Raw genomic sequence first — 57,671 nt, forward strand, 5'->3', positions numbered from 1 at the left:
TCTTGGCGAAAAGTTCCTTGGTCTAATGGCAGCTTGCACGAAGATGCGGAAGTTTGGCGACGCTATATGGCAACAGCTCGACTTTCGCCGCCTTCTCAAGCTCCGATACTAACTCTACACTACGAGCAATTGGTATTAAATCCTGAAATGAGCCTGCGTTCTGTTTGTGATTTTTTAGGTTTGCCCTTCGAGCGAGTAATGTTGTCGTATCATCTACTTCTATCCCAAACTATCAATACAGTACGAGAACCCTGGAAAAATCAAGCAACTCAGTCAATCAGTCAAAAATCTCTAGATCTTTGGAAAAAAGAGCTATCGCCGTCTATGGTAGCCGAAATTGAAGCGGTTGTTTGGTCAGAAATGAAACTTTTCGGATATCAAACACAAACCCCGCTACTACAAATTCTAATCAAGTCCATACCAAACCAGACAAAACGTAACTTCAGGCAGATTAAAAATCGCTTGTTTCAAAGCATTCAAACTCGCTTAAAAACGATCGCAACAGATTAAACGGATGAAGATTGGCTATTTGCAGATTGGCTCTTCTGAGCACGGGGTTTGCCGCTACGGCAAGTTACTGGCACGAGAAGCTCAAAAGCGAAAAAATTTAAATGTTACTGAAGTCAACATTACCTTAAAAAGAGACTGGAAACACAATCGTGCCATCCTTACTGATGCTGCCAAGCAACTTTCAGCAGCAGATGTCGTTCATTTTCAATATAGTCTTGGTAACAATAAAAATCTTTGGGGTCAAAGTTGGTTAAAGTTATATTCTCTTTGGGTGTTTGTCAGCCTTTGTTCTAGTCCCTTAGTCGTGACACTCCACGATATTTATCCTCTCCCTTCTTTTAGTACAGAAGCATTTAACTTTATCAATCGTTGGTTTCAACCTACTGTTTCAACTACAACCCAAAAAAACACCGTTGCATCTTCTGTCGCTTCAACTCCCAAAAAAATAAAATTAAGCAATCCTATCTCCAAGTTATTTGCCACGTTACGACGCATTTCCGGAGCAAATTTAGAGGCTTTTACTCTCCGTTGGCTATTGAATCGAGTAGAATTCGTTTTTGTCTGCTCGGAAGTAGAAGCACAACGACTAAAAGTAATTGTTAATAATAATAAGACTCGAATCGTGCCTATTTATGTTGAAGAGAGGTCTATAACTATAGATCGACAAAAAGCACGCGAACTTCTGAAACTAGACAAAAATCAAAAAATCATAACATTGCTAGGATTTATTCATCCTCGTAAAGGGCATCAGTTGATAGTCGAAGCAATGTCAAAATTACCTGCTGATGTCATAGCAATTTTTGCTGGAAGCACCAGTCCCGATCCTTATGCGCAAGCATATCTAGAACAGCTTTTTACGTTAGCAAAAGCTAGCGGAGTCCAGTGTCGTTTGCGAGTAACAGGCTATTTATCTGAGGAAGAATTAGAGTTATATTTATTAGCTACTGACCTTGCCGTTTGTCCTTTTAAAAATCTTTCTGCCTCAGCCTCGCTGTCAACCTGGATTTCTGTGGCTCGTCCTATTCTAGCGTTTGATTTACCTCAAATAGCAGAATATAATAAGCTTGAACCAGGCGCAATTAAGACTTTTAGTCCTTACACTTCAGATGCTTTGGTCGATGCGATCGCAAACTTTCTAAATGCAAATCATGAAGAAATCGATCCGGCTGTAGATCGTCTTCGGACAAAGCTTTCCGTCGCAACGATTTTCGATCGACTTCTAACATACTACGGTAGTATGACAAACAAATACGAATCGCTCGGATCGAGTCCAAATTTGTAGAAAAAACGAGCAAAAAACTTAGCTTTGCTCGCGAATGTAAAACATAATTGGAAGAATTCTCATGAAAATTTTAATTCCCGATCTTTGCGTTCCTAATACATATATTCACGACTTAGCTTTTGCCCTAGAAGAATTGGGACATGAAGTTCTTTGGAATAGCGACAATCTTTTTTTTAGTCAATGGGTGCCCGATGTTATTGTCAGTCAATGGGCAGAAGGTTATTTTCGCACTTCTTCCTTTCTCAAGGAAATTACAAATTTACAGCCTCATCATCTAGAATTTCTAGAGAATAAGTTAAAGCAGATAAAAAAGAAAACGTTAATCCTTGCCTTCGTTCATAATGTTAAACCTAGACCTACTGGAATTCGTCAATTCGACAAGAACCTAGAGAAACTGTTCCAAATTAACTATGACAGCGCTCATGCTTTCGTACACCTTGGCAAGCAGAGCATATCCGAATTAAGCACCTACTATCCTGAGTATATATACAAAAATAAGCCTTTACTGACGATTTCTCATGGCTTGCACGAGCAGCTCAAGCTTAACTATCTTCCGCTCGATCGACCAATTGACAAAGCCGATAGTTTTCGCATTTTTGTGCCAGGAGCGATAAGATTTTGGTCGGAATTAACTTTTTTAATTCGGGCCTTTATTAAAGCTAAAATTCCCAAAAAACAGTCGATTATTGCGGGTAACGGGTATGTTCTTGAAAGAAGTCCCCTAAAGCCTTTGCGACGTACATTGATTAAAAGTATCCCCGGAGTCTTTTTATATGGTCGTCGTCTTGATGACAAAACACTCTGTCGCGAAACCATCGCTGCCGACTTGGTAATAGCGCCTCGACTTCAAGCAACGAATTCGGGAATTCCTTATCTGGCGGCAACATTTGGTAAGCGTTGTCTTGGTCCTAATGTTGGCAATATTCCAGAAGCATTAAAGGAGCTGAATGGGATTCTTTTTGAACCAGGAGATATATCTTCACTGGCAAGAGCAATGGAAAAAGCCTATCACGAACGCGATTACTTCTCACTACCAGAGCCACCTTGTCCATCATGGAGAGAAATTGCTCAACAGATAGAGAGTTTTATTTTCACGCTAAAAAATCGAAATTTAGTGTCAAATAAGAGTTTTAATTAAGCAGCGCTATTAACTGTTCCTAAAAGATTGATTTTCGCTTTCTGCAATGCAGTTGGTACAATTTATATTGACATTCGGTATTTCGCTGGCATCGCCTTCCTAGAAGTGAATCCGGTAGAATAGCCAGTCGATTTGACAGGTTGTCCCAAAAGTATAAAATGTCATATCGAGCGTCGCGATCGCGAAGCGAAACATCTTATAGCATTCGCAATTGGCAATTATCAGTTCGCAATTGGGAATAGAGATGGATTCTAGCTAGAAATTCAATGTTTTTAGATTTTAATGGCGAATGGCGAATTATCAATTGCGAATTATCAATTAGTCAGCAGCTCTGGGTGTAAGGCTTTTTCCTCGAGCATCTGTAGCGTTCTTTTTTAGAGATGGTCTTATAAAGTTATGGATTAGCCGATTCCCTGTAGCGATCGCGTCGAAAAAGAAGAGTCAGAATGGATATTAAGGATTGCCGATGAGTCCGAACAGCTTGGCAAATCCACCGAGAATAGCGACGATCAAACCAATTAATACTCCTCGACTCAGGAATTCTTGATTTTCCATTCGTTTGTCGAGTCCATCGATCTTGGTTTTCACCGTTGCCATATCGATGCTTAATTTATCTACCTTTTCATCAACCTTGTCTATCTTTTGCTCGAGCTTATCTAGCTTTTGCTCGAACTTTTCATCGGTTTTATCTATTTTTTGCTCAAGCTTATCTAGTTTTTGCTCAAATCTGTCTAAGTATTCTTTTAAGTCTTGTTCGATGGTTAGGCTCATGAGTGTTACACTTCAATTAGGTCAAGAATTTTTCCTGTCCCCTAGTTACCCCTGGGGGGTTGTTTTTATTATCTCGTATTCGGCGAATGCCCTAGTGCAACCAAGCCAAAATTGGAATTAAGCGTGAAACAAATAGCAGCAGCATTAGGTCGTTCAGTTGAACGAATTAGGTAGGTTTTTTAGGATTGCGATCGATCGCGCTAGCGGATTTGTTGTACCCTCCTAGATTCCATTACGTCGATATAGAAAGGTTCGGAACAAAGTGTGTTATCAGCCAATAATCTGTTAATTTTTAATAAAAGTTATTCAATCTTGACAGACATAATGTTATGCAAATATACTCTCTGCTAGGAACAAGAATTAAAATTAACGAGACTGATGGTAGCTGTAGCAAAGTGTGATGTTTAAAAAATTGGCTCAGGTCAATCAAAAGCTTAGCCCTGAGTTACGCAAGGTGATTGGAAATATAGGATGGCTATCGGTAGAAAAAATCTTCACGATTGTAATGTCTTTATTTGTGGGGATTTATACGATCCGATATCTTGGAACGGAAAGCTTCGGCAAACTCAGTTACGGTGTTAGCTTTGTGAGTTTATTTGAGGCAATTGCTAAGTTAGGGTTGGATGGAATCGTAATCCGCAATTTAGTCCAAAAAGAAGAGTCAATCCAAGAAATATTAGGTACGGCTTTTGTACTGAAGCTTATTGGTAGTTTAGTGACGATTGTCTTGGTTGGCTGTGCTGCCTTCACTTTCAACCATGATTCTCAACTTCGCTGGATAATTCTCATTATTGCTGTTGGATTATTATTTAGCTCTTTTGATGCGATTGATTATTGGTTTCAGTCAAAAGTCAAGTCAGGTGCGATCGCAATAACGAGAAGCTTTCAACTAATTTTAAGTTCATTAGCTCGGATATTATTTATCGTACTTGGACTTCCTTTGATAGCATTTGTTTGGTTAATTTTGGCAGATGTTATCTTAAAGGCAATTGGTATGATTTGGATTTATACAAAGAGCGATCGATCAATTTTACGCTGGAAATTCAATGGGTCAAAAGCCATAGAAATGCTTAAAGATTCATGGCCGCTCATCTTTTCTGGTCTAACGATTGCTCTTTATATGAAAATCGATCAAGTAATGCTAGGTAATATGACAAGCAATGAAGAGGTAGGGAATTATGCAGCAGCAGTGAGATTATCAGAAGTTTGGTATTTTATTCCAATGGTAATTTGCTCTTCTGTATTTCCAGCAATTCTTCGTGCAAAAATCAGAAGTAAGCACGAATATTATTCTAAATTACAACAACTATACGATTTAATGGCATGGATTTCATTATTAGTGGCAATACCGATGACATTTGGCTCAGAAATTTTGATGACTGCCTTGTTAGGCGAGCCTTACAAAAGAGCAGGAGAGATTTTAGCCTTGCACATCTGGGCAGGACTATTTGTATTTTTAGGTGTCGCTGTTAGCCAATGGTGGATGGCAGAAAACTTGACGAAGTTTAGCGCTATATCAACATCATTGGGAGCTGGAACTAATATCGTATTAAATTTTTTATTAATCCCATCTTATGGTGGTGTGGGAGCAGCAATAGCAACTATCATATCTTATGCCATTGCTTCTCATGTCTTATGTCTTATTTGTCCTTTTACCTTTAAAACTGGCTGGATGCTAACTAAGGCTTTATTTGTGCCGCTACGAATCTCTAAAAATTTAACCTACCTCAGTCAGTTAAAAAAATATATAGTTTAAAAAAATGTCATTATGTTGAAAAGTAAAATTAAACAAAAAATTTGGATTCTATTAAGATGGGTGTTCGCAAGAAAAAAATTCTATCGTTTAAATAAAATTCTATATCAACTAAGCTTAAATGGTTTAGGTATTTTAAATTATGAAAACAAGCGAGTTAGTGGAGAGTATAATTTCCTAGCAACAGTTGTAAAAAATCTTGACAAGAATGCAGTTGTCCTAGATATAGGAGCCAATATAGGAGAGTATTCAAATTTAATCAAAAAAATGAGACCAGATACACAACTTTTCGCTTTTGAACCTCATCCTAAGACTTTTAAAATTCTAGAAAAGCATGCAAAATTACATAATTATTGTGCTTTCAATTTAGCCTGCGGCAAAGAAAAGGCAAAATTAAAATTATATGATTACGAGGAATTAAATGGATCGCAACATGCTTCTCTTTTTAGTGAAGTTATAGAAGAAATTCATGGCAGCAAATTTATTGAATATGAAATAGAAGTTATAAATTTGGATAGCTTTATCAAAGAGCAAAATATTAAAAAAATTAATTTTATTAAAATTGATGTTGAAGGTAATGAGTATAGCGTTCTAGAAGGACTTTATGAGGCAATAAAAAATAATCTTGTTGAAATAATTCAATTTGAGTTTAATGAAATGAATGTTGTTAGTAGAAGTTTTTTTAAAGATTTTTATGGAATATTATCCGAATATACATTGTTTAGAATGCTTCCTGACGGAATTGTTCCATTAGAAAAGTATAATCCACTCTTTTGTGAAATTTATGCTTTTCAAAATATAGTAGCAATACATAAAAAATTAAATTGCGTATCTAAAAAGATGGATATCGTAGTTTAATTACTTTTGCTCAAAATTTAGCAATGAGAACACCTGTCGCCTTCCTGATATTTAATAGACCAGATACGACTAAGAGAGTATTTGAAGCTATTCGTCAGGCAAAACCATCAAAGCTTTTAGTTGTCGCAGATGGTCCTCGTAAAAATCGACCTGATGATAAGAAAAAATGTGCTGATGCTAGAGCTGTTATCGAGCGCGTTGACTGGGATTGCCAAGTTCTGACTAATTATTCTGACACTAATTTAGGATGCAAGCAAAGAGTATCGAGTGGATTGGATTGGGTATTTAGTCAAGTTGAAGAAGCAATTATCATCGAAGATGATTGCATTCCTCATCTTAGCTTTTTTCGGTTTTGTGAAGAGTTACTCGAATATTATCGAGACGAAGAAAAAGTTTGGCATATTGCTGGAACTAATCTAACACCAATTAGCGATTTGAAATCAAGTTTTTTATTCTCTCGATTAGTCCCAATTTGGGGATGGGCAACCTGGAAAAGGGCATGGCAACATTATGATATTGAAATGAAGTTATGGTCAAAATATAAGCATAGTGAAGATCTTAAATATTTTGGTAGCCAACAGCAAAATGTTTATCAAGTTTTTGAAAATAATTATCATAGTCTTATAGATACTTGGGATGGTCAATGGGCTTTTAGTTGTGTAGCCCATCAAAGTCTTTCTATTATTCCCAAAACCAATCTAGTAACGAATATTGGTTTTAGATCGGATGCTACTCACACAAAAGGCAAGAGTAAGTTTGCTTCTATTCCAGTTCGAGGTCTAGACTTTCCCCTAGTAAAACCTTTGAATATGATTCCCAATCAAGAATTTGATGAAAAATTCTTAAGCTTTCTGAATGGCTCTGAATTTAGTTTGGTTAGTAAAATTAAACAACTTATTCGGAAAACCGTATTATGAACCAAAAACTCGACTACAGTCGCTACTATCTAAAATGGCATTCTGATACACCCCAGCATACTCAAAGTATGAAGTCCTTTTATCAAAGCATGTTTTCTAGATTTCTACCTGCTGATAGAAATCTTTCTATATTAGACATTGGCTGCGGCATGGGGTTTGCCTTACTAGCATTACAAGACATGGGATATTTAGATGTAAAAGGAATTGAAATTGATGACGCACAAGTTAAATCTTGTCTTGAGAAAGGAATAAAAGTTATTAAAGTCGCTAATTCTATTGAATATCTAGCTAAAAAAAACAATAGTTATGAATTGATTTTATGCTTGGATGTGATCGAGCATATTCCCCACGAAAAACAATTAGAATTTGTTAAAGCTATTCAAACTTCTTTGAAACCGGGAGGTAAACTAATTTGTACTGTTCCTAATGCCAATTCGGGATTAGCAAGCCGATGGCGTTACAATGACTGGACTCATCATATTAGCTTTACAGAACATAGTTTAGACTTTTTGCTATTTAATGCTGGTTTTGAGAAAATTGAAATTTATGAGACTGAATTTTTTAAAAATCCTGGCATTAAAGGTTTGATAAAAGTTAAACCCTTTCTTCATTGGTTACTATTTCTTTTAGTTCGTAGTCTCCGAAGATTGGAAATGATAGCCGAATTAGGCTGGGAACAAGGGAAAAACATTCCTCTGTCGCTTAACCTTTTAGCAACAGCAGAAAAACAAAAAACTTTATGAAAACAGTAGTTTATTCGTTCGATGTTTTTGATACAGTCCTAGTTCGTATCTGGGCTAAACCTACCGACCTGTTTTGGGAATTGGGTAACCAACTCCAGCAAAAAAAACTAATTACCATTTCAGTAGAAGCTTGGATGAACTTGAGAGTGGAAGCTGAAAGACAAGCCAGGAAAAAATCGGTGACAGAAGAAGTAACTATTGAAGAAATATATAAACCCCTCGCCGAATACCTAGATTGGTCATCAGATACTGTTGCCAGAGTTATCCAACAAGAAATAGATTTAGAACTTTTAAGTTTACGTCCTGTTCCAGAAATAAAAAAAAGAATTCAAGAACTTCATCAATGCCGGGAAAAAATAATTTATATTTCAGATATGTATCTCCCTAAAGAGGCAATCGAACTTTTTCTACAAAAAAATCAGCTTTGGGAAGATGGCGACCGATTGTATTTATCCTCAGAAATGAGATTGACTAAAGCCTCGCGGAAACTGTTTGAGCGATGTTTGGATCAAGAATATCTTAAACCATATCAGTTGACTCACATAGGAGACAATTTATATTCCGATGTTAAAGTTCCTAAAAAGCTTGGTATTCAAACTAAACATTTCACTCAAACTCACCTAAACCGTTATGAAAAGCTAGTATCCGAAGCAATAGATGTGCCTCTAAAATTCCGTTCGCTATTAGCTGGAACGAGTAGGTTAACCCGCCTGCAATGTCAGGAAAATAGCTTACACAAAAAAGTTATTTGGGATACAGCAGCAAGTGCGATCGCACCAATCTTGTTTGGTTTCGTTTATTGGTGTTTAGAACAGGCGCAGCATCTAGGGATAAAAAGACTCTATTTCGTTGCTAGAGATGGTCAAGTTTTACTAAAAATAGCTAAGATTATTTGTCATAATTGGAATTATGAGATTGATTGTCGATATTTGTACGGTTCTCGGCAAGCATGGCACTTTCCAGCTATTCAAGAAATTACAGAAAAAGAACTAGACTGGATATTCGATCCAACGTTATTTTTATCAGTAAAGTCAGTCTGTGAAAGGGTTAATCTTAACCCAGAAGAGATAAAAGATTGTCTTGTTAAAAATGGCTTTTTAGAAGAGGTTTGGAATATAAACTTAAACAAGCGCCAAAGAGAAGCTTTAAAAAGCTTATTTCAAAAGGTTGAAATATGCGATCGCATTGTAACCCGGGCAAAAGAGTATAGATTGAATGTGATTGGTTATTTTTGTGAAGAAGGATTAGGCGATAGAGTACCTTTTGGGATAGTTGATATCGGTTGGAATGGAAGGCTTCAGCGATCGCTTAGTAACCTACTTGCAACTGTGGATATGTACCCGGAAAATGGTGTGTGCGGATTTTATTTTGGCTTATCCCAGCGTTTAAAAGCTTATCCTATCGATCGATTATTAGCCTATTTTTCCGATCCAGACCGACCTTTAGAAAGAGATTATCTATGCTCTCACAGAGGTTTAATTGAAGTATTAGTATCTGCCGATCATGGCAGCACAGTAAAATTTGAGAAAAGTAGTGATAGTTACAGGCCAATTTTAAGGTCGAAACAAAATGAATTAGCAATTAAATGGGGAATAGAAACATACCAAAGAGTTTTAGAAGAGTGGGTTGACAATTTTACTCTTAAAGTAGACAAATCTTTATGCAAAGCTAATTATTTTCTAAGAATATCAGAATTGCTCATGACTGCTTTTTTCGAGCATCCAACTCCTGAAGAAGCACAAACATTTGGTAGTTTTTTATTGTCCGAAGATCAAGCCGAAACTATTTATTATAGAATTGCTCCTTGTTATCATATCCATGAAGCTATTAAATTATTGATTTTAAGAAAAAACAAAAGTAATTTTGCCTGGCTGCCAGCATCAGCACTTCTCAGTGGTTCTATAGCAAGTTTTTTTTTAAAACTATACTTAATTCAATCGAAATTTAAAAGATATATAAAAGCTATAAAATTTCAATCAAAATAATCTATTGTTATATGAAACTATTAAATATTGGTTGTGGTACTGTATTTCATTCAGCTTGGGTGAATGTTGATATAGTCTCTTCTTCACCAGATGTTAAAGTTTGCGATATCCGAAAAAAATTGCCTTATCCTGATGCTGAATTTGATGCTTGTTATAGTTCTCATGTAATCGAACACCTCAAACAAGAAGAAGCAAATCAATTGCTAGCCGAGTCTTGGCGTATCCTTAAACCAAAAGGTGTTATTAGAGTTGTCGCTCCCAATCTTGAAGCGATAGTTAGAGAATATTTGAAAGCTTTAGAAAAGGTTGAAGCTGGTGTTAAGGAAGCTGAATTAGATTATGATTGGATGATGCTAGAGCTTTACGATCAGGTAGTTCGTAGCTTTCGAGGAGGACAAATGGCTTGTTTTTTGGACAATCCTAATATTCTCAACAAAGATTTCGTGTTCTCTCGTATCGGTTACGAAGTAGAAAATCATGCAGCAAGGAAATTAGCAAAAAAATCTTTATGGGAGAAACTGAAAGCTGAAAATTTATTTTGGCTAATCCAAAAAGTGCGAAACAATATTGCTAAATATTTAGTCACTATAGTAGCAGGTAGTGAAGCCAAACAGGCACTAGAAGAAGGGTTATTTCGTAATTCGGGTGAAATTCACCGTTGGATGTACGATCGCTTTTCATTACGAAGATTGCTTGAACGAACAGGGTTTGTAGATATTCGGGTTTGTCGTGCTGATGAGAGCAGAATTTTAGATTTTAATAGCTATAACTTGGATATAGTAGATGGCAAGGTTCGCAAACCAGATTCCTTGTTTATGGAAGCGATTAAGCCATGAAAATTTTACTTCTAAGTACCTATGACTGGCAAGGAGGGGCAGCCAAAGCAGCTTACAGACTTCATCAAGCACTGCGAAGAACTGGTATCGATTCTCAAATGCTAGTACAAAGTAAATTGAGTGACGAAGAGACTGTTATTACTTCGGCAACTAAATTCCAAAAAGGACTGGCTAAATTAAAACCTTCTTTGGATATTCTGCCTCTAGGATTATATTCTGGGCGCGATCGCGTTACTTATTCCCTCCAATGGTTTCCAGATACTGTTGCTTCTCAAGTAGCTCAAATTAACCCTGATATTATTAACTTACATTGGATTAACGCGGGCTATCTACGGCTTGAAACTCTAGCAAAATTCAAAAAACCGATTGTTTGGACGCTCCATGATATGTGGCCTTTCACTGGAGGATGTCACTATAGTAGTGATTGCGATCGCTACACTAAATCCTGTGGTGCTTGTCCCCAATTACGTAGCACTAGGGAATGGGATATATCCCGTTGGGTTTGGCAGCGCAAAGCAAAAGCTTGGAACAATTGTAATCTTACTATTGTCACGCCTAGTAACTGGTTAGCTAAATGCGCTCAAGAGAGTTCTCTGTTTCAAAACTTTCGGATAGAAGTGATTCCTAACGGTTTAGACATCCAAAGATATAAGCCAATTGATAAACAGTTAGCTAAAAATCTGCTGGGATTGCCTATAGATAAACAAATCATACTGTTTGGCGCGGTTAATGCAACGAGCGATCGCCGGAAAGGTTTTCATCTACTATTGCCAGCTTTGCAAACGCTCGATCGATCTCAATGGCAAGAGAAAATAGAGCTAGTTAGTTTTGGCGCTTCCCAACCCGTGGAACCTCCAAATTTTGGTTTTAAGGCTAACTACTTAGGAAAGTTAAGCGATGAAATTTCTCTATCCTTGGTCTATGCGGCAGCAGATGTTTTTGTTGCTCCTTCACTTCAAGACAATTTACCCAATACGATTATGGAAGCTTTAGCCTGCGGCACTCCTTGCGTTGCTTTTGAGATTGGTGGAATGTCCGATATGATAGAACACAAGCAAAATGGATACCTAGCTCGACCTTATGAAGTAGGTGATTTAGCCAAGGGGATTACTTGGGTGTTAGAAGATAGGGAAGGGTGGAGAAAATTGTGCGATCGCGCTCGCGAGAAAGTTGAACAAGAATTCAGTCAAGAATTACAGACAAAGCGCTATTTATCATTATTCAGTCGGCTTTGTAGCCCAAAAAACTCACAAATTCAACTTTAATCATGTTTCAAGCAGAAACTCCATTTGTCTTATTCGAGTGTTTGTATTTAATTGTTGTTTTGTGTTATGTATTTACTCAATCAAAACTTGTATGCTGGTTAGCCTATGGTTTGGCTGGATTGAAATACTCTCTTTCATCTCTTGAAACTATTGATATTATAAACTATGAAAGGATTTACGAGTCAGTGCAACAATTGGGATTTGAGCCTTTCATGGGTTTAGAGGGAGGATACGCAAGCTTATTATATTTTGCCAAAATAGCTAATCTATCACTAACTTTAATTCACGGGATTACTGTCGTAGTTTTTTTAGTTGCAGTTACTTTTTTATTTCAAGTTTTTCTTCCGAAAAATAAAGCCATAGTCATCAGCTTGTTTTTTGGTTTTGTCCCAGTTGGTGGAGAGCTTAATTTGTATTTGTTAAGGCAGCTGCTGTCAACTGCTATTATTTTTTTTGGCATGGGTTTCTTATTTAAAAACAAGCCATTTAGAGCATTAGTAATCTATCTTTGTGGTTTCTTATTTCATTCAAGTACAGCTATTTACTTTCCACTATTTATTAGCGTTTTTTTTAGAAATAAAATAATTAAAGCCTTGATTGTCATAGGTAGTTACCTTTTAGTTTTTGTGCTGGCCTCTAATTTTGAATTAGGATATGAGCTAATTTCAGGACTTACCGGACAAGAGTCTTTATATTATACAAAGTATCAAGCATACACTTCATTTTCCGGTAAAGCAGGATGGAGAGATGAAGGAAGCATGGGATTGCTTACTATAGGAATGATTTTATACTTCATTGCTATAAATGCCTGGAATCGGCTCTATTTTTTTAGAAGTCAAATCTGGTTTTTTTATTTATTTAGTTTTACTATGGTAATTTTTCAATTTGCCTTGGAAGCCTTTAGACTTTTCTGGATTTCTTCTAGATTAAATTTCATCTCAGATTCATTACTTTTAATATCTAATATTTTGATTAGTTTAGAACTCATACCCAAAAAATATCATCAGTTAACGATTGTTTTTTCAATCGTAGCAATTTTTTGGGTTTCGGTCTACGCTATCGTCATAGGATACGATCGATATGGGCTTTATAGATTTTCACTTTGAGAAAATTTTTCCATCGATGCCAAGAAGCATGTCGATCTAGTTTTAGATTATCATATGAATATGAAAAGCACAGACTTAAATCTTACTCTACCCTTAAAAGAAGGTGGACTACAAACTCAAAATAAATTTAAATTTTCGACGGAAACCAAGCCATTAATTTCTATTATAACTATAGTATTTAATAGAAAAGATTTATTGGAAATAACAGTTCAATCAGTTATCGGTCAGTCTTATGAAAATATCGAGTATATTATTGTAGATGGTAGCTCAACTGATGGAACTGTTGAAGTTATTAGACAATACGAAGACAAAATAGATTATTGGGTTAGCGAACCAGATGAAGGAATTGCAGATGCTATGAACAAAGGGATAAACCTGTCTTCAGGCATTCTGATCGCTCATCTTCATGCAGGAGATAGATTTGCTTCTCAGGACATAGTGTCACAAATTGTTGAATCATATAAAAATGAAAAATGGAGATGGTGTTTTGGTAATCAAGCATTAGTAAACTCCACAGGTGATATTGTTAGTTTTTACCATCCACCCAAGTATAGTAAAAGAATCTTGCATTTAGCTAATATTATTCCTCATGCAACAGTTTTTGCTGAAAGGAGTTTATTTCAAGAAGTAGGTGGTTTTGACAAAAGTTTCAAATGTGCAATGGATTATCATCTTTGGCTTAGGTTGGCACAAATATCTGAGCCAAAACAATTTGATTTAACTATTGCATTATTTTTACTTGGTGGTTTTTCTGCCAATATTAAATTGGCATTGCAGGAGGAATTTAGAGCAAGAGTTGAAGTCTTAAAACAATCTTCTGTTGAAAAATTAATTTCTTTTTGTGTAATTTGTATTAGAATTTTAAAAAGATGGCTTAATATTACAACCTTTGTAAAATTTAATGGTTCAAATTCAAAAATGACAAACTTTTAATTATGAAAATAGCTTATGTTTTGCCCAGATTAAAATATAGCGGCATGACCAGGATTGCTTTTTTATTAGCTACTAATCTTGCTAAAACTTGTGACATTAAGGTATTTTACTTTGGCGAAACTTCTCCCTCTGAAAAAATCTTAAATTTTAAGGTTCCCGTTCAAAAAATTAAATTCACTGAGTTTTGTCATGAGTTAAATGACTATAATATTATTCACTCTCATGGTTTAAAACCAGACCTATATATTTATTTAAATAAAAATAAAATAAATGCTACTGCAATTACGACAATACATGGTTATCATATAGAAGAATTAAGCTACGATCGAGGCCTTATATTTGCTTTGATTTTTGGAAATATATGGAATTTTGCCTGCCGCAACTTGGATTTAGCAGTTTGTATATCTCAAACAATGGAAGAGCATTATCAAAAGCTAGGATTTAATAATACAAAAACTATCTATAATGGAATTCAAGTACCAATTGTTAATAGCGCGTTCAACAAAAATAATATTTCTAATCACTCAAATAGAGATTACATTAAAATCTCGACAGTATCGATTCTCAATAAAAGAAAAGGAATTGAACAGATAATTAAATTATTAAAAATAAATAAAAATTGTTATCTAATAGCTATAGGTGGTAATGAAAAAGATATAAATCGCTTACGAAACCTAGCAAGCGAATTAGGAGTAACCAATAGATGCAATTTTGTAGGCTATAAAGAGAATCCCTGGGAAACTGCTATTCATAGTGATGTGTTTATTTTTCCATCTCGTTCGGAAGGATGTCCTTTAGCATTAACCGAAGCTGCTGCTTTGGAAATTCCGATCCTATGTTCTGATATTCCTACATTTCGTGAAATGTTTGAAGAAGATGAAGTAACCTTTTTTAAGCTTGACGATATCGATGATTTAAATCAAAAAATAATAAAATTAAATGAGATAAAAACTAAAGTAATAAAAGCAAAGTTAAAAGTAAAAGAAAAGTTTGATGTTGAGCAAATGTGCCGCAATTACTTTCAGCTTTATCTCGAATTAACTAAGTCTAAATTACAAAAAAATATGTCGGTATGATAGTTGGAAGTTGTAACTTGTGTGGGTTTCCAGTTATTAAGATAAATAAAGATAACTTTGGTACTCGTTGTATTAATTGTAAATCTACCAAGATCCATAGAGCAGTTGGATTTGTTATCAAATCATTAGATTTATCCGAGCGCATTTTTGTTTACGAACTATCTTCTAGAGGTGCTTTGTATAAATACCTCAAAAGCCAATTTAAAAACTTTTACTACTCTGAATATTTTGACGATGTTCCACCAGGATTAATTAAAAATTCTATAGTATGTCAAGATGTTCAACATCTTCTTCTCAATGATGAATCTTTCGATTTGGTAACTTCTACTGAGGTTTTTGAACATGTACCGAACGATAAAAAAGGCTTTTGCGAAGTCTGCCGGATTTTAAAAACAAACGGATATTTCATTTTCACCGTACCTTTATCAGATAATTTAACAACTGTTGAACGATGTTATCAAAAACCCGATGGTACGATTGAGCATATACTTGACCCGGAGTATCACGGAGACAGAATTCGCGGACGCGGACAAGTTCTGGCTTTTAGAAATTATGGTTCTGATATTGTGGAGAGACTAAAGGATTGCGGTTTCTCTGCTGAGATTCGTAATATTAACTGCGATCGCAATTCAATCAATAATCAAAAGGTAATCGTAGCAAAGAAAATATCTATTTAAGTGATTTCTATATCAAAAGTATGAGACTTAGCGCATCACTTGTTCTTTATAAGAATGAACCAAAGATGGTTCTTAAGGCGGTTGAATCTTTATTTAATACACCATTAGAAATAAATCTTATAGTGATTGACAATTCTCCTTCAGCAGAATTATCAGAGATATTTAGTAATTTAAGCAACTTTAAAATTGATTATTTTTATCAAGATGGAAGAAATCTTGGATTTGGTAAAGGTCATAATTTGGCATTGTCAAAAATTCAAAATTCTGATTATCATTTAATTTTAAATCCTGATGTTTATTTCGAGTCGCATACTATTATCGAACTAATTGACTATTTAGATAAAAATCCAGATATCGGTCTCATACAACCTAAGATTTACTATCCTAATGGCGAGTTACAATATCTTTGTAAGCGCTATCCTAGTTTTTTTCTCTTATTTGCTAGAAGATTTGTCCCACAATATTTAAAAGGGCTATTTAAAGATTACCTGAATTGGTATGAGATGCGAGATACTGGTTACAATCGGATAATAGACGTTCCTTATTTATCGGGATGTTTCATGCTATTTCGTAAAAAATATTTAGATGAAATTGGCTATTTTGATGAAAATATTTTTATGTATCTTGAAGATGCCGATCTAACTCTTAGAATGTCACAGAAATATAGAACAGTTTTTTATCCAGATGTTTGGATTTACCATCACTGGGCTAAAGGTTCGTATAAGTCTCTTAGATTGATGCTAATCTCTATTAGATCGGCATTCTATTTTTTTGGCAAGCATGGATGGCGATTTTTCTAACAATATTTTCACTGGAGACTAATAATGAATAGAACAGAACTTGCCGATTATATTACTAAAAGACTCGATCTACTCTTCTCTGAGAAAACAGAAGAATTCTGTCAGTCCGGTCGGATTAATAGTTTTATAGTTGATGATGTTCTACCTGAGTCATTAGCATTGCAAATTTACAATGCTTTCCCAAAAAAAGAAGAAATGATTCGCAAACGAAGCCTGCGAGAAAATAAGTATGTTGCTGCTCAGATGAATTTATACAATCCTATTTTAGAGGAAGCTATCTACGCGTTCCAGGATCTTAGAGTTGTGTCCAGATTATCAGAAATTACAGGGATAAAAGAGCTAATAGCTGATAAATATCTTTATGCTGGCGGCATAAGCCTGATGGACAAGGACTGTTTCCTGAATCCCCATATTGATAACTCTCATGACAAAGATCGGAGTAATTATCGAGTACTAAACTTACTCTACTACGTGACACCAAATTGGAAACTAGAGTATGGTGGAAACTTGGAACTCTGGGATAATGGTTTAAAAGGTAAACCCAGAACTATCTGGAGTAAGTTCAACAGATTAGTGGTAATGATTACTACTAGATCTTCTTTTCATTCAGTAAGTCCAATCAGACATGAAGGACAAAGATGTTGCTTGTCTAACTATTATTTCTCCCCGACTTCCATAGATGGAGAAGAGTATTTTCATATTACCGCTTTTAGGGGAAGACCAGAACAAAAGCTGAGAGATATTTTGTTAAGAGGTGATATTGCTTTAAGAAGTGCCATTCGCAAACTCTTTCCAAAAGGAATTCTTCCGTTGTTTCATGTTTATAAAAAGTAATTCTTGCCGATCTAATAAAAACTGTTTTAGTGACGGATGAAATAAGCGATAGGCTATGTATTTTTTAAAACTCATTATTGAAGAAAAGATTTAATCTATAAAGAAACCCCCTTACAGCAGGAAACAAGATACTGCTTTAGCCTTATTTTATAAGCTTCGAGATCGCTGTCGCGATCGCACTCAAACATTGCCACCCCAATCTCGCTTATTTGCTCCAACAACTGTGTTTGCTGATGTTCGGATAAAGCGATCTCAGGCGCAATTTCTTGAGCCAGTTCTTCTATTTTAGGAATAAAGCGATCGCTCTGAACTCCAAGACAATATAGCTCCGGCGCGATTGTTTCCCGATAGTAAGTCAAAACCTCATTGAGCAGAAACTGCCTCGCATTCTTAATCATCTTGCATTCAGAGTCGTTCCTAGCTACTCTATTAGCGTTCCCAAAATCTCGTAAAAATTTAAAGCTCAAAGGCGAGCGGCAGTACTGAATCAATTCAGAGTTATTTCATTCTGATTGCACTTAACCAAGAAATGAATTTCTTGGCTCAAAATTTAAGTCCGTCTTATAGGACTTAAGGAATTAGACAGAGAATTTATTCTCTGGCTTTCGAGAATGAAATAGCTCTGTGAATCAATCCAGTCCACAATTCTAGCAATAATTCCCTAACTTCAGCTAAGGGCTTGCATCGGGTCGAAATCTCGATCTTCCCTCTTTCTCCATTAATACATTTAGAAGCCCTGCCTTGCAGGAAAATCCCTTCTTCCTCGCAACTGCTGCGGACGAGTAACCTTCATTAATTCTCAATTGTGGGGACTTTAGAGGAAATATTAATTTTTGTAAGAAAATGAATAATTGTCATTGGTTTGTGCAGAGTCACCAATAGAGGTTTCCAATGCTTAGCGTGGCTAGCAATAAATGGCTAAATCTCTATCGACGTTTTGTACTTCCAGTACAACTTGGCATTGATATTTAATTATTTGCTCAAAACAATCAACTGCCGTTGTTGGAGCGATCGCACTGCATCTAAATCGAGTTTGACAGCGTTTAAAATCTCTAAAATCTCGCCAACCGTGCGCTTTCGAGATGAATTCGCATCGCAAGCTTCTAAAAAGGTAAATTCTGCTTCCGACAAGCGGACGGGTTGATAGTCGCAGTCGAGCAAATTTTGACTGGGATAGCCCATCAGACAAGGATGGCGTTCGGGAATGGCTGCTAATAGGGTTTCGTCAACCGACCAATCTGCTTTTAATAAGGGCGGTTTGCCCAAGAAAAATTCATAGTGGGTAATTTCGGGATCTAGCAGTTCGATCAGTCGATAGCGATCGCGATCGCTCATTTGCTTTGCTCTTTCCATCAACTCTGGCGATTTTCCGAGCAATCTTTCCAATTGCCAATATCGGGGATTGGAGAAGCCAATAAATTCTAACCCAGAAGCCTCAATTAACTCAAACAACGTCTCGATGTTGTAATCGACTTCTTGGGGATGGACGTACATATCTGCAAACGATTCGTCCCGATGATTTTCCATCGACCAACGTTCTTTTTCTCTCTTGACAATTCGGTTATTTTCTGGTAAAGAGGCAAAAATTTGACGACCGACAAACACGCCATCGCGGTAATCCCCTCGTCGGTCTCCTTGCAAAAGTGCGATCGCTTTTTGCATGAGTTGGATTTCCCAGCGTCCTAACTCAGCATAAACGAATACGTGCAACAATCCGCCAGGAGCCAATTTTTCTGCCAAAGCACGAATTCCCTTGACGGGATCGGGCAAATGATGCAACACGCCAACGCAGTTAATCAGATCGAATTCGCCGGGTAATTGAGTTGCCTCTTCGACTTTGAGGAGATGAAATTCAACCGACCGAGCGCGGTTTGCTAGCACTCCCGAACGGCGACAGCGTTCTTTTGCCACTTCCAGCGCTTTTTCGCTCAAATCGATCGCGACGATTTCCGCTTCTGGATTGAGATGGATTAGATAATCGGTTCCCGAACCCGTCCCGCATCCGGCATCGAGAATGCGAATATCTTGCCGCAAGGGTTTTTGACCCGTACAGAAATTATAAGCGGCTATCCAATTCCAGCGCCAATTGTATCCCGGTGGTGGTTCGTCGGAAAGGGGATCTGGCGGAAACGGATAGGTATTGTAGAGTTTGGCAACGGCAGCGTTGATAGCTTGGGAATCGAACATGCTAAGAAAAATGACTGCAAAATAGAGTTTATCCGATGTTGACCCAAATAGTTCAAAATTCGGCGTTGCCTAAATGCGGGAAGTTTTATATCTGGATTCAACACTTCTGAATTAAGCAGTGATGGTTCCGTAGTCATAAAGGCTATGGTAGTTGGGGTGAGATTTAATTAAAGTTGGCTCTCAGCCCAAGTGTAGAATAAATCGTTCGAGAAGATGAGAATTGAGGGGACGTCGTTTATAACTCGCCATCGAAAATACAAAATCCGTCTCACAATCATGTTGTTGAAAAGCATTCAATTTAGCTAGATTGAGAGCCGTCAAAGAACTATTAAAATAAAATGAAAATCAAGTTTAGTTAGATCGCGAGCTTGACAATCAGCTAAACCAGTAAACTGTTTACCATCACGGAACAAAAATTCAATTTGAAAACGAGCCTTATAGTAGAGATAGATCGAGTAAGCATCTAGTTCGAGGTCAGTGGAGAACAAAACCGCATAAGTACTCGCATGAGAACCAGAATTTTTAAGTAGGTAAACATTTCTAACTCCATCAACCCATTTGATTTTACTGTAAAAGCCATCGGTGACTACATAGCGCCGTGAAGTGGGAAGATAAGGGCGAGTTGCTTCAAGTTGTCTGAGATAGTCATTGATTCTCGTCATTTCCAATTGTTCGGTTTTCTTGGAAGACGAAGTTGTTTTGACGAATTGATTGGCAGGTGTTGGCTGAACGCTCAGACTGTAGCCGATGTTGTTAGTTACATCTACTACTGCCATTGCCGAGATTTCCAACCCTTTTTCGATATGATATGGGCTGCACTACCGTTATAGAAGTAATCCAAACCATAAGTGTGTTTTCCACTTTTAGGAAGGAACGAACAATCCACTGCTAAGATTGTTTGAGCTTGTGGTGGGATGGCTTGTCCAATCAATTCTCCGTTGAACTTCATAAAGTTGAACGAGCGTTGATCTTGTCTACGAGCGGTTTGCTCATTAAGCTGGCTGTAACGACTTAAATTGGTGAAATTTGCTCGTCCACAAACGATGATAAGAGTCGAAAATAAGGTGAGAACAAATTTCTGTTGGGGTTGGCTAAATCGCCCACTGAAACCAGTAGGCTTTGTATAATTGTCTTGATGCTATCCATTTTCGGTAATTGCTCCACACTTTTACCTTATCTGAGGGATAGCTTTTTTTGTCTTTTTTTCTCAAAATTGTCCGAACCATCGATCGTAAGTTATGGCAATATAATAATTATTTATTGTCTGCCGCGATCGCACTAAATTTTAATCTACTCGCTTGTTTAGATGATCTTAAAGTTACTTCAGATTGATGAGTCTTATAATTCTCCTAAGTTATCCTCTATAAACTGGGAAAAGTTAGCTCAAGAATATCAAGATCGAAAAGTTGCAGAATCGGGAGTATCTTATCAGTCTAAACCCTTAGGATACCCGAAAATTCCTACCGATCTCCAACTGCGAGACTATCAGCAAACTGCCATTATTAGTTGGTTTCGTAACAAAGGACGAGGAACGCTAAAAATGGCAACGGGCAGTGGAAAAACCATTGTCGCCCTCGCGATCGCAACCGAACTATACCAAAAAATTGGTTTGCAGGTTCTTTTGGTAGTTTGTCCTTATTGCCATCTAGTCACGCAATGGGCAAGAGAATGTGAAAAATTTAATTTAAAACCTATTTTAGCGTTTGAAAACGTTCATAACTGGCAAAGTCAACTGTCTGCACAATTATATACTCTTCGTTTATATACTCTTCGTTGTGGAAATCAATCTTTTCTAACGGTTATTACGACCAATTCCACCTTAATGGGAGAAGGATTTCAATCCCAACTTAAGTTTTTTCCTGAGAAAACTCTGATTGTTGGCGATGAAGCTCATAACCTCGGTTCGACTCGTTTAGAAGAGAGTTTACCGCGAAAAATTGGTCTGCGACTAGCTCTATCGGCAACGCCAGAAAGATATTTTGATGAAGATGGAACGAAAGCTATATTAAATTATTTTGGCGAGATTTTACAACCTGAATTTACGCTTGCCGATGCGATTGATAAAGGGGCATTAGTTCGCTATTATTACCATCCTATTTTAGTAGAATTAACGCTATCAGAAGCTTTAACTTATGCTAAATTGACGCAACGAATTGGTTGGGCATTAGAAGATAACGCGGATTGGACAAAAAATGAGATGTTAACTTCATTATTGATGCAGCGATCGCGTTTAGTTGGCGCAGCAGCGAATAAATTAGAAGCTTTGCGAAATTTAATGGTTAAACGCTTGCATACTCGCCATACACTTTTTTATTGCGGCGACGGGTATGTCGATAATTCTTCTTCTGCGATTTATAGCCGTCAATTAGAAGCCGTGACGCGCATTTTAGGGACAGAATTAGGCTATCGAGTTAATACTTATACTGCTCAAACGCCACTAGAAGAAAGAGAAAAAATGCGACAACAATTTGAAAGCGGAGAGTTACAAGGTTTAGTTGCGATTCGCTGTTTAGATGAAGGAGTCGATATTCCCGCCATTCAAAACGCCGTAATCTTAGCCAGTACCGGAAATCCCCGTCAATTTATTCAGCGTCGGGGGAGAATCTTGCGTCCTCATCCCGGTAAAACCCATGCAACCTTATTTGATACGATCGTTATGCCACCAGAATTAGATCGAGAAATTTGGGAAGTCGAACGCAATTTATTGCGAAAGGAATTAAAGCGTTTTATTGAGTTTGCCAATTTAGCCGATAATGCTGAAGAAGCTAAAGCAAAATTAAAAATCGTTCAAGAGAAATATGATTTGTTAGATAGTTAATAGTTCATGGTTAGTCGTTACTTGATAGCAATTATTTGTATTTTTCCACTAACTAATAACCAATAACTAATATAACAACTAATCAATCAAAATATCTTCTACAGATGCTTCGGTTTCGCGCTGCCATTCTATATTCGGCATTGCTTCAAATGCTTGGCGAACAAAGTCTTCCCATAACTTGCGTATCTTAGCTAAATAGGGATCTCCCAAGCGCAACTCTAAGGTATGGCGAACGACCAAACTGTCAGCTTTGTACATGACTAAATTAATCGGCGGACCGACAGAAATGTTAGATTTCATCGTCGAGTCGATTGACAGGAGAGCGCACTTAGCGATCGCTTCTAGCGGTGTATCGTAAGTAATCGTGCGATCGAGAATGGGTTTGCCGTATTTAGTTTCTCCAATTTGTAAAAATGGCGTTTCTTTGGTTGCCTGAATAAAGTTTCCCTGAGGATAAATTAAGTAAAGCTGGGGTTCCTCCCCTTTAACTTGTCCTCCCAAGAGAAAGTTACATTGAAAATCAATATTATCCCTTTCTAACCATTGGCGATCGCGATCTTGAATCTGCCGACTTTTATGACCGATATAGCGAGCAATATCATACATACTGGAAAGATTATGCAGATTCACTTCCTCGTGGTTTTGAATATCTCGCCGTAATTCAGCAATCACCCCCTGCGTCATCGAGAGATTTCCAGAAGTGCAAATCAAAAGCACTCGTTCTCCCGGTACGGAAAAATCGAAGAGTTTTTTGTAAGCAGAAATATAATCAACTCCAGCATTAGTCCGAGAGTCTGCTGCAATCACGATCCCAAAGCAATTAATGATTCCCAAACAGTATGTCACGCCTCTAAAATCCATCTAGAGCTACCAACGGTTATTCTATCTTTCTTTAATGCAACAAGAGGACGGTCAATTTATTGACTGGTGAATTGTTGCCAAGAGCAAACATCGCGCTACTCTATATATCTACACAGTTAACAGCTACAATTGTAGAATTTAAAATAGGAAAATGCGATCGAGGTCAAAAATGCTTACTCTTACTTACGAGTACAAATTGAAACCAACCCAAAAAAACAAATAGCGGTGAGCGAGAGTTAGCCAGCTTTTTTAAAGGCTGGTATTCGAGCGAACTTAGGGGTTTTAACCTCGTTACCGAGTGAGGATTAACTCAATGATTAAAATTAAAAGACGGGCAAATATTTTTTCTCTTGGAAAGTAAGTTAAAAAAATCAAATAGGCACAGTAATTTTTGGCTGAAATGTTGGTAACAAAAATGAAATTAATTTAGGAAAAAAGACGGAGCGGGAATTCGTATAGATTCCGACGGCTAAATTAAAATCCCGTATTGCTCAGTTGTGCAAACAATACGGGATTCAATTTGTTGAAACCGAAGAAAGCTATTCTTCAAAGTCCTCATACTTAGATAATGACGAGCTACCTATTTTCGGTGCGAAACCCGAAGGGTGGCAACCATCAAGTAAAAGAGGCAAGAAAATTAAAGGTAAGCCGAAAAATCTTGGTAGAGGTGGATATCTTATACCGCACAAGGCTTTAAGGTCAATTCAGACGCTAATGCCAGTGCTAATATCATGAAATAAAGTAGCAACACAGGTTTTTTGAAGTATGTGTGACAGACACCAGAGCATTGAGGAGCCGTGTAATGGGGAAACCATTACGCACGGTTTTGAAGACCAGTGGGACTGGTAACAGTCTCACTGAGTTTAATCACCGATAATTAATTATCTGGGGTAGTCTTCACCCTTTTTTTATCCTTCCTCTTTTATACTGTTTCCCTCGATGGCGATCGCTACCTTCTAATTGAGTATGTCTTTAACCATGCACCAGCGACATCGGATGACAATTACTTTTCTTATTAGCTTGCAGGTCGTTGCTTCTCGTTGTTCGTACCTTTTAGGTGCGCTTTTGTTCGGGCTAACTTACTCGCTTGGGTTGGCTAGCGCTTGTCTGGCTCAAGCTCCCCCATCGCCGCCCCAGTCCCAATCGCCAGAAGACTCGCTGCCAACCCTTCCCAACGCGGGGCGACCAGACGCCCAAACGCCTCAAGTTCAACCGTCGCCGACGCAACCCGCTCCCGTGCCTTCTCCCTCGCCAACCTTTAGACGAGGAGATTTACCTCCCGAAACCAACTCGACCCCCGTCTATGAGGAGAGAGAATCCAGACCTTTTAGAACCTATCGACTGGCGATCGGCGATGGCATTAATGTTAACGTAATTGATTTTCCAGAGTTTAATTTTGCAGGAACTATCGACAGCGAGGGAAACATTTTTGTCCCAATTCTCGGCAAAGTTCCTGTGGTTGGACTGACCCTCCAAGAAGTGGAAACCAAAATTGCCTACGAGCTAAGTCGTCGCTTCCTTAAAGAAGAACCAGAGATCGCTGCCACCCTTGTAGGCGCGCGCCCGGTTCAGCTGACCCTTTTGGGAGAAGTCGTGAGACCGGGATTTTATACCCTACCTCCGCAAACATCTCTCGTATCGATTTTGCTCTCAGCCGGAGGAGCAACATCAAAAGCCGATCTCAGATCGATCGTCATTCGCCGCTCTTTGGTCGATGGAACGGTTTTGGAAGAAAAAGTCGATCTGTATACGCCTTTAATCAAAGGAGAAAAAGCGCCAGACGTACAGCTTCAGGGGGGAGATACGGTGATCGTCTCGAGACTGGAATTCGGTCAAGAACAAGGCTACGATCGCAACTTACTCGCTCGTACCAATCTGGTTCAGCCCAGCATTACCGTTCGCATCCTAGCGCCCAATCTCGATGGGGCAGGAATCAGCTTGCGCAATCTCAACGTCCCTAGCGGCAGCACCTTCCTAGACGTAGTAGCTAGTCTTCCCGCCGCCGATACCTTGCGAGTTAACTTTGATGAAGTCACTTTGTTGCGCTTCGACCCAGAAAAAGGTAGAGTAGTCACTCAAACGCTCAGTCCTACAAGCACTGTCGAAGGAGATACCGCTCAAAATATTCCACTCCAGGAGCAGGATGTTATCGTCGTCAGTCGCACCTTGCTCGGCGAGATTCTCTCTGCTTTTCGAACTCTGACCCAACCCATTCGAGATGTTTTTGGTTTTTCTGACTTTATTTTCGACCTCCCGAATCGATTTGATTAATTTTAAGCGCCATCTTCTGACCCGCTTTGTTTGGGCAAACGTTAGCCAGTCGCTTAAAAAATCGTCTCAATTTCCTTCATCAGACAACCGTTAAATTAAAATAGATGCAACTACTAAGTTCGATTTGATGGCTATGGCTTCAACTCCACCTATTGTCAAACGCTATTTAATTGCCTTTGGACAGTACAATTGGCTGGGATTTCTGCTTTTTGCTTTGGCAGTAGGGGTTTCAGGAATTGTAGCTTTTCAGCCGCCGCCGCAGCCCCCCCGTCCTACTTACAAAGCAATAGGACAATTAGCCTATCGCATTCCGCCACCAACGTTTACTGCGACTGGAAGCCAGCTTCAAGAACAGGGGCGAACCATTAACCGAGATGCGTTGCTCTCCGTTAGAGTGCTTCAGAGAGTCGCTGAAAAATTAAACCTAACTGCCGACCAGATTTTAGAAATCCGCGATAAAAGACTGCAAATTAGCTTTCCCGGCGAAGGACAGCCAGAGGGGAAAGGAACAACAACTGCCCAATCGCAGGCGATCTCGTTGGAATATACCGATCCCGAATCTCCCACTCGCGCGACTTTGATTTTAGAAACCTTCATGAAAGAGATGGTCGATTACAGCCGTTGGCTCAATACCTCCCAGCTACGCGGCAGAATCGAAGCCCTCACGGCACGATTGGGACAGGTACAAAACGATCTCACCAGAGCTGAAGAGAAATTTTATCGCTATATTTCTAGAGAAGGCTCGGATTTATTAGCCGTTCAAGATGGCAGCTTATTCAGCGGCATTACAAGCTCTCAGCAACAACAAAGACAAATCCAGCTGGCGCTACAGGAAATTGACGGTCAAATGGCTAGCCTGTCCAAGCAATTAGGCTTGACGGCAGATCAAGCGTATACGTCTTCTGCGCTGAGTGCCGACCCGATTATTGCCAATCTGCGGGCGAGAATCTTAGAAAATGAGCTGCAACTCGTGCGTTTGGAGCAAGATTTGCGACCGGAACACCCGACCATCGTCAAGCTACGCAAAGACCAGGTGGTCAATAATACCCTCCTGCAACAACGCGCTCAAGAATTAATCGGTCGCGACGGGATTTTAAAACCCTTACCCGATCGAATTCGCAAAGACAGCAATCTCGATCCGGCAAGACAGCAATTGGCTAACCAGTTAGTTGCCCTGCAAACGCAGCGAGAAGGATTGCTCAACCAACTTACCTCGATTGTCAAGACCGAACAGGAGTTGCGACAGCAGTACGAAAGATTTCCCGATAAGCAATTGCAGCAAGCGCGTTTGGTTCAAAATGTCGAGTTTCAACGGGTAATCTACCAAAATATTCTGACTGCTCTGGCCGATGCTCAGTCGGCTGAGGCAGAAACGGCTAGCAGCTTGGCGATCGCGCAAGAACCTGTCGTTGCCCCACCTGGCTCCTACACGCCAAGAGCAGCTAATGTCTTGCTGATTCTGGCTGCGGGTGCTGGTATTGGTTTAGTAGTCGGCGCTGGGGTGATCTTCTTGCTGGCAATGGTGGACGATCGCTTGCATACGCCCCAAGAATTGCGCGATACGGTATCGGATAAAGAATTCCCAGTGCTGGGACAATTGCCACTGATGCCTATCGAGGAAGGAAGCGAGAGACGCCGCCCGATTCTACTGGATGCCGAGTCCCCCTATTTGCCCTACTACGAGCGATTCCGCAGCAATATTCGCCGTCTGGCTTCGGAATCTTGTAAGGTTATTTTAATCACCAGTATCGCTGGCGACGAAGGAAAAACCGTTACGGCTTATAATCTCGCGATCGCTTCGGCACTAGCTGGCAAGCGGACGCTTTTAGTGGAAGCCGACTTGCGCAGCCGTTCTAAGGCTAGCGTCCTGCAAGTAACGCTCGACCTCGAAGCAGCGCTCGAACCTTTGCGCTATTACGCCAATCGCGGCGAAGCGATCAATTTGGTGCCGACGATCGAAAACTTGTATATCCTGCCCGGTCCCGGTCCTCAGAGACGAGCAGCAGCCATTATCGAGTCCAGCGAACTGCAACTGCTGCTAAAAGATGCGAAGGGTCGCTATGACATGGTTATCGTCGATACGCCATCGCTGTCGCGCTGCAACGACGCCCTCTTACTCGAACCGCTCACCGATGGATTGATTCTCGTCACCCGACCCGGACTGACCCGTTCTAGCTTGTTAAACGAAGCGCTCGACCAGTTTACAGAGGCAGAAGTATCGGTTCTGGGCGTTGTTATCAACGGCGTTGAAGGACTGAATCCCATCTCGCCCACGCAACTAGAGACGGTAGATTCCGAAGAAGCCGGATCGGACGAAGAGGGGACTAGAGTGGGCGTGTAGGCAACGGTTTATTGACTGAACTGTTGGGCGTGAAAGCGAGCGTAACGCCCATTTTGGGCTAACAATTGTTCGTGAGTTCCAGATTCAATAATTTGTCCTTTTTCCAGAACGAGAATGCGATCGGCGCGGCGTACCGTCGCGAGTCGATGGGCAATAACAAAAACGGTGCGTTCTTTCATAATGCGATCTAAAGCTTCTTGTACCAAAGCTTCTGACTCCGAATCGAGTGCCGAAGTCGCTTCATCGAGAATTAAAATTCTCGGATTGAGGAGAATTGCCCGCGCGATCGCAATTCTCTGTCGCTGTCCCCCCGATAAATTGACTCCTCGTTCCCCGACATAGGTGTAATATCCTTGCGATAGCTGGGTCACGAACTGGTGCGCGTTGGCAATTTTGGCCGCCGATTCGATCGCGTCGAGGTCGAATTCGATTTGACCGAAGGCGATATTTTCGGCGATCGTGCCCGAAAAAAGCATGGTATCCTGGGGAACGATCCCGATTTGCCGTCGCAGACTCTTGAGGGTGACATCTTGAATATTAACTCCATCGATAAGGATGTCTCCCGCTTGGGCATTGTAGAAACGCGGTAGAAGATTGACTAGGGTGGTTTTTCCCGCACCAGACGCACCCACTAAAGCGATCGTTTCTCCGGGATAGGCAATCAAACTGAGATTTTTGAGAACGGGTTTTTCTGGGCAATAGGAAAAATTGACGTGGCGATATTCTACTTTACCTGTAACGGGAGGAAGTGCGATCGCGTCTTTTTTCTCGACGACGGTGGGTTGAATCTCTAAAAGTTCAAAAATCCGGTCTACAGAAGCCTGTCCCTGTTTGAATTCGTTGTAATTGCTGGTGATAATGGCGATGGGATCGAACAACATCACTACAGCCACCAAGTAACTAACAAATTCGCTACCCGTCAGGTTTTTCTGAGAAATTTGCCAACCTGCTAGGAAAAAGAGAAACACGATACTCATTGCTTGCAGAAAGCCAACCACGACATATTGAAAGGCTTTTAGGCTTTCTGTATGATATTTTGCCCGTCGATTGTGTTCTGCTTCTTGAGCAAAACGTTGAATTTCATAATTTTCGGCAGCAAAAGCTTGTACTAATCGAATGCCGCTAAAGACTTCGGTGAGTAAGGAAGACAAATTAGATGTTCGTTCCTGACTGCGGCGAGAAAACTTGACTAACTGCTCTCCAAACGCACCGACTAATAATGTCATTAAAGGTGTGATAATTAAAGCTCCTAGCGTTAATTGCCAGTTGAGATAGAACATGTAGCCTATGACCACAATGAGTTGCAATACGCAAGGAATAAAAGCATGGAAAAACTTGTAGATAACTTCTCCGATGCGATCGATATCTTCTGTCAGTCGGTATGAAAGATCGCCTGTTTTGGTGACTTCAAAGTAATTGAGACTCAATTTTTGTAGATGGCTATAAACTTTGACGCGGATATCGAGGGCAATTTTCAGGGCAGCTTTTGCCATCAGAGAATCTTGTCCGTATTGGGCCGCACCTCGAACTAAAAACGCGATCGCAATAATTCCTCCCATTTGAGCGATTTTGCCAACATTTCCCTGTCCGACATATTCTGCAATTTGTCCGGTCAATCGCGCCAGAATCGGCCAGAAAATCGTAAAAACAATCGTACAAACGGCAGCTTGAGCGATCGTTTGTATTTGAGGACGGAGATAGGGAAGCAGTTGCCAGTAGTTCGATCGCGTTTTCAAGGCTCGTGGCTCATAAATGGATTGTGTAATAGTCTACAAGAAAGCTACAAACTTAGTGCTGAGTAGTGGGGCTAATACTGATGCGATCGCCTTGGCAATTAAACCCGTCCCTACTGCCCTGTATGACCGTTGCTTTGAGATGTTACATTAGTAGCCGGCTTTTGCTTTGGTGCGATTGATTGACTGACGCGATCGAGCGAATAGAAGTTACCGCACAACAGCAAGCGATCGCCTGCTTGTATATCGCTACTGCCATCGGGAAAGCGAATATACTTTCCTTCTCGTCGAATCGCCTGTATTAATACGCCAAACTGTTGCTTGAAATTGAGTTCTGCGAGCGTCTTGCCAACGACGGGACTATCTTCTGGCACTAAAAGCCACTGACAGGATGCATTTTCATTGGGAATCGCGACTTCTCCTTTAGCTAGATCCTTGAATCCTGCCAATTCATCGGGTTCTCCTACAATCAGGAGATCGTCGCCTTCTTGTAGCACGGTTTTGCGATCGGGATAATCCATTTCGTCTCCACCAGAACGGCGGATTGCCATCAGGCTAACGCCAGTCAGACGGCGCAGATCGGTCTCTTCGAGCGTCATACCCACCAGAGGCGAATTAGCTGGCAATGGATACCACTTTCCGTTCATCTCCTGAGTCGCTTGCTGTAGCTCCCGCGACACTTGGTCGGGACGACGTTCGGGACGCAGCGTTAGATAGTGAGAATAGCGAATTTTTTGAATTTCCCGTTGAAGGGCAGGCAAGGATAGCCCCAGTTTGGTGAAAAGATGGGCAGAAAGTTCCAAGCTGGCTTCAAATTCTGGCTGTACCACTTCCCTAGCTCCGAGTTGGTAGAGTAGTTCGATGTCCTTATCCTGGTTCGCCCGCACGACGACATCGAGTTCGGGACTCAGTTCTAAAGCTCGCTTCAGGCACAGACGGGTACTCATGGGATCGGGTAGAGCGATCGCCATTCCGCGTGCTCTACTAACTCCTGCCTTTTTTAGAACGTGCAAGCTGACGGCATTGCCATAAATGTACGGGATCTCTGCCTCCCGCAACTGTTGAATCCGATGCTCCGATTGATCGATGACCAGCACGGGATAGCCGCGATCGCGCAATAGTTGCACGATATAGCGACCAACGCGCCCGTAGCCGCAAACCACGACATGCTCCTCAAAGGGTACATCCTTCGAGACTTCTAGCGGCACGTCGGCTTTATCCAACCAGTCCTTGAGCCAGGGTAAGGATTCTGCCCAAACGAACAATTGCGGGAGCGATCGCAGCACGAACGGGGTGAGTAGCAGCGTCACTGCTGTGGTGCCCAAAATCAGCGAGTAAACCTTTTGAGAAACCAACCCCAACCGTTGCCCTTCACTAGCGAGAACGAAGGAAAACTCCCCAATCTGTGCCAACCCCAATCCCGCAATCAGCGAAGTTTTGAGAGGATAGCGGAATAGCTTGACCAGCGGTGCGATAATAAGGAACTTTCCCACTAATACCAATGCCACTAACCCCAAAATCGAAGGCAGGTTATCCCATAAGAAAATCGGGTCGATTAACATGCCGATGGCGGCAAAAAACAGGGCGGCACAAATGTCTCGCAGGGGTTCTACATAGGTCAGCGTTTGGTCTGCATATTCTACCTCGGAGATCGTTAGCCCTGCCACAAAGGCTCCCATTTCGATAGACAGACCCAACTGTCCGGTTAGCAGGGCAATTCCTAAACATAGGGCAACTACGCCCAAGAGAAAGAGTTCGCGACTCTCTGTCCGCGCCAGCAATCGCAGTAGGGGAGGAATTACCCAAATGCCTACCAACACAGCCCCCAGAGCAAATAACCCTATTTGCAGCAGCGCCCAACCCACTGCTAAACCAATTTCTCCAGGCGGTTTGTCCAGCGCGGGCAACACCGCTAGCATCAGCCCTAAGGCTAGGTCTTGCACGACTAGGATTCCCAGCATGACTTGTCCGTGAAGAGTTGCCGTTTCGTTGCGTTCCATCAACCCTTTGAGGACAACTGCTGTTGAAGAGAGAGAGAGAATTGCTCCCAAAAAGATGCCCTGAGCGGGGGAAGTCACCCATCCCATTAGCAGAGACGCCAAAGCCGTCATTCCAATCGTGAGAATGATTTGCAGTCCACCGCCTCCTAAGCTGATGCCCTTGACTTTTTGGAGTTCGGAAAAGGAAAACTCAACTCCCAGCGAAAACAGTAAGAAAGCAACTCCCAATTGCGCCAGTGTCTCTACCTGAACCAGTTCTTTAATTAATCCCAGTCCGGCAGGACCGATAATTATGCCTGCCAGCAAGTATCCTAAGAGAATAGGCTGCCGTAGTAGAGCCGCCAATAAGCCTCCAACGGCGGCTGCTGTCAAAACTGATACTAAATCGATAATTAGTCTAAAATCTTCCTGCACGAGATCTGCTTAGTCTGTTCAAAAACGATTACCTCTTCTATTTCTTAGAATACAGAGTCTTTCAGACATTAGAAGAAAATTATGGGGGATCGATGGTGGTTGTCGGTCGGGGTATGTTCGCGGATCTTTACTTCAAACGACGAGAACGTAAAATACTAACAATCAACCACAATCCCAACAAGCTAGCAGCCGCAAAAAGAATATTACTAATTAAAGATAGCTGTGGCGTTTGTGCGCCTGTCGAAATAATTGCTGCGCCTATGATTAATGACCCGACAACGACACTAAACGAAAGTCGATTGGCGGAAGAATCCAAACTGCGTCGCAAAGGTTCTAATTCGCTCAGCCTCAAATTCCATTGTAGGGTTTCCGAACTGAGACGGTCTAATAAAACTTCTATTTGTCGCGGAGATTTGAGATAAATTGATTTTAGATCGAGAATTGTTCTCAGGCTTGTTTGTAAGGGAGTGTCGCCAATTAATTGACGACGAAAGAGATCGGTCATCAAAGGCTTGACTTCATCGAGGACATTAACTTCTGGATTAAATTGACGAGCGACTCCTTCTAAATTCGCCAAACATTTTGCATATAAGCCTAGATTTCCTGGAACTTTTATCTTATTATTTCGAGCAATTTGTAGAAGTTGATAAACCACTTCGCTAAAATTAAATTGAGCGAGATTTAGATTGTAATATTTCCTCAGCATTCGCTCGTAATCTACTTTGAGACGAACTAAATTTGTAGGTTGAACCGATTCAGATAACTCTAAAGTTAACTGAGTGCAAGCCCCTGCATCTAAATCGACAATTGCCAACAACATTTCTGTTAAAATTTGCTGCGTTCGCGGATCCAAGCACCCAATCATGCCAAAATCGATGAGAGCGATTCGTCCGTCTTGCAGATAAAAAATATTGCCGGGATGGGGATCGGCATGAAAAAAACCATTTAAATATATTTGTTGAAAAAAGGCACGAAAAAGGAGAGTCGTAATTTCTTTTTTGCGATCGCTAACTGATTTTTTCTCATCCAATGAATAAATCTCAGCTTCTAGTAGTGGTTTTCCTTCTAACCACTCCATTACTAAAAGTTTTTCTGTCGTAACCTCCCAATAAATTTGAGGAATCACTAACTCTTTCGGATCGAACCAACGACTTTCAGATAAATTTCGTCTCAGTTGGTCGGTGTAGGAAGCTTCGAGAGTAAAATCTAATTCAGCTTTGACAGCTTGGGTAAACTCTTCTGCTAGTTTTACAATATCGTAGGTTTGTCCGAATTCTGTAAGAGCAACTAATTCAGCAATTCCTTTAATTAAAATAGTATCCTGAGCCACAATTTTATCAATTCCGGGACGCTGAACTTTGATGGCGACTTCATGACCGTTACTCAGCGTTCCTCGATGAATTTGGGCAATCGAACCAGCAGCAACAGGAGTCGGATTAATTTTTGTAAAAACACTTTCTATTGGCTGTTGCAGCTGTTGTCTAATAACAAGTTCTATTTCTTCCCAATCAACTGCGGGAACGTTAGCCTGAAGGGCAGTTAACGCTTTGATATAGTCAGGCGATAGTAAATCGGGGCGAGTACTTAAAAGTTGCCCTAATTTGACATAAAAAGGTCCGAGTTCTACTAAGATTTTCCGCAAAACCTCCGGACGCGGAATTTGCGGTTCGTCGGGTTTGCCGCCAGTTAAAACTCTTCTCATATAGTCCCATCCATTACTCAGGACTATCTCGATAATTTCTCGCTGGCGGGAACTGGTTTGAGTGAGGGAAAACACAGATTTTGGTTGTTAATTGTTAGTTGTTATTAGTTATTTGTTGGTTAAACAATCACCACTAACTAATAACCAGTAACTGCTAACTAATTAAAGTAATTTCTCAAGATGGGGATCGCCTTGCAGTAACTTCAGGACTTGTTTGATTTCCTGAGTGCGATTTTTGTCAACGATGAGGGTGACGTTGCCATCGCGCACGATTACCACATCTTCTATCCCAATGGTAACAATTGCTTCGTTGCTATCGCTGGCATACAGAATCGCTCCCTTGGTATCGAGTTCGACATGCTTTGCCAAGGCAACATTCTTGCCATCTCCTTTTAGCAATCTTTCGATCGCGTTCCAGTCGCCCAAATCGTCCCAATCGAAATTCGCTGGTAAAACATAGGCTAACTGGGTCTTTTCCATCAAAGCATAGTCAATGCTTTTCTTCTCCAGTTGGGGATAAACTTCTTTCCCTTGCTTCAATAAAGGTTCGATAATATTCGGTGCATGGGCGTGCAATTCTTCTAAAACTACTCCCGCCCGAAAGATAAACATGCCGCTATTCCAACTAAATCGACCAGTACTAATAAAAGACTCTGCCGTATCGCGATCGGGTTTCTCGGTAAAGCGACTGACGAGATAGACAGGCAATCCTCCAAAACTTCCCTTGAATTCTCCCTGTTCGATGTAGCCATAACCCGTAGAAGGCTGATTTGGCGTAATGCCTAGAGTAACTATAGAAGCTTCTGCGATCGCGATCTGGCTGGCTGCTGCCAGCGTTTTCTCAAAAGCCGCACGATCGCCAATCCAGTGATCGGCAGGGAAGAAGCCGATTACTACCTCTTTTCCATGACGCTTAGAAACTTCCAGCGTTGCCCAAGCTACGGCTGGGGCAGTGTCCCGCCCTTCTGGTTCGACTAATAAGTTAACTTCTGGCAGATGAGGTAATTGTTCTCTTACGCCGTCGGCAATTGGGGCAGAGGTGATGACCCACAAGTTTTCCCATCCCCCCGCTACGGACAGGAGGCGATCGGCGGTTGCTTGCAAGAGACTTCTGTCACTGCCGTCGAGGGATAGAAACTGCTTGGGTCGATGTTTGCGGCTAAGGGGCCAAAACCTTTCTCCCTTGCCACCAGCCAGAATTACGGGAACTAAAGATCGGGTCATAAAGCTTTATGGTTTAGAAGACTAAGTTTATGAATAAGTTGAATCGATTTTATCTTTCCCTCTGCAAAATTCCCAGTCAGCGTCAAGCCTTTTTTGCACCTGGTAGAGTGGGCGGGTTTCGTAGAACAACAGGCAAGAAAAAGCGATCGCTACTTTAATTATCTAGCGATCGCACTATAGTCTATAGAACTATAGAAGCCTTATTTATGCTGTCTGAAGCTCTCTTTCCCAAATCATATAGCCAAAGTAAGCTGAAATTACTGCTGCCAGAGCATGAAGCCAGATATTGTGACCGAAAATTGGGATTAAACCAAACAGTGTGGCAGTGGCAGGAATCAACCCCAAAACTGTCACAATTCCATAAAAAATTGCCATGCCGCGGGCAAACAACCGTGCATGGACGAATTTTCGATAGGCGACAATCCCTAGTATCCCTACAACTAGGCGCACGATGTTATGCAGTACGTTGACTGGAAACAAACCAAACAGGTAGCCATATCCAGTCTTAACTGCAAGCTCAGGTGCGCTAGCTGGCAGCGCTAGTAGATTTGGGACGAATCCTAGTAGACCGATTACTAGGAAGACAATACCAGCGACTAGAGCGAAGTAACGTGTTTTCATATTCACCCTCCCTTCGCTACGGGTTAAACTTCAGATATTGCGATCGCAGGAGCTTATTTTTCTCTCATCTAACCAACCAATCCTGCGATCGTCTAGAAGGAACACGTAGGCGGGCTACGTTTGCATCGACACTCCTCACCCACTTTTAATTTTATTAAGTTGGTTGAGGCGATCGCCTGTTGAGATCTAGCTAGTGTCTCATTTCTATTATGGATACATTCCCAAGCGTTGGATAAACTGATGCAAACTATTGCAACAATCGGTTGAGCAAATGTTTAGGGATCGTTACAATTTGGTTTTAGATAGAATCGGTTAATTCTCATCGACCACTAACACGGCTGCACCATTAATCTTGCCACTTCGTAAAGCTTCTAGGGCTTCATTTGCAGCCGATAGCGGAAAAGGCGTAACCTCCGTGTGGATGGGAATCTGAGGCGCTAAAGTCAAAAATTCCTCTCCATCGAGACGGGTTAGATTGGCAACCGATCGCACCATTCTCTCTTCCCAGAGAATACTATAGGGAAAAGAAGGAATATCGCTCATGTGGATCCCCGCACAGACGACCGTGCCTCCTTTGGCAATCGCTCTCAAAGCAGCAGGAACCAACTTGCCCGCAGGTGCAAAAATAATCGCCGCATCCAATTCTTTTGGCGGCAATTCATCGGAACTTCCCGCCCAGACTGCCCCTAAATCGAGGGCAAACTGTTGTCCTTTGACATCGTCGGGACGAGTAAAGGCATAGACTTCGCGTCCCTGATAGCGAGCAACTTGAATTAAAATATGCGCTGCCGCACCAAAGCCATAGAATCCCAGCCGTTCTGCATCTCCCGCCATGCGATAGGAACGATAGCCGATCAGTCCGGCACACAGAAGCGGTGCCGCTTGTAAATCGGGATAGCATTGGGGAATGGGGAAGCAAAAATGTTCGTCGGCGACAGTATATTCTGCATAACCGCCATCGAGTTGATAGCCTGTAAATTGAGCGCGATCGCACAAATTTTCCCTTCCCGACAAACAGTAGCGGCAATGGTTACAGGTAGAGCCAAGCCAAGGAACGCCAACGCGATCGCCCTGCTTAAATTTTGTCACTTTCGCGCCAATTTTCTCAACGATACCGACGATTTGATGACCCAAGACGAGGGGAAGTTTGGGATGAGTCAGTTCTCCATCGACGACGTGCAAGTCAGTCCGGCATACTCCGCAGGCACGAACCCGCAGTAGAACTTGTTCGGGGTTGGGAGTAGGAATGGGGATATCTGCCAGACGTAAGGGTTTACCAGGCACATCCAAAATCATTGCATGCATGGCTTCAACCGGAAAATAAAAGGATTTTTCTATTTCCAGCGTATCTAGTTTTCTTAATTTACGCGATCGGCGATAGAAAAAGTCTTCTAAAGAAGACCCGATAGGAACTTCAGTCGATTTTAATCGAGTTGAGCTTTGAGCCTAGAACTAAAGTTCTGGGCGTTGATGCCAAAGGTGCAAGATCTCAGATTTGACGAAGGTTGCCAATCGCCTTTAACTTTCATCTTTTGACATATCCTTAACTCCTCGCACGATTCGAGAGAGTTCGCTCTTTTCATCAACCGCAATGCGAGTGGGCGAACCGCTGATGATTCTTTCGTAATTGCGGAAGGAATCTTTAATTTCCGGTCCATCCTGACTAATACTATATTCGCGGATGCCTTTATCGTGCCAAGAACCGCGCATCTTAAACACGTTAATTGCCCTAGACATTTCACCGCGAATTTCTACATATTGCAGCATAAGAATAGTATCTGTAATTGTAGAAATATGGGATTCGGTAATTGAATGCGCTCCCATAAATTGATCGGTTGTATTCGTAAAGAAACCCGTAATTTCTTCCTGTTTGGCATACCCCGTCACGCCTATCACGAACTGTCGGAATGCATTGTTAGTTACCCCTCTAGCTAAAGCCGAGAGCGAGTCAATAGCAATGCGAGAGGGTTTGAATTCGGAAATCTCGGATTTAATAATCTGCAAGTGGTCTTCTAACCCTGCCGATTCGGGATAGGTACAAAGCAGTTTTAATAATCCCTTGCGCTCCATTTCTTCAAAATCAATGCCCCAAGAAAAAGCATTACGAGACAATTGCGCTCGCGACTCTTCATAGGCAAATAAAATTGCTCGTTCGCCTTGACGACATCCTTCTTCTAAAAACTTGCTCACTAGCAAAGTTTTTCCAGTTCCCGTCGCACCAGTTGCCAAGATAATTGAATCTTTGAAAAAGCCACCGCCACACATTTCGTCTAGGGTTTTAATCCCAGAAGAAATACGCGCATTGGAAGAACGTTGGGTGAGTCGCATTGCTCCCAAAGGAAAGATATTTATCCCATCATTAGTAATCGTAAAAGGATATTCTCCTTTCATATGAGTCGTACCGCGCAGTTTTAAAATTTCAATGGTTCGGCGGCGGCGTTCTCCTTCCAAAACATTGCGAACGATAACGACATTATCAGAAACGAATTCTTCGACTCCAAAACGAGCGATTGGTCCATATTCTTCTACCCGTTCTGTCGTCATAATAGACGTTACTTCAAGTTGTTTGAGTCGTGCGACAAGACGAAAAATTTCTCGTCTGACGACGGGTGCCGCATCGTATTGTTGAAAAACAGCCGTAATTGAGTCAATTGAAACCAATTTTGCTTTGTATTTGCGAATAGCATACTGAATGCGTTCGATTAAGGCAGAAAGATCGAAATTTCCAACGACTTCTTGTCCTTCAGGATCGGGGGAAGCATCGAGTATAAATATTTTACCTTCATCAATTAATTTTTGTAAGTCCCAACCAAAACTATAGGCATTTTGAATAATATCATTAGGCGATTCTTCAAAGGTGACAAACAATCCTGGATAGTCAAAATATTTAATTCCGTGGTAAAGAAACTGAACGGCCAGCAAGGTTTTTCCCGTACCTGACGTGCCGCTAACTAGCGTAGTTCTTCCTACTGGCAAACCCCCATGACTGATTTCATCAAATCCTTCGATCATTGTCCGAATTTTTCGGACTCCTTTTGGGGCTAATTCATAAGCTTGTTGTCCGTTTGGAGTCGGTTGATTCATCTTGTTTTTATGAAAAAAATTTTGCTCTTTGTCTACCTGTTTATAAAACTTCTATTATTTAAAAGTTTATATTATTTAAAAATTTAACGTTCCTCACTCTCATAACCCTCAAACTTTTAATTTATTTTTCTAAATCTTTCTCTTCTCTCTCTCTAATTTCTTCATAAAGAAGATCTAAACCGATTAAAACTTTTTCTCGGTCGGAAAGATCGCCAATAATTTTACGAACGGGAGGTGGTAAAATTTTGGCTAGCGTTGGGGTAGCTAAGATTTTATCTTCTTCTGCCAGTTGAGGATTTTTCAGTACGTCGATAACTTTTAGAGCATAAACTCCTTGAAATTCCTGTTCGAGAATATTTTTAAGCGTCTTTAGCGCCCGAACCGAGTTGGGCGTATTTCCAGCCACATAAAGTTTTAAAACATAAGTTTTTCTCAAATTACTCATAAGTGAATAGATGTTGGGTTTAAGAACTAGACAATAGAACAAATTTTAATCTTTTTAACAATTGAATAAAATCGCTTATTTAATCCATTCGATATAATAGCTCAAAAGGAATATCTTCTCTAGGGATCGAACGCCGATACATCTCTGCCAAATGAGCGAGAATGTCAATTAAAACCAGTCGATAATCCAGTAAGATTTCTTCGCTTCTTCCTTCTAATTTGAGTTGTTGAGAAAATTCATCCATTAACTCCATGTGGATTTCTAAAATTTGAGAGGCAGAAATATCTGCAAAAAAAGCACTATCGACAAAGCGATCGATCGCTGAATTGACTTCGGAATCCTGCTCGAAGTAATTGAGAATGATTTCGCGATATTGAGAGCTTAACTGTTCCAGAAGCTCTTTTTTGTCTTCTTGGGATAAATTTCGATAAAAATACTGCGAATTTCTTTTATAGTACACGCCCAGATATCCCAGTCGCTCCTTGAGCTTTTCTGCCAAGCGACGCTGTTGGAGGAGGAGAAAACTTTCCCGATCGTTCTCGTTACTACTTTTAATTGTAGTTACTGGTTTTTCAGATAGCGAACAACTCGGTTCTAGATTAAGAAATTGAGCGACGGCTTGCTCGATGGCAGAAAAAATTTGTTCGAGCTTTGTTGCAGCCAATCTCACTTCAGCGTTATGGTAAAAATAAGTCGGAGAATTGGTTGTTGTGATAGAATTGGCTTGAATTTCTGGCACAGGCAAGGTAGGCTGAGATTGGCTACCTTTAGATACCTCTAGTTCGAGCAAAACGGCAGGCAAGAGCATTCCCCGTTCGTAGAGTTGGTTGAAAACGGGAAGCAAAGAAGGAATATTGAGAAGAATAAGACAATCAATTTTTTCCTTGTTGACTTCGACGAAGTTAATTAACTCGCTAGCAGAAGCGATGCGATCGAGAGTATAGCGATCGCCGCTCAAAAAGTCAGTCAAAGACTGAGCAAGCAACTCGTCGGGAACGAAAATACAGATAGAGAGTCGAGATGGCAATGGACGCTCGCAAGAAATACAGAGAGGGTCAACAATCGGCAATCGATTCGGAACGGCAGAGTTTTCGCAGCTCCTTAATACAAATTAACATCTATCGCTCCACCTGGGAATTGTAAGTAATTGTTAAGCATATAAAAGTATTTAAATTATCTTTTGCTCTGGCTCTAGATCGCGTCATAATAAAAGTTAAGGATTAGGAAGAAGGGCGGAAACCAAAAATTAGGCTTTTATTGTGAAAGAAATTGCGATCCCCCCAAGCAAGAGACGCTTGCGATCGCGGCTTTCTCCTTCATCTTACTTCCAGTCCCGAATGGGCAGATCCTTCATGTCTAGTCTTTCTCTCACTCTCGACGCTTTCATTCAGCCCGTTCCCGTTGGCGAACCAACGACCAATTTAGCGACGGCGCTGAATATGTTTCAGTCCGACTGTCGTGCCCAAACAATAGCGATCGTCAACCGAAGGGGATTGCCCCTGGGAGCCATACGCTGTCGTTGCTTGCTCTCCTATATCCTCAAGCACTTTGGGATCGAATCGACAGCGCCTTCAGGTTCTCGCGCCTCGCTCAAGCAACTGCAATCCTCGCTGGCTCGTATCAAGCTTCAGTCTCTCATGGAGCCAGTAACGATCTTACCAGCTCGGATGCGGGTAAATGAATTGCCTTCCCATCTGCAAGAGCGCCAGCAAAATCTCCTCGACGATTCACTTTATGTTTTGACAGACGAGAAGGGAAAGTTTGTCGGATTGCTCGATAGCTGCGCTCTGCTAAAATCCTTGCTAGCCAACAGCCCAGAGAAACGAGACAAAACGGCTCGCCAACCTCCATTCGTTTTAGAAGAGGTTTTCTTTCAAGCGATCGAACAACTTCCCTTACCCATAATGGCGTATGCTTCCGGCGGACGGATTCTGTACCGAAACTGGCACTGGCGCGAGCAAATTGGCGAGTTTTTTCCGATCGATGAAGGGAGTTTTTGTCCCCTAAGTTTAGAGCCTACGAAGAGAGCGGGCGCTGTTTTGCCAGTGCTTTCGCAAGGGGCAATCACCGAGCCAACTCCCGATCTGGCGCTCGATTGCCTCGATGACGAGCGCTATCTCGCTGCCCAACTTTCCCGCCGCCAATTGTTAGAAGTTATGCCAGAACTCCTGACAGTTGAAGATTCGGCTAATTCCCTCCCATCTTTCGCGCGATCGCAAAACTCCAAATTTTCATCGCGCCTGGAGCAACCCAAAACCGTCGGCGATCGCGCTTGGCAATTTGTCAAATTTCCCCTCCAGTTACAACAGAGCGATCGCGCAGAGAATTTCCCAATCTCTTTCCATTCGCAAACCTGGTTGGTAATCGCAACCGAGGTAACCGAACATCAGCGACTGTGCAAAGAATTATCCGCTAAAAATGCCGATCTCGTCCAATTAAATCGCCTCAAAGACGAGTTTTTAGCCTGTATCAGTCACGAACTCAAATCCCCTCTAACGGCTGTCTTGGGTTTGTCGAGCCTACTGAAAGAGCAGAAATTAGGAGAACTCAATCAACGACAAGTCCGCTACGCACAGCTCATCTATCAAAGCGGTCGTCAACTGATGGATCTGGTGAACGATTTGCTGGATTTGACTCGCTTGGAGACTGGACAGCTCCAACTCAACTTCGCACCAGTACGGATTCAAACCGTCTGCGAACAAGCCTACGGAGCGATTGAAGAACAATATAAAAGGAAAACAGAAGAGCCGATCGCATTTAGCCTAGAGATCGAACCGGGTTTAGAGACGATAATCGCTGACGAGCTAAGACTGCGCCAAATCTTAATTCACTTGCTCGATAATGCGGTTAAATTTACGCCGGCAGGCAAACCCATCGGTTTGAAGGTCAATCGCTGGGAAAATTGGATTGCTTTTACGGTTTGGGACAGGGGAATCGGGATTCCAGAAGAGTATCAGCACTTGATTTTCCAAAAATTCCAACAATTAGAAAGCCCCCTAACGCGCCAGTTTGAAGGCACGGGGTTGGGATTGTTTTTAACTCAGCGTTTGGCAAGAGCGCACGGCGGAGATATTTCGTTTATTTCTAAAGTCGGGGTTGGCAGCCAATTTACGCTCCTACTACCTCCGAATTCAACGCCTGAGAAAGGCGGCGAAACCGAAGGGCAGCAACGCCATCCCTTGGTTTTGGTCGTTGAAGCCATTCCGCAGGCGATCGAAGATTTGACCGAGAAATTGAGTGGATTGGGTTATCGAGTGGCGATCGCTCGCACGGGAACGGAAGCGTTAGAGAAAGCGCGTCAGTTACAACCCCATGCGATTTTCGTGAATCCTTCACTGCCTTTGCTGTCCGGTTGGGATGTCTTGACGTTACTCAAATCAAACGAACAAACCAAGAAAATTCGCGTCATCGTAACCGCAACTCAATCTGACAAAACAAAGAGCAAACAATATGGAGCCAATGGCTTTTTGTCTTTGCCAGTCGAGCTAGGAGCCTTACAGGAGATTCTGAACGAGTCAGAAAACCAACCAGCCTCGAAACCCAAACGCCTGACTATTTTGCGCCTCTATCCCCAACTCCAAACATTGAGTTTGGGAGATAGTTACAGTTTGGGTATAAATTCTGCCATCGATCTGACCCTAATTACCCAGTTACCGCAATTGAATCATCGAATTTTGGAAGCAGACGATTTAGAGCAAGCAGAAATGCTGGCCCGCGTTTGGAAAATCGATGCAGTCATCCTCGACGGTACGATTTTGGGAGATCCTCTAGATTACTTGCGCTTGCTCGGTCAATGCGAGCAATTGTCTACCTTACCTTTGATAACTCTGGACGCTCAAACGACTGAAGCAGCCAATCGAGTCGGCAATCTATCTGTTTTTCCCTGCTTGATTCCAGCTGAGCGTCACAATTGCGATCGCCTCTTGCAAGTCATTCAAATCGCTGCCCAGAGCAAGAATCAGGATTACGAAACTTGACCGATCGCTTCTCGAAAGCGGATCTCATCGCGATGGGGGTCGGCGCGATAGACTTGGACTTTCAGGCGATCGCCTAGGGAAACGGGGCGCTCGAACCGATGGGGTAACTCTAATCCCAATTCCTCTAATAAAATTATGCCTAAGTTTTCTTCTTCCCTCAGCCACCGCAAGACCAACACTTGCCAAACGCAATCGGCATGGCGACGCAAATATTCTAAGCCCCAATAGCGGTTTGTCTGTCGTTCGACAGCGGTTGCCTCTTGCGCTGAGGAGGTAACGCTGTAGAGAATCTCTTGCATCTGTTCGCGAGAAAAAGGCAAACTATCGCCGCGCAAATGGGCTTTCAGTTGAAAATGAGCCAACAAATCGGTGTAACGACGAATAGGCGAAGTTACTTGCGTGTAGGTATCCAAACCCAAACTGGCATGACGAATGGGTGTAATGCCGATCTCGCTGCGAGGCATGCACCGACGCAGGGCACAGGCTCTCACCGGCCCCGCAGGCAGGAGTAAAAGTTCTTCTTCTGGGGGTAATTCTGGTTGGGGTTGTCCTCGAAAAGGAACGGGTAAGTTATGCTCCTGGCAGTACCGTCCTGCTACTTCTCCTGCCAAAATCATCATTTCGGCTACTAGCTGGCGGGCACGCGAAACCTCAAGCAATTCGATGACAATCTCGTCGTCAGCTTTGACTTTGATGACGGATTCGGGCATTTGAATATCGATCGACCCTTGCGATCGCCGCCATTGTTGCCGTCTTTGTGCCCAAGTTGCTAAGGCAGCAATCTCTGGTTCGGCTTGAATGCCGAGTTCGAGCATCTCGTCAACATCTTCATAGGTAAGGCGATAGGTGGGTTTAATCAGGCTAGTGTAAATGCTGTAATCTTCTACCGTCCCCGTCTCGTCTAAAACTACGCCAAAACTCAAAGCGGGACAGAGTTTTCCTTGCACTAAACTCATCGGATCGGTTGCCAGTACGGTCGGAAACATGGAAATCATACCCGTAGGCAAATACAAGCTAGTACTGCGCCGTCTTGCTTCTAGATCGAGTTCGTCTCCAGGGGTAACTAATCGACTGGGATCGGCAATATGAATCCATAGGCGCACTTTTCCATGCTTAAGAAATTCGACGCTCAAACCATCATCAATTTCTTCAGTACTTTCATCGTCAATGGTGTAAACCTTTAGATGGGTTAAATCCAAACGATTGGGGTCGGGATCGGACGGGGGAGATATCAGGCAACTTTGCGCCACTTCAAGAACCTTTTTAGGAAACTGCAAAGGGTATCCGCTACGGCGGAGGAATAGGTTTTCGTGGGGACTCCACCAGCCTAGATCTACCAACAATTCAAACGCTGCTTCTGGCGTTTGCGATCGCCCTGCCCAACTTAAAATTTCTTGAGCCGCACGTGCGGGTTGCTCTGGCTGTAAGACGAATTTTTCGATCGCTTCTAAACGAGAGCGATCGCTTTCTGCCCATTCTACTCTTTCCCCTGCTAATGCTTGTTGTAAGCGGTCTAAAAATGCTTCTTTTTCTCGATGGCGCTGCCGCTCTACTTCTATCTGGTGCTTAATTTCATCAACCTGGCTTGCCGAACGGGGTTCGTAGAGATCGCCTTTTCGCTTGAAATAGATTTTATCTTCCGATAGCAAGCAATGAGCGGCATAGCACAAAAGCGGACTTTGGTCAGAAAATAGTAGCTGTGCCATTTCCGAAGGAGAAACCGCCTTTCCCTCTTCTACCAAAAGTTCCCAAGCAACTTCTAAACTCGAAGGGTCTAGGTAGGGTTTTACCTGTTGAATGAAGCTAGGAATATCAGAAGGCTTGTAGGAGCCGCCATCAATTTCGTATTCAACCTGTTGAGGGCGAATTTTATGAGCAACTCCCCCTTCATCAAGAACTATCCAATCTTTTTTGCCTTCTGGACGGTCTGTAACGGCGAGACGGCGTTCTCCTTGCCGCCTGAATTCAATCAGCTTTCCCTTTTCCACCAGCTTTGTGCTTTTCCGTCAACATTTGTTTGATTACCCTATTCTCTAGTCTAGCTATAAATCTTGGCGACTAGGGGCTAGTCACAATTAGTTCAAAGTCAATAAATTTGGCACTGTTTAGGCTTCTTTATTGATAAAGGGGATTAACGCCAGAATACGAGCGCGCTTAACTGCTGTAGTCAAATCCCGTTGCTGTTTGGCTGTCAAGCCAGTGATCCGACGCGGTAGGATTTTGCCCCGTTCGGTAATAAACTTGCGTAGTAGGTCAATGTCTTTGTAGTCGATGGGTTGACTGGGAGGAATGGGGGAAAGACGCTTGCGAAAATAAGTCATAGTTTTCTCTCTAATTATCTTGACTTTTTACTTAATTAATGATAAGGAGTTATTTAATTTCTTTGTGAACGGTGTGCTTGTTGCAGTGGGTACAGAACTTTTTCAGTTCTAGTCTTGCGGTTGTATTGCGACGATTTTTGCTGGTCGTATAGCGAGAAACACCGGGCGATCGCTTGTTAGGATTACTACGACACTCGGTACATTCTAGAGTAATAATTATACGGACACCCTTCTTGCTTGCCATAATTCAAAATCTAGCAACGTTAATGATGTTATAAATTTACACGCAAATATTCATCATCGCATATTGTATTTTAATTTAGCAAGAGGAAGACTTTTTAAGGACGGAGGAGACAGGGGGACGGGGAGTGTGGGGAGTGTGGAAGGAAGTGGGAGGGTGGGGAGACAATTAACAACTAACCAATGACCAATGACAACTGACCTTCTTTACTGCTACCCTCCTCTAATTTCTGGCATTTTACTCAGACGCTACAAACGCTTTTTCGCCGATATCGAACTAACTTCTGGAGAAATTATTACTGCCCACTGTCCCAACACTGGTCCAATGACAGGGGTTTGTACGCCGGGAAGTCTCGTGCAAGTTTCCCTCAATAATAATCCCAAGCGAAAATTAGCCCATACCTGGGAAACCATCTTAGTCAATGAGACTCAGCCGACTTGGGTAGGGATTAATACGGGATTGCCCAATCGTATCGTTAGGTTAGCCTTAGAAAAGCAACTTTTTCCAGAATTGGGCGATCGCTACAGGCACATACGTTGGGAAGTGCCCTATGGCAAAAATAAAAAAAGCCGCGTGGATTTTCTTTTAACAGGCGATGAGTCTGTATCGCCGATTTATATAGAAGTAAAAAATACTACGCTGGCGCAAAATAATGTAGCGTTTTTCCCCGACACGGTTACTACTAGGGGACAAAAACATTTACAGGAATTGATGGCGCTTCTGCCCGATGCTAAACCTGTTATGTTGTATTTTATTAATCGCGGCGATTGTTCTGTCTTTGCGCCTGGAGATCGTTGCGATCCGACTTACGGAAAACTATTGCGAGAAGCGGTTGAAAAAGGTGTAAAAGTATTACCTTATCGTTTTGAAATTACTCCTCAAGGAATTCGCTATTTAGGATTAGCAGAATTTCTTCTCAAGCAACCATAAAGATAATTTTTCTTTAAAAAAACCTAGCTTGAAATAGCTAGGTTGCTCGAATAGGAGGAGAACTATGACCACTTTTAACTGCTTTTTCTACATTCTTATAGTTCCCAAAAATCTTTGCCAACTAACAGATCGCTGGTTGAGTGACGAAACTCAAATCGCCCCTACTTCAACCCCTCTCCCAGAGCGGCAGAGGGGCTTTCCACTTAAGACTTTTGCCTGAAGTCCCTTCGCCCCTTGTGGGAGAAGGGATTTAGGGATGAGGGAACAAAGATTTGTCAGTCAACCAGAACAGATAATTATCAAAAATTTTTTCAGTCCACCAGAACAGATAATTATCAAAAATTTTTTCAGTCCACAAATTTCCACTTAATTCTATTTTTTTCTCCTTGGAAGAATTTTTCCCATTAAAATCAAATAATTTCTTTCCATTTTCTTAGGGACTGACATCCATCAAGGCAATTAATTAAATTATAAATAGATAAACAATGTCAATAAAAATATGTCTAAAAGCAATCCTTTACAAGCTACGACTGCTCTATTTTTAACCCTGAGCCTCACTAGCGGAACTGCTATCCCCTTTGCTTTTCAAGCTCCTACTTTAGCACAAAATAACCGCTTTTCCGACGTATCTAGAAACTATTGGGCAACGAATTTTATTGATGAATTAGTGCAACGACAAATTATTGCAGGTTTTCCCGATGGGACTTTCCAGCCAGATGCTCCGGTAACGCGCGCTCAATTTGCTGCTATGGTGACAAAAGCTTTCCAAAAATCTGACGTTCGCAGCGCAGCTAGTTTTGTGGACGTTCCTGCAAATTATTGGGCAAATTCAGCCATTAACACTTCTTATAGGATGGGATTTTTATCGGGTTATCCGGGTAGAGTTTTTCAACCCGATCGCAACATTCCGCGAGAGCAAGTTCTCGTTTCCCTCGCCAACGGATTAAACTACAGAGCAAACGATAACGTTACGACGCTGCTGGAAATCTATAGCGATCGCGATCGCATTTCTAACTTTGCTCTTGCCCCCATCGCAGGGGCTACCCAAGAACGGCTAGTGGTTAACTATCCAACCCTCTCGCAACTCAATCCTTCTCGTAATGCCACTCGTGCTGAAGTTGCCGCCTTTATTTATCAGGCATTAGTCAGAGAAGGCAAAGCCTCTCCACTCCAGTCCCCTTACATCGTTGCTAGAGATTTCGATAGGATTGACGAGTCTGCCGCTGTCGTTCGTGCGGGAACTAAAATTCCAGTTTCTTACGAACAAGAAAAAATCATCCTCAAATCTGATGAAAAGCTCGACGTTACCCTGACAGTTGCCAAAAATATCAAAGCTGCTGACGGAACAACTGCCATTCCCGCCGGGTCTGAAATCGCAGGAGAGCTAAGACCTACCGATGGCGGAACCCGATTCGTTGCCAGAGAATTAATTCTGTCGGATGGAACAACCTACGATATCGAAGCTACTTCGGGCGTTGTCACCGAAAAAGCAACCGTTAGAAAGGGAACCGATGTCGGTACTTTAGCCACCAACGCTGCGATCGGTGCTGCTGCTGCCGCTGCGATCGCGGCTATTACCGGGGATAAAGATATTGCTACTGAGGAGATTGTCATCGGTGCGAGTGCGGGCGTTCTCGCTTCTCTCATCCCTATGTTTTTCGGCATGAATAAAGTCGATCTGATCGTCGTCGAACCGGAACAAGATCTTAGGCTGACCCTTAGAGAAGACCTGATTCTAGAATAGTTCGTTCTCGTTACTAGGCGACAGCCCGGTAACGAGAAATAAAATTTCAACCAAGCAAAAGAGGGAGCGCTTTCAATGCACCTCCCCTAACTCGATCGCTTGCCATCAGCAGGCGATCGCCATGTTTTTGTTGTCTGTCGAATCCGAACTCTTTATATTACTGCCACTTCTGAGCGACAATTTCGGCGAGATCGACGACTCGCTGAGAATAGCCCCACTCGTTGTCATACCAAGCAACCACTTTCACCATGTCGCCGCCCATGACCATGGTTAGGCTAGCATCGACGATCGAGGAACAGTCAGTTCCTTGATAATCGGAAGATACCAGTGGCAGGTCGCTATATTGCAGAATCCCCTTCAAAGAACCTTCGGCGGCTGACTTAAGAACTTCATTAACCTGTTCGGCAATGGTGCTTTTTTCGACTTGAACGACGAGATCGACGACGGAGACGTTAGGCGTAGGAACCCGCAAGGCAATCCCGTTCAGTTTGCCTTTCAATTCTGGCAGCACGAGCGCGACTGCTTTTGCCGCACCTGTAGAGGTAGGTACGATGTTAATGGCTGCTGCTCTTGCCCGTCGCAAGTCGCGGTGGCTGGCATCGAGCAAGCGTTGGTCGCCCGTGTAGCTGTGAGTCGTCGTCATCGTTCCTTTGACAATGCCAAAGTGTTCGTGCAGCACTTTGGCAACGGGCGCTAAACAGTTAGTGGTACAGCTTGCGTTGCTAAGGATTGTATGCTTGCCATGTTCGTAGTCGTTGTGATTGACCCCAACGACATAAGTTCCCACGTTTGCACCCTTACCTGGGGCGGTAATTAGAACTTTTTTCGCACCTGCGGCGATATGCTTCGATGCCCCTTCTTCGTCAACAAAAACGCCCGTCGATTCAATGATTAAATCGATTCCCCAGTCAGCCCAGGGCAAGTTTAGGGGGTTGCGATCCGATACGCACTTGATAGTTTTGCCGTTAACAATTATCGAATTTTCATCGGCGCCGATATCGGCGTTCAATTTGCCGAGCATCGAATCGTATTTAAGTAGATGGGCATTGGTTTTAGGATCGGAAGTATCGTTGATCCCCACAACTTCTAACTGGCTGTTTTCTCTTCCTAGCCAGCATCTTAGAAAGTTACGTCCAATGCGCCCGAACCCGTTGATCGCTACTCTAATCACTGCGTCTTGCCCTCTATGATTTCGTTCAATACATTAAAACAATATTAATTGACCCCGATCATATCGCAAAGCTCGCACAATTCGATCCCTAAAATGCTAACTTTTTCTTGCTACGCTTGGTTGACATCCTTTCTCTATTGAAAAATATGCATTTTAAATTTTTAATACGTTTAAAGAAACATCTGTCTCGTCACTCAGTCTTTATTCGAGTAAGTCTAATCCCGATTGCGGGAGCATAAGAATGGATGCATGACGAAATCCAGTAATACTCGCACGAAAAACTTGGTTTCTACTGCGATCGCGCTTATTATTAAAGTGTACGCAAGTACCAAGTGCCCCTTAGCCCAAGCCATATTACCTTCAAGCCTTGTGGTGTGTCAGGAGAGATAAATAGTGAAAACGGTTGATTTTAGCGGAAGACCCTTCCATTTTATCGGTATAGGCGGGATCGGGATGTCAGCCCTCGCCTATATCCTTGCCAAACGTCGGCTGCCCGTTTCTGGTTCCGATCTTCGTCCCAGTCACATTACCGAACGATTGCAGTCCGTCGGTGCCTATATTTTTAACCGCCAAGAAGCCACCAATCTAGAACTGTTTCAATCGCTCGATCCCGGTGCTTGCGAACCTTTACCAATTTTAGCCGGAGCGGGACAAACTGGCACAACAACCAATGGCAGTGGAGCAAGCAAGTTTGCTCAGTACCTCAGTCAAACCAGTTGGCGCGAGAGCCTACCTCAAGTGGTCTGCTCGACTGCGATTGGAAAAAGCAATTCAGAGTATTTGGCCGCTAAAGAAAAAGGCTGTCCGATCTTTCATCGTTCTGACGTTTTAGCTGCTCTAATCTCAGAATATCACAGCCTTGCCGTTGCTGGCACCCATGGGAAAACCACGACCAGTAGTTTAATCGGCTACGTATTGCTCAAAGCGGGATTAGATCCGACTATCATAGTCGGCGGCGAAGTAGATGCTTGGGAAGGTAATGCCCGTCTAGGAGAGGGACGATACCTCGTCGCCGAAGCAGACGAATCTGATGGTTCTTTGGTCAAACACGCTCCCAAAATCGGGATTGTCACCAATATCGAACTCGACCATCCGGATCGCTATCAGAATTTAGAACAAGTAATCGATATCTTTGAAAGGTTTTCCGCTCAATGCGAAACGACGATTGGCTGCATCGATTGCGAAACAGTTCGAGAACGTCTCAAACCACAAATTAGCTATAGTCTCGATTCGTCTAAGAATGCCCACTATACCGTTACAGAGATAACCCACCATCCCGGCGGCAGTCTGGCTAAGGTATGGGAGCGAGGCAAGTTACTGGGGACGATGCAAGTGGGGCTACCCGGTCAGCACAATCTTAGCAATGCTTTGGCTGCCGTGGCGGCAGGACGGTTACTGGGACTTGAGTTTGAGGTGATTGCCGACGCGATCGCAACCTTTGGGGGAGCCAAGCGACGGTTTGAGTTACGCGGGGATTGCCATGGCATTACCTTGATCGACGACTACGCCCATCACCCCAGCGAAATCCGCGCCACGCTAGCAGCTGCTCGCGTAAAGATCTCTCAAAAGCAGAACGCGCGAGTGGTGGCAATTTTTCAACCGCACCGCTACAGCCGTACCGCTACTTTCCTCGACGAATTTGCGACGGCTTTTGATGATGCCGACTTGGTTGTCGTGACTGACATTTACAGTGCTGGCGAGGTGAATCTCCACCAACTAGACGGTCAGCAAGTTGCCGACGCGATCGCCAGTCATCGCGATCGGGTAATTTACCATCCCACTTTAAAAACCTTGGGAGCTAAATTAAAAGAAATTCTCCAACCAGAAGACTTGGCTCTATTTCTGGGCGCGGGAAATCTCAATCAGACGATACCCGAATTAATTGCTCTTTATAGTGGCAATTAATTTAAATTGACACTTTTAGTTTTGACTGCCAATTTAGACTCGGTTCCCCTCACAAAAGTTCGAGCTATCCTTTAATCAGTTTCTGTGTCAGCAATCCTATGGTTTTGTCTTCTGCCCCCTCGCCGATTCATTTGCCGGGTACTGAATGTTTCATTCGCCCCCGAGTCTCTCTGGCAGACTTTACCTCCTATCGAGTCGGCGGACTGGCGCAATGGTATGTAGCCCCGCGCAATTGGAACGAACTGCAAGCCACCTTCGAGTGGTTTCGAGGTCAAGATCTGCCCCTGCTCCTATTGGGTGCTGGCTCGAATTTACTCATCAGCGATCGTGGCATCCCCGGTTTAGTCCTTAGCACTCGCTACCTGCGGCGCACCCATTTCGATCCCGAAACGGCAAGAATAACGGCAAGCGCGGGCGAACCCATCGCTCGCCTCGCCTGGCAGGTGGCTAAACGGGGTTGGCGAGGCTTAGAATGGGCGGTTGGCATTCCCGGGACGGTTGGCGGAGCGGTGGTCATGAATGCAGGCGCTCACAACCACTGCGCTGCCCAATATCTGGTCAGCACCACCGTTCTTTCCCCCGATGGAACCCTAGAGGAGCTAACCCCTGACGCTTTGAACTACAGCTATCGAACTTCGGCATTGCAAGGCGGCAATCGGCTAGTTATCGAAGCTACCTTCCAACTACAACCGGGCTTTAGTCGAGATGAGGTGATGGAAACTACCAATCGCAACCTCCAACAGCGCAAAAGTTCCCAACCCTACGATCGCCCTAGTTGCGGCAGCGTTTTTCGCAATCCTACGCCACATGCAGCCGGATGGCTCATCGAACAACTGGGGTTAAAAGGCTATCGCATCGGCAACGCGGAAGTCGCTCGCCGCCACGCTAACTTTATCCTCAACTGCGGCAATGCTAAAGCAGACGATATCTTTCGCTTGATCCGCTACGTCCAGGAACGAGTCGAATCCCATTGGTCGGTGTTGCTAGAACCAGAAGTAAAAATCTTGGGAGAGTTTTCACTTATCTAAAGCTGTCGCGATCGCCAGGAAAGGCTAAGATTAACTAGAGGTTGATTTCCTTCAACCGAGCAAGTATAAATACTTGCTCTTGTCGATCTTGAATTCTAGATTACTCAACTGATTTTAAAGAGATATGGCAAAAGGACAAGGATTTGGGTTTGGGTTAGGACAGCTCAAAGAGGCTTTCCAGAAAGCCAAGCAAGTTCAAGAAGGCGCTAAAAAACTCCAAGAAGAATTGGAGCAAATGGAAATTCAGGGACAAAGCAGCGATGGTTCGGTAAAAGTTATCCTCAGTGGCAACCAAGAACCCCGTCGCGTAGAAGTCTCTCCAGAAGCCGTCGCTAAAGGTGCAGAGGCACTGTCCGAACTCGTAACTGAGGCGATGACAGATGCCTACAATAAATCGACAGAAACGATGCGGACGCGGATGGAAGAACTTACTAGCGGTCTGAATCTTCCCGGAATGTAGAGCGATAGGAGTTAGGGAGTCAAGTAGAGAAAGGCGCTCCAAAGTGCGGACGCAGGAAAATCCTTAACCGCACCCGCGCCTGCGTCGTCGATCGCTTTGTCTCCCCAGTCTCTCTTTATGTCAATCTCGCGCTGAATCTTCAAAACAAGATGGTATAAAATAATAAGTTTCTCTTCTGTAGCGGTTCTCGGAATAAATGAGATATAAGAGAGCAGAGCGGCGATCGCCGTTGTTGTTCAGGAAAATGCCAAAACTCTATGAAAGTTAGTATACAACCAGCGCTAAGCGACTCCCACCTAGATGCCAATCAAGCTAGAAGTCAGCGCCAATTGTCTTTGTCAATCGCCGCGATAGCCGAGGATCGAGAGCAATCGCTACCGTTAAATCTCTGTTTGGTACTCGATCATAGCGGCTCTCTGACCGGACGACCCTTAGAAACGGTCAAAGAAGCTGCTATTCGTCTTATCGAACGATTGAGCCACAGAGATCGCCTCTCGGTGGTTGCCTTCGACCATCGCGCCAAAGTCATCGTCCCCAATCAAACCGTGACGGAGCTTAGCAAAGTTAGGCATCAGATTCAACAGTTAGAACCTGCTGGAGGCACTGCGATCGACGAGGGGATGAAGCTGGGAATCATAGAAGCGACGAAAGGAAAAAACAATACAGTTTCCCAAATTTTACTTTTGACCGATGGCGAGAACGAACACGGAGACAACCAGCGCTGTTTAAAACTCGCTCAGTTGGCATCAGAATACAATATCACCATCAACACGCTTGGTTTTGGCACTCACTGGAATCAGGATGTCTTGGAAAAAATTGCTGATTATGCTGGGGGAACGCTCAGCTATATCGAAACTCCCGACAAAGTTCTCAGCGAGTTTAGCCGACTATTTAACCGCCTTCAGTCAGTTGCCTTAACCAATGCACGCCTGTTGCTAGAACTAGCATCCCAGGTGCGCCTTGCCGAACTCAAGCCCATCGCGCAAGTCGCTCCAGACACTGTAGAGTTAACCTCTCAAATAGAAGGCAACTGCCATCTTATCCGCTTGGGCGATTTAATGACGGGAGATTCGCGAGTCGTGTTGGTGAATTTGTATTTGAGCCAATTGCCAACCGGAACGCAAACCATTGCTAAAGTGCAAGTGCGTTACGACGATCCGGCTACGTCCCAAGAAGGATTGCTCACCGAAAAACTGCCCGTCCAAGTAGAGGTGCAGTCCGTCTATCAACCGCAACCCGATCCCCAGGTACAAAAAGCGATTTTGATGCTGGCGAAATACCGACAAACCCAAATTGCGGAAACCAAACTCAAACAGGGCGATCGCGATGGAGCTGTCACAATGCTACAAACAGCTGCCAAAACAGCATTACAACTTGGAGACCAAGGGGCGGCAACCGTTCTCCAGACCAGCGCCACTCGCTTGCAATCGGGGCAAGACCTCTCAGAAGCGGAACGGAAGAAAACGCGGATCGTCGCTAAGACAATTTTGCAAGAGAAGACCACCCAAGCGTGAGAAAAACTCAACCAGCTAGTTTTATCTCAAGCCGGTTGGTAAATCTCACACTGTTTGAGTTTTTTCAACAAAGCAAGCAAGCGCGCATCCGCTTGTGCCAGTTTGTATACCCAACAGCTTCGCTGGCGTAAGCAGTTGTTGCACAACATCGTTATCCTCCAACTGAAGTTTCTTCAAGATCTATTCTCTCGTAAAAAACAGCTGGCCGCTCGAAATGTTGGCTGAATTTTAGGGGGAAATTAGTAGCCTGCTTCTTCTTCGTATTCGGGTTGTTTCTCTTTTTTCTTGTCGGGAATGTTAACCGGAGAAGGCTTATAAGGCTCCGGTTCCGTGTCGTCATCCCAGACATCGCCTCGGACATCATCGTAGTCTTCGTAATCGTAATCCGGTTCGGGAGCCTTGGGTTCGTAAACAGGGGGTTGGTAGCGAGCCGCAGCGCGCTCTCTTCTGACTTCACCCCAGTTGTCTTCTTCTAACTCTTCTTCGTATTCATATTCTTCTTCGTAGCGAATCGACTCGGCTTGCCGACGGGGAGGCGGGGCAGCGATAGGCTGTTCCCATTCATCTTCGTCCCAACGTTCTTCTACCACTGGCTTGCGAGCTTCTACTGGCGTGCGAATGGGAATGCCGCTAGGTAGTTCGTTGCCCGGTTGAACGGTAGACGGATACATCTCTTCTTCTTCTCTTTCCCAAGGGGGTCTGCCGATACCCAAACGTTCTAGGACTCCTACGGTTAATTGTCTGAGGCGCTCTTCTGCCCCTTCAAAAACGATCAAGCGATTGGGTCCGCTGCTGACCACTTCCTCCATAGAGAGTTCGTAGGTGCTGATGAGTTGCTCGGGAATCTGTGGAAATCCCAAAGAAGCGATCGTGATAGTAGAAACTTTGCCATCCTCTAGATTGAATTGGAAGTCCCGAACGCGACCCAGGGGTTCTCCCGTTTCTGTAATTACTTCGCTATTGATCAAGGAACTGTAGGCATCGATATCGATGGCTTCGAAGACATCTTCATCCTCTACCAAAATGACATCGCCTACTTGCCGGATGCTAGAGATGTACATGTACTGAGGCATTCCAGAGAGGGCCAGAATGTTATCTCTCAGTCCCAGCGCTACTACTTCTCGGCGATCGATATCGACTAATACTTCTTTAACAACTCCCAACTTTTTACCTGTGTTGCGAGCGATCACCTGAGTGTTTAAAAATTCGTTACGTAAACGGATGTTATCGGTGGTCATTTTGTCCTGTAATCGCAGCTATAGCTTCCTGTAGAAAGTTTGTCTAATGATAATGTTCCAATAGCAATCGGTCGGTCTTGATTTACTGATAATAACTTAAGCTCTATGATTTAATACCTGGCGGGCACTGGAAGATAGGCTCCTTAAGTTTGTGGGATACTCAATATTTAGCTCGGACTGATATACAAGCAGATTGGTTGGCGCGAGTTAATCTTCAAAAATTGTACTAGCGAATCCAACTTGTTAATCATTTTAACTAATCGCTTGACATTTGCCCGCTCCAAAAGAGAATTATCTGTCTGCCCAGGAGAATAGAAACTGGATCTGTTCGGGCATTTTGGTAATTTTTCTAAGATTTTTAGCGCGATCGCGTGCGGGAAAATTATTCTAGAAGAGTTATCTAGAAAAACTATCGGATTAGCTAAGATGAAACCATATCTAGCTGGCAACCTAAAGTCATTCCATTGCGGTTAAGCGTTATGAGCGTGGCAATGAAAGAGTTAGAGCAATACTACAAAGTGCTGGGCTTGGAATTAGGGGCATCTCTCGAAGAGATTAACCAAGCTTACAAGGATTTAGCATTTATTTGGCATCCCGATCGCATCCCCAAAGATAATCAACGGCTGCTAGAAAAAGCCGTTGCCAAACTTCAGGAACTCAACCACGCGCGGGAGCAACTGCGGCAAATCCAAACCAAGGAAAAATCGTCTCGACAGTCCAGGTCAAAATCTTCTTCAAAGCCAGCATCGTCCCCAACGCGGGAACGCCCTCAGTCAACTTATTCTCAGGCAAGAAGACCCTACTACAGCGATCTCAGCGGAGCGAACCTCAGAGGAGCCGATCTCAAAGAAAAAGACCTCTCTGGCAGAAACATGGCTGGTGCCGATCTCAGCGAAGCCGACCTCAGCGATAGCTTTTTACATAACGTTAATCTCGAAGGTGCCAATTTGTATAGAGCCAATCTATTTCGCGCTAATTTGCTGCAAGCCAATCTCAAACAAGCAAATTTGCAAGAAGCCAAGCTAATTGGGGCAGATCTGAGCGGAGCCGATCTGCGAGAAGCCGATCTCAGAGGCGCTAAAGTTGGTTCTGGTAATCGTATTCTGGTCAAACTGACAGGAGCTATCCTTACGGGAGCGATTTTGCCCGATGGGACGATTCATAGTTGAAGTCGGAAGTCGGGGGAGATGGGGAGTGTGGAAAGTGTGGGGAGAGTTCGGAGACTCCGAAGACAAGGGGACTGGGAGACTGGGAGTGTGGGAAGACAATTAACTACTAACTACTAACCAATCCAAAATCCAAAATAAAATTATTGACAAGTGGCTGAGCAATTTACCAAAGGCGGACAAGAAGGTTGGTTTTACGATCGCGGCTATTGGGGAGGATTTTTTCACACTTACGATAATCTTCAGGTGGGCAGAGAATGGGATAAGCCGCGTAAGGTTCATATTTTCTTGCCGCGAAATTATGAGATTAGCCAGGAACACTTTCATTTTGGGTGGGAATAGATTCTGCGATGGATGCTTCTTCCTTCGAGTTTGCGGTTTTTTTCTTTGGGACTCTAGAGTCTTCGGCGCTTCTTTTCGAGGCTTCAAAAACCCTAAACAATCCCGACAAGCGCTTAAAAATTTACCTGGACTGGGGTTTAGTAAGAGAAGGAGGTTTTCACAATTCGTTTATTGAAGAGCGTGCCACGGCACGAGGTCGCGAAATGCGGGATATCTTAGTAAAAGATTTTGGATATCGGGAAAACGAAAATCTGTTTGTTGTCGAAGATCCCACGGGAGAGCATACCGAAGAGTCTTGGTCGAGTCGGATGGAGAATGCTTTAAAAATCTTCTTTGGAATTTAGTTCGCAGCGATCGCAATTTTCTACGAAATTGAGTTGGTTTTGACGCATAACTTCTCCCAATAAAACAGCGATAAAAATGCCAGCGAGCTTTTCTATCGACGGGGA

The 57,671-nt window shown here is 42.6% G+C and carries 49 protein-coding genes (2 of these 49 only partly in view); 29 read left to right on the plus strand and 20 right to left on the minus strand.

Annotation, left to right across the window (positions count from 1 at the left end; genetic code table 11):
• From PLE7327_RS21015 to PLE7327_RS21025, 3 genes are all read left to right on the plus strand, one after another.
• Window positions 1-510 carry the 3' portion of a sulfotransferase gene (locus PLE7327_RS21015; RefSeq protein WP_015145778.1) on the plus strand. The gene continues 447 nt to the left of window position 1, outside the view, so the window shows 510 of its 957 coding nt (coding positions 448-957); its start codon lies off the left edge, out of view; the stop codon is at window positions 508-510.
• Window positions 511-514: 4 nt separating this feature from the next.
• Window positions 515-1,792, plus strand: a complete 1,278-nt coding sequence (locus tag PLE7327_RS21020) for a glycosyltransferase (protein ID WP_015145779.1) — start codon at window positions 515-517, stop codon at window positions 1,790-1,792.
• A 61-nt stretch (window positions 1,793-1,853) separates the two neighbouring features.
• Window positions 1,854-2,930, plus strand: a complete 1,077-nt coding sequence (locus tag PLE7327_RS21025; protein WP_015145780.1) for a glycosyltransferase — start codon at window positions 1,854-1,856, stop codon at window positions 2,928-2,930.
• Window positions 2,931-3,383: 453 nt separating this feature from the next.
• On the opposite strand, the gene PLE7327_RS21030 is transcribed toward PLE7327_RS21025, so the two are convergent.
• Entirely contained in the window at window positions 3,384-3,701 is a 318-nt protein-coding gene (locus tag PLE7327_RS21030; RefSeq protein WP_015145781.1) for a DUF16 domain-containing protein, read from the minus strand.
• 400 nt (window positions 3,702-4,101) lie between these two features.
• Here PLE7327_RS21030 and PLE7327_RS21035 point away from each other — a divergent pair, with 400 nt between their 5' ends.
• Genes PLE7327_RS21035 through PLE7327_RS21095 form a run of 13 tightly spaced genes read left to right on the plus strand, consistent with a single transcriptional unit; the run spans window position 4,102 to window position 17,484 of the window.
• Entirely contained in the window at window positions 4,102-5,457 is a 1,356-nt protein-coding gene (locus PLE7327_RS21035) for a flippase (protein WP_015145782.1), read from the plus strand.
• A gap of 12 nt (window positions 5,458-5,469) precedes the next feature.
• Entirely contained in the window at window positions 5,470-6,312 is an 843-nt protein-coding gene (locus PLE7327_RS21040; RefSeq protein ID WP_015145783.1) for an FkbM family methyltransferase, read from the plus strand.
• Window positions 6,313-6,335: 23 nt separating this feature from the next.
• On the plus strand, window positions 6,336-7,229 hold the full coding sequence (locus tag PLE7327_RS21045; RefSeq protein ID WP_015145784.1) for a hypothetical protein: 894 nt from the start codon (window positions 6,336-6,338) through the stop codon (window positions 7,227-7,229).
• On the plus strand, window positions 7,226-7,972 hold the full coding sequence (locus tag PLE7327_RS21050; protein WP_015145785.1) for a bifunctional 2-polyprenyl-6-hydroxyphenol methylase/3-demethylubiquinol 3-O-methyltransferase UbiG: 747 nt from the start codon (window positions 7,226-7,228) through the stop codon (window positions 7,970-7,972). The genes PLE7327_RS21045 and PLE7327_RS21050 overlap by 4 nt, the downstream gene beginning before the upstream one ends.
• Window positions 7,969-9,957: a hypothetical protein gene (locus PLE7327_RS21055; protein ID WP_015145786.1), complete on the plus strand. Its 1,989-nt coding sequence runs from the start codon at window positions 7,969-7,971 to the stop codon at window positions 9,955-9,957. The genes PLE7327_RS21050 and PLE7327_RS21055 overlap by 4 nt, the downstream gene beginning before the upstream one ends.
• 11 nt (window positions 9,958-9,968) lie before the next feature.
• Entirely contained in the window at window positions 9,969-10,793 is an 825-nt protein-coding gene (locus PLE7327_RS21060; protein ID WP_015145787.1) for a methyltransferase domain-containing protein, read from the plus strand.
• Window positions 10,790-12,058, plus strand: coding sequence for a glycosyltransferase family 4 protein (locus PLE7327_RS21065; RefSeq protein ID WP_015145788.1), 1,269 nt, complete (start codon window positions 10,790-10,792; stop codon window positions 12,056-12,058). The genes PLE7327_RS21060 and PLE7327_RS21065 overlap by 4 nt, the downstream gene beginning before the upstream one ends.
• 2 nt (window positions 12,059-12,060) lie before the next feature.
• Window positions 12,061-13,164, plus strand: a complete 1,104-nt coding sequence (locus PLE7327_RS21070) for an EpsG family protein (RefSeq protein WP_015145789.1) — start codon at window positions 12,061-12,063, stop codon at window positions 13,162-13,164.
• A gap of 60 nt (window positions 13,165-13,224) precedes the next feature.
• On the plus strand, window positions 13,225-14,097 hold the full coding sequence (locus PLE7327_RS21075) for a glycosyltransferase family 2 protein (protein WP_217523246.1): 873 nt from the start codon (window positions 13,225-13,227) through the stop codon (window positions 14,095-14,097).
• Window positions 14,098-14,099: 2 nt separating this feature from the next.
• Window positions 14,100-15,173, plus strand: a complete 1,074-nt coding sequence (locus PLE7327_RS21080) for a glycosyltransferase family 4 protein (protein WP_015145791.1) — start codon at window positions 14,100-14,102, stop codon at window positions 15,171-15,173.
• Window positions 15,170-15,850, plus strand: coding sequence for a class I SAM-dependent methyltransferase (locus PLE7327_RS21085; protein ID WP_015145792.1), 681 nt, complete (start codon window positions 15,170-15,172; stop codon window positions 15,848-15,850). Before PLE7327_RS21080 ends, PLE7327_RS21085 begins: the two co-directional genes overlap by 4 nt.
• 20 nt (window positions 15,851-15,870) lie before the next feature.
• Window positions 15,871-16,650, plus strand: coding sequence for a glycosyltransferase (locus PLE7327_RS21090; protein ID WP_015145793.1), 780 nt, complete (start codon window positions 15,871-15,873; stop codon window positions 16,648-16,650).
• A 24-nt stretch (window positions 16,651-16,674) separates the two neighbouring features.
• A complete protein-coding gene (locus tag PLE7327_RS21095; RefSeq protein WP_015145794.1) occupies window positions 16,675-17,484 on the plus strand; it encodes a 2OG-Fe(II) oxygenase in 810 nt (269 codons plus the stop codon).
• A 95-nt stretch (window positions 17,485-17,579) separates the two neighbouring features.
• On the opposite strand, the gene PLE7327_RS21100 is transcribed toward PLE7327_RS21095, so the two are convergent.
• The 3 genes from PLE7327_RS21100 to PLE7327_RS25495 form a co-directional block, all read right to left on the minus strand.
• Window positions 17,580-17,882: a hypothetical protein gene (locus tag PLE7327_RS21100; RefSeq protein WP_015145795.1), complete on the minus strand. Its 303-nt coding sequence runs from the start codon at window positions 17,880-17,882 to the stop codon at window positions 17,580-17,582.
• A 574-nt stretch (window positions 17,883-18,456) separates the two neighbouring features.
• Window positions 18,457-19,671, minus strand: coding sequence for a bifunctional 2-polyprenyl-6-hydroxyphenol methylase/3-demethylubiquinol 3-O-methyltransferase UbiG (locus tag PLE7327_RS21105; RefSeq protein WP_015145796.1), 1,215 nt, complete (start codon window positions 19,669-19,671; stop codon window positions 18,457-18,459).
• A gap of 317 nt (window positions 19,672-19,988) precedes the next feature.
• Window positions 19,989-20,447 (minus strand): transposase, encoded by a 459-nt coding sequence (locus PLE7327_RS25495; protein ID WP_051036494.1) that lies wholly within the window; start codon window positions 20,445-20,447, stop codon window positions 19,989-19,991.
• A 530-nt stretch (window positions 20,448-20,977) separates the two neighbouring features.
• On the opposite strand from PLE7327_RS25495, the gene PLE7327_RS21120 reads away from it, so the two are divergent.
• Complete coding sequence (locus tag PLE7327_RS21120; RefSeq protein WP_015145797.1) at window positions 20,978-22,489, plus strand: DNA phosphorothioation system restriction enzyme; 1,512 nt, start codon at window positions 20,978-20,980, stop codon at window positions 22,487-22,489.
• 78 nt (window positions 22,490-22,567) lie between these two features.
• On the opposite strand, the gene PLE7327_RS21125 is transcribed toward PLE7327_RS21120, so the two are convergent.
• Window positions 22,568-23,335, minus strand: coding sequence for a proteasome-type protease (locus PLE7327_RS21125; RefSeq protein ID WP_041393710.1), 768 nt, complete (start codon window positions 23,333-23,335; stop codon window positions 22,568-22,570).
• A 1,011-nt stretch (window positions 23,336-24,346) separates the two neighbouring features.
• Here PLE7327_RS21125 and PLE7327_RS21135 point away from each other — a divergent pair.
• The gene (locus tag PLE7327_RS21135) at window positions 24,347-25,621 is read left to right on the plus strand and encodes a polysaccharide biosynthesis/export family protein (RefSeq protein ID WP_041393712.1); all 1,275 of its coding nucleotides are present in this window, start codon (window positions 24,347-24,349) and stop codon (window positions 25,619-25,621) included.
• A gap of 133 nt (window positions 25,622-25,754) precedes the next feature.
• Window positions 25,755-27,962 carry a tyrosine-protein kinase domain-containing protein gene (locus PLE7327_RS21140; RefSeq protein ID WP_015145800.1) on the plus strand — a complete coding sequence of 736 codons (2,208 nt, stop codon included), beginning with the start codon at window positions 25,755-25,757 and terminating at the stop codon, window positions 27,960-27,962.
• Window positions 27,963-27,970: 8 nt separating this feature from the next.
• On the opposite strand, the gene PLE7327_RS21145 is transcribed toward PLE7327_RS21140, so the two are convergent.
• From PLE7327_RS21145 to PLE7327_RS21185, 9 genes are all read right to left on the minus strand, one after another.
• Window positions 27,971-29,698 carry an ABC transporter ATP-binding protein gene (locus PLE7327_RS21145; RefSeq protein ID WP_015145801.1) on the minus strand — a complete coding sequence of 576 codons (1,728 nt, stop codon included), beginning with the start codon at window positions 29,696-29,698 and terminating at the stop codon, window positions 27,971-27,973.
• Window positions 29,699-29,808: 110 nt separating this feature from the next.
• Complete coding sequence (locus PLE7327_RS21150; RefSeq protein WP_015145802.1) at window positions 29,809-32,109, minus strand: cation:proton antiporter; 2,301 nt, start codon at window positions 32,107-32,109, stop codon at window positions 29,809-29,811.
• A gap of 127 nt (window positions 32,110-32,236) precedes the next feature.
• The gene (locus PLE7327_RS21155) at window positions 32,237-33,886 is read right to left on the minus strand and encodes an AarF/ABC1/UbiB kinase family protein (protein WP_015145803.1); all 1,650 of its coding nucleotides are present in this window, start codon (window positions 33,884-33,886) and stop codon (window positions 32,237-32,239) included.
• Between the two features lie 87 nt (window positions 33,887-33,973).
• Window positions 33,974-35,035, minus strand: coding sequence for a mannose-1-phosphate guanylyltransferase (locus tag PLE7327_RS21160; RefSeq protein WP_015145804.1), 1,062 nt, complete (start codon window positions 35,033-35,035; stop codon window positions 33,974-33,976).
• A 204-nt stretch (window positions 35,036-35,239) separates the two neighbouring features.
• On the minus strand, window positions 35,240-35,656 hold the full coding sequence (locus PLE7327_RS21165) for a DUF4383 domain-containing protein (RefSeq protein ID WP_015145805.1): 417 nt from the start codon (window positions 35,654-35,656) through the stop codon (window positions 35,240-35,242).
• A 312-nt stretch (window positions 35,657-35,968) separates the two neighbouring features.
• A complete protein-coding gene (locus tag PLE7327_RS21170) occupies window positions 35,969-36,961 on the minus strand; it encodes a zinc-dependent alcohol dehydrogenase family protein (RefSeq protein ID WP_015145806.1) in 993 nt (330 codons plus the stop codon).
• Between the two features lie 213 nt (window positions 36,962-37,174).
• The gene (gene kaiC / locus PLE7327_RS21175) at window positions 37,175-38,740 is read right to left on the minus strand and encodes a circadian clock protein KaiC (protein WP_015145807.1); all 1,566 of its coding nucleotides are present in this window, start codon (window positions 38,738-38,740) and stop codon (window positions 37,175-37,177) included.
• Between the two features lie 121 nt (window positions 38,741-38,861).
• Window positions 38,862-39,185 (minus strand): circadian clock protein KaiB, encoded by a 324-nt coding sequence (gene kaiB / locus PLE7327_RS21180; RefSeq protein WP_015145808.1) that lies wholly within the window; start codon window positions 39,183-39,185, stop codon window positions 38,862-38,864.
• Window positions 39,186-39,264: 79 nt separating this feature from the next.
• A complete protein-coding gene (locus PLE7327_RS21185) occupies window positions 39,265-40,212 on the minus strand; it encodes a circadian clock protein KaiA (RefSeq protein WP_015145809.1) in 948 nt (315 codons plus the stop codon).
• 325 nt (window positions 40,213-40,537) lie between these two features.
• Between PLE7327_RS21185 and PLE7327_RS21190 the strand changes: the two genes are divergently transcribed.
• The gene (locus PLE7327_RS21190; protein ID WP_015145810.1) at window positions 40,538-43,162 is read left to right on the plus strand and encodes an ATP-binding protein; all 2,625 of its coding nucleotides are present in this window, start codon (window positions 40,538-40,540) and stop codon (window positions 43,160-43,162) included.
• Here PLE7327_RS21190 and PLE7327_RS21195 read toward each other — a convergent pair.
• From PLE7327_RS21195 to rpmG, 3 genes are all read right to left on the minus strand, one after another.
• Window positions 43,150-45,150: a ribonuclease catalytic domain-containing protein gene (locus PLE7327_RS21195; protein ID WP_015145811.1), complete on the minus strand. Its 2,001-nt coding sequence runs from the start codon at window positions 45,148-45,150 to the stop codon at window positions 43,150-43,152. The genes PLE7327_RS21190 and PLE7327_RS21195 overlap by 13 nt on opposite strands.
• 117 nt (window positions 45,151-45,267) lie before the next feature.
• The gene (gene rpsR / locus PLE7327_RS21200) at window positions 45,268-45,483 is read right to left on the minus strand and encodes a 30S ribosomal protein S18 (RefSeq protein WP_015145812.1); all 216 of its coding nucleotides are present in this window, start codon (window positions 45,481-45,483) and stop codon (window positions 45,268-45,270) included.
• A 49-nt stretch (window positions 45,484-45,532) separates the two neighbouring features.
• Entirely contained in the window at window positions 45,533-45,727 is a 195-nt protein-coding gene (rpmG, locus tag PLE7327_RS23790; RefSeq protein ID WP_015145813.1) for a 50S ribosomal protein L33, read from the minus strand.
• Between the two features lie 186 nt (window positions 45,728-45,913).
• On the opposite strand from rpmG, the gene sfsA reads away from it, so the two are divergent.
• Together sfsA and PLE7327_RS21210 are read left to right on the plus strand one after the other, a co-directional pair.
• A complete protein-coding gene (gene sfsA / locus PLE7327_RS21205; RefSeq protein ID WP_015145814.1) occupies window positions 45,914-46,654 on the plus strand; it encodes a DNA/RNA nuclease SfsA in 741 nt (246 codons plus the stop codon).
• A 499-nt stretch (window positions 46,655-47,153) separates the two neighbouring features.
• Window positions 47,154-48,398, plus strand: coding sequence for an S-layer homology domain-containing protein (locus PLE7327_RS21210; RefSeq protein ID WP_015145816.1), 1,245 nt, complete (start codon window positions 47,154-47,156; stop codon window positions 48,396-48,398).
• A 157-nt stretch (window positions 48,399-48,555) separates the two neighbouring features.
• On the opposite strand, the gene PLE7327_RS21215 is transcribed toward PLE7327_RS21210, so the two are convergent.
• Entirely contained in the window at window positions 48,556-49,569 is a 1,014-nt protein-coding gene (locus PLE7327_RS21215; RefSeq protein WP_015145817.1) for a type I glyceraldehyde-3-phosphate dehydrogenase, read from the minus strand.
• A gap of 390 nt (window positions 49,570-49,959) precedes the next feature.
• On the opposite strand from PLE7327_RS21215, the gene murC reads away from it, so the two are divergent.
• The 4 genes from murC (at window position 49,960) to PLE7327_RS21235 (ending at window position 54,476) form a co-directional block, all read left to right on the plus strand.
• Window positions 49,960-51,474, plus strand: coding sequence for a UDP-N-acetylmuramate--L-alanine ligase (gene murC / locus PLE7327_RS21220; protein WP_041392464.1), 1,515 nt, complete (start codon window positions 49,960-49,962; stop codon window positions 51,472-51,474).
• Between the two features lie 98 nt (window positions 51,475-51,572).
• The gene (gene murB, locus PLE7327_RS21225) at window positions 51,573-52,502 is read left to right on the plus strand and encodes a UDP-N-acetylmuramate dehydrogenase (RefSeq protein WP_015145819.1); all 930 of its coding nucleotides are present in this window, start codon (window positions 51,573-51,575) and stop codon (window positions 52,500-52,502) included.
• 124 nt (window positions 52,503-52,626) lie between these two features.
• A complete protein-coding gene (locus PLE7327_RS21230) occupies window positions 52,627-52,962 on the plus strand; it encodes a YbaB/EbfC family nucleoid-associated protein (RefSeq protein ID WP_015145820.1) in 336 nt (111 codons plus the stop codon).
• 257 nt (window positions 52,963-53,219) lie between these two features.
• The gene (locus PLE7327_RS21235; protein ID WP_015145821.1) at window positions 53,220-54,476 is read left to right on the plus strand and encodes a VWA domain-containing protein; all 1,257 of its coding nucleotides are present in this window, start codon (window positions 53,220-53,222) and stop codon (window positions 54,474-54,476) included.
• A gap of 239 nt (window positions 54,477-54,715) precedes the next feature.
• On the opposite strand, the gene PLE7327_RS21240 is transcribed toward PLE7327_RS21235, so the two are convergent.
• Window positions 54,716-55,714 (minus strand): PRC-barrel domain-containing protein, encoded by a 999-nt coding sequence (locus tag PLE7327_RS21240; protein WP_015145823.1) that lies wholly within the window; start codon window positions 55,712-55,714, stop codon window positions 54,716-54,718.
• Window positions 55,715-56,205: 491 nt separating this feature from the next.
• Between PLE7327_RS21240 and PLE7327_RS21245 the strand changes: the two genes are divergently transcribed.
• The 3 genes from PLE7327_RS21245 (at window position 56,206) to PLE7327_RS24120 (ending at window position 57,566) form a co-directional block, all read left to right on the plus strand.
• Window positions 56,206-56,883, plus strand: coding sequence for a pentapeptide repeat-containing protein (locus PLE7327_RS21245; protein ID WP_015145824.1), 678 nt, complete (start codon window positions 56,206-56,208; stop codon window positions 56,881-56,883).
• Window positions 56,884-57,033: 150 nt separating this feature from the next.
• On the plus strand, window positions 57,034-57,222 hold the full coding sequence (locus tag PLE7327_RS25500; RefSeq protein WP_041392466.1) for a hypothetical protein: 189 nt from the start codon (window positions 57,034-57,036) through the stop codon (window positions 57,220-57,222).
• Window positions 57,213-57,566 (plus strand): hypothetical protein, encoded by a 354-nt coding sequence (locus tag PLE7327_RS24120; RefSeq protein ID WP_217523251.1) that lies wholly within the window; start codon window positions 57,213-57,215, stop codon window positions 57,564-57,566. Before PLE7327_RS25500 ends, PLE7327_RS24120 begins: the two co-directional genes overlap by 10 nt.
• Window positions 57,567-57,658: 92 nt before the next feature.
• Here PLE7327_RS24120 and PLE7327_RS21260 read toward each other — a convergent pair whose 3' ends face one another.
• Window positions 57,659-57,671, minus strand: partial view of a hypothetical protein gene (locus PLE7327_RS21260; protein WP_015145825.1) — the final stretch only. It continues 392 nt past the right edge of the window; 13 of the gene's 405 nt are visible here — the last part of the coding sequence; its start codon lies off the right edge, out of view; it ends in the stop codon at window positions 57,659-57,661.

Source organism: Pleurocapsa sp. PCC 7327 (assembly GCF_000317025.1).
Taxonomy (GTDB): Bacteria; Cyanobacteriota; Cyanobacteriia; order Cyanobacteriales; family Microcystaceae; genus Hydrococcus.

What these genes read in the sequence shown, in the direction of transcription:
- PLE7327_RS21020 (WP_015145779.1), top strand. Translation starts at nt 515, where the DNA reads ATGAAGATTGGCTATTTGCAGATTGGCTCTTCTGAGCACGGGGTTTGC.
- PLE7327_RS21025 (WP_015145780.1), top strand. Translation starts at nt 1,854, where the DNA reads ATGAAAATTTTAATTCCCGATCTTTGCGTTCCTAATACATATATTCAC.
- PLE7327_RS21030 (WP_015145781.1), bottom strand. Translation starts at nt 3,701, where the DNA reads ATGAGCCTAACCATCGAACAAGACTTAAAAGAATACTTAGACAGATTT.
- PLE7327_RS21035 (WP_015145782.1), top strand. Translation starts at nt 4,102, where the DNA reads ATGTTTAAAAAATTGGCTCAGGTCAATCAAAAGCTTAGCCCTGAGTTA.
- PLE7327_RS21040 (WP_015145783.1), top strand. Translation starts at nt 5,470, where the DNA reads ATGTTGAAAAGTAAAATTAAACAAAAAATTTGGATTCTATTAAGATGG.
- PLE7327_RS21045 (WP_015145784.1), top strand. Translation starts at nt 6,336, where the DNA reads ATGAGAACACCTGTCGCCTTCCTGATATTTAATAGACCAGATACGACT.
- PLE7327_RS21050 (WP_015145785.1), top strand. Translation starts at nt 7,226, where the DNA reads ATGAACCAAAAACTCGACTACAGTCGCTACTATCTAAAATGGCATTCT.
- PLE7327_RS21055 (WP_015145786.1), top strand. Translation starts at nt 7,969, where the DNA reads ATGAAAACAGTAGTTTATTCGTTCGATGTTTTTGATACAGTCCTAGTT.
- PLE7327_RS21060 (WP_015145787.1), top strand. Translation starts at nt 9,969, where the DNA reads ATGAAACTATTAAATATTGGTTGTGGTACTGTATTTCATTCAGCTTGG.
- PLE7327_RS21065 (WP_015145788.1), top strand. Translation starts at nt 10,790, where the DNA reads ATGAAAATTTTACTTCTAAGTACCTATGACTGGCAAGGAGGGGCAGCC.
- PLE7327_RS21070 (WP_015145789.1), top strand. Translation starts at nt 12,061, where the DNA reads ATGTTTCAAGCAGAAACTCCATTTGTCTTATTCGAGTGTTTGTATTTA.
- PLE7327_RS21075 (WP_217523246.1), top strand. Translation starts at nt 13,225, where the DNA reads ATGAAAAGCACAGACTTAAATCTTACTCTACCCTTAAAAGAAGGTGGA.
- PLE7327_RS21080 (WP_015145791.1), top strand. Translation starts at nt 14,100, where the DNA reads ATGAAAATAGCTTATGTTTTGCCCAGATTAAAATATAGCGGCATGACC.
- PLE7327_RS21085 (WP_015145792.1), top strand. Translation starts at nt 15,170, where the DNA reads ATGATAGTTGGAAGTTGTAACTTGTGTGGGTTTCCAGTTATTAAGATA.
- PLE7327_RS21090 (WP_015145793.1), top strand. Translation starts at nt 15,871, where the DNA reads ATGAGACTTAGCGCATCACTTGTTCTTTATAAGAATGAACCAAAGATG.
- PLE7327_RS21095 (WP_015145794.1), top strand. Translation starts at nt 16,675, where the DNA reads ATGAATAGAACAGAACTTGCCGATTATATTACTAAAAGACTCGATCTA.
- PLE7327_RS21100 (WP_015145795.1), bottom strand. Translation starts at nt 17,882, where the DNA reads ATGATTAAGAATGCGAGGCAGTTTCTGCTCAATGAGGTTTTGACTTAC.
- PLE7327_RS21105 (WP_015145796.1), bottom strand. Translation starts at nt 19,671, where the DNA reads ATGTTCGATTCCCAAGCTATCAACGCTGCCGTTGCCAAACTCTACAAT.
- PLE7327_RS25495 (WP_051036494.1), bottom strand. Translation starts at nt 20,447, where the DNA reads ATGGCAGTAGTAGATGTAACTAACAACATCGGCTACAGTCTGAGCGTT.
- PLE7327_RS21120 (WP_015145797.1), top strand. Translation starts at nt 20,978, where the DNA reads ATGATCTTAAAGTTACTTCAGATTGATGAGTCTTATAATTCTCCTAAG.
- PLE7327_RS21135 (WP_041393712.1), top strand. Translation starts at nt 24,347, where the DNA reads ATGACAATTACTTTTCTTATTAGCTTGCAGGTCGTTGCTTCTCGTTGT.
- PLE7327_RS21140 (WP_015145800.1), top strand. Translation starts at nt 25,755, where the DNA reads ATGGCTTCAACTCCACCTATTGTCAAACGCTATTTAATTGCCTTTGGA.
- PLE7327_RS21160 (WP_015145804.1), bottom strand. Translation starts at nt 35,035, where the DNA reads ATGACCCGATCTTTAGTTCCCGTAATTCTGGCTGGTGGCAAGGGAGAA.
- PLE7327_RS21165 (WP_015145805.1), bottom strand. Translation starts at nt 35,656, where the DNA reads ATGAAAACACGTTACTTCGCTCTAGTCGCTGGTATTGTCTTCCTAGTA.
- PLE7327_RS21170 (WP_015145806.1), bottom strand. Translation starts at nt 36,961, where the DNA reads ATGCATGCAATGATTTTGGATGTGCCTGGTAAACCCTTACGTCTGGCA.
- kaiC (WP_015145807.1), bottom strand. Translation starts at nt 38,740, where the DNA reads ATGAATCAACCGACTCCAAACGGACAACAAGCTTATGAATTAGCCCCA.
- kaiB (WP_015145808.1), bottom strand. Translation starts at nt 39,185, where the DNA reads ATGAGTAATTTGAGAAAAACTTATGTTTTAAAACTTTATGTGGCTGGA.
- PLE7327_RS21190 (WP_015145810.1), top strand. Translation starts at nt 40,538, where the DNA reads ATGTCTAGTCTTTCTCTCACTCTCGACGCTTTCATTCAGCCCGTTCCC.
- rpsR (WP_015145812.1), bottom strand. Translation starts at nt 45,483, where the DNA reads ATGACTTATTTTCGCAAGCGTCTTTCCCCCATTCCTCCCAGTCAACCC.
- rpmG (WP_015145813.1), bottom strand. Translation starts at nt 45,727, where the DNA reads ATGGCAAGCAAGAAGGGTGTCCGTATAATTATTACTCTAGAATGTACC.
- sfsA (WP_015145814.1), top strand. Translation starts at nt 45,914, where the DNA reads ATGACAACTGACCTTCTTTACTGCTACCCTCCTCTAATTTCTGGCATT.
- PLE7327_RS21210 (WP_015145816.1), top strand. Translation starts at nt 47,154, where the DNA reads ATGTCTAAAAGCAATCCTTTACAAGCTACGACTGCTCTATTTTTAACC.
- murB (WP_015145819.1), top strand. Translation starts at nt 51,573, where the DNA reads ATGGTTTTGTCTTCTGCCCCCTCGCCGATTCATTTGCCGGGTACTGAA.
- PLE7327_RS21230 (WP_015145820.1), top strand. Translation starts at nt 52,627, where the DNA reads ATGGCAAAAGGACAAGGATTTGGGTTTGGGTTAGGACAGCTCAAAGAG.
- PLE7327_RS21235 (WP_015145821.1), top strand. Translation starts at nt 53,220, where the DNA reads ATGAAAGTTAGTATACAACCAGCGCTAAGCGACTCCCACCTAGATGCC.
- PLE7327_RS21240 (WP_015145823.1), bottom strand. Translation starts at nt 55,714, where the DNA reads ATGACCACCGATAACATCCGTTTACGTAACGAATTTTTAAACACTCAG.
- PLE7327_RS21245 (WP_015145824.1), top strand. Translation starts at nt 56,206, where the DNA reads ATGAAAGAGTTAGAGCAATACTACAAAGTGCTGGGCTTGGAATTAGGG.